Here is a 57671-nt window from a genome sequence, read left to right as displayed (position 1 = left end):
TTTCCAGGCTGATGTCGCGAAGAATCCGCGCGCCGCCCAATTGTTTGTTCACGTTGTTCAGTTTCAATTTGATCACGATGCTGTTCCTTGTCTTTGTTGGGCATCAACCCTTTAACGCGCCGGCAGTGAGACCGGAAACTATTCGGCGCTGGAAGATCAGCACCAGAATTACCAGTGGGACGGTGACCAGCACCGATGCAGCCATCAACAACCCCCAAGGCAACTCATGGGGGCTGCCGCCGGAAATCAAGGCGATGGCGACCGGCACCGTGCGTTGCGTGTCGGTGAGGGTGAAGGTCAGGGCAAATAGGAACTCGTTCCACGCGGCGATGAAGGCCAATAAGCCAGTGGTGACCAGTGCGGGCCAGAGCAGTGGCAACAGCACTCGGGTCAGCGTGACCCAGGGTGAAGCGCCATCCATGATTGCCGCTTCTTCCAGTTCATGGGGCAGTTGCCCCATGAACGTGGTCAACACCCAGACGGTGAAGGGCAGGGTAAAAATTGTGTAGCTGAGGATCAACGCCCAGGAGGTGTTGTACAGACCCAGGGCGCGGATCACTTCGAACAGCCCCGACAGCACCGCGACCTGGGGAAACATCGACACCCCAAGGACCATCATCAAGACCGTGCCACGCCCACGGAACTTCACCCGGCCCAAGGCATAGGCGGCGGTCAGGCTGAGGAACAGCGCCAGTGTCACCACACACAGCGCAACCACCAGCGAATTACCGATAGCCCGCAGGAATGAGGCTTGATGGAGTACCGCCGCGTAATTGGAGAAGTCGGGGTTATCGATCCAGTAGCTCACCTCGAACAAGGCGCTGGATGGCTTCAGCGACGTCACGATGGCGTAGTAGAAAGGGAAAACCGCATACAGCAGCAACACCCCGATCAGACACCAGAACCCGAGGCGCAACAGCGCTTTTTTCAGCTGGCGCGGGCTCATGAGCGGACCTCCAGTTGACGGCGTCCGAGGTAGAGGTAAAGCATGGCGATGACCGCAACCACCAGAAACAACAGCGTCGAGGCTGCGCTGCCGTAACCGACGTCCTGGAACTCCACCAGGTGCTGACGGGCATACACCGACATACTCATGGTGCTCGACGAGTTCGAGGTCAGCACGTATATCACGTCAAATACCCGCAACGAGTCGAGGATGCGGAATATCGCCGCCACCAGCAATGCGGGCATCAGCAGGGGAAGCGTGACACGCCAGAACACCTTCAGCGGATGAATGCCATCGACCCTGGCGGCCTCGTAGCAATCGCTCGGCAGCATCTGCAAGGCCGCCAACATCAGCAGCGTGACAAAAGGGACGGTCTTCCAGACGTCGACGATGATCACCGCCCACATCGACAGGTCCGCATCCGCCGTCCAGGCCAGGGGCGCGTCAATCAGGCCTAGGCTCAGCATCAGGTGATTGATGATGCCGAACTGGTCGTTAAGCATCCATGACCAGATCTTCGCCGAGACAATGGTGGGAATCGCCCAGGGAATCAGAATCAACGCACGCACCAGAGAGCGGCCGGTGAACTTGATGTTCAGCAGCAACGCCACCAGCAGCCCCAATACGACTTCCAGTCCCACTGACACCACGGTGAAATGCAAGGTGTTGCGCACCGCGTTCCACCACTGCGGATCGACCAGGATGCCCGACCAGCTGGAGCCGTTGTGGAATAGATAATTGCTCAGGCCAACGAAGGATCCGCCACCGGTGTCCGCCAGGTTGGCGTCGGTCAGGCTGAACCAGAATGTGCGCAGTAACGGCCACGCTGCCACCAGGGCCAGGCACAGCAACATCGGCGTCAGAAACAGCCAGGCGGCGCGTACTCGGCGACGCTGCACAGGCGTTTCCCGGGTGAGCAGGAGCTCGTCACAGTGGGCATGGGTAGTAGAGACAGACATGGTGATTTCCTTCCTTGTGGCTTACCAGTTCCGGCGTTTGATGCGCGTGAGTTCGCTTTCCAGTTCAGCCAGCGCCTGATCGACAGGCAACTCGCCCGCCAGCACGCCATGCACTCGATCGAAGAACGCATTGGAGACCCGTGGATAGCGATCGGCAGTAATGGAGGCGGGACGCATCACCCCATCATTGAGAATGCTGTGCAACTGAGCGTAATAAGGCATTGCCGCGAGCAGTTCGGGGTCTTGATACAGCGACTCGATAACCGGGTTGTAGGCGCCTATCAGGGCACGATGTTTTTGCTCTTGGGCACTGGTCAGGTAGCTCACCAGTTCTGCGGCAAGTTTTGGATGGGCGCTGTAACGCGATACCGCCAGGCCCCAGCCACCGAGTGTTGAGGCATGGCTGCCGGTCTCGCCACCGCGGGGCAGGGGAGCGACCCCGACCTTGTCTTTTACGGCACTGTCCTGGCTTTGCACCAGAGCCCAGACATAAGGCCAGTTACGCATGAACAGCGCATTTCCCGATTGGAATACACCCCGGCCTTCTTCCTCGGTGTAATTGAGTACGCCCCGCGGGGAGATGTCTCCTACCCAACTTTTCGCCAGGGTCAAAGCCGTTCTTGAAGCCTGGCTTTTGACCACGATGTCACCTCGTGGATTGACCAGCCCGCCTTCCGGATGGCTGCTGATCCATTCCAACGCATTACACGTCAGGCCCTCGTAGGCGCGCCCCTGGAAGATGTAACCCCACGCATTGGGGTTCCCGGCATTGCGCTCAGCCTGTTGAATGTTCCTGGCGGTAGCGGTCATATCCTCCCAGGTCTGCGGAACCTGCTGGTTGTACTTCTCGAGCAAGTCCTTGCGGTAATACAGCAGGCCCGAGTCGGTGAACCACGGCATCGTCACCAGCCGTCCGTTCACCGTGGCGTTATCCACCTGTGCCTGGAAATAGCCTTGGGTCGGGTTGGCAGGAAGCACCTCGCGCAGATCCATCAAGTGTTTGGCCAGCATTCCTGGCCACACCATATCGATTTGAATGATGTCGATGTCGCTGGATTGCGCACTGAGGATCTGTTGATAGAACGACAACCTCTCGGTCGCCGAGTTAGGCGTGGAAACCACCTCGACGTTGTTGCCGGTCTGTTTCGACCACGCCTCGACAGCCTCCTTGCAGAGCTGCAACTCCGCACCCACCGCGCCACACGAGATCGTTAAATCGGCAGCGCTCGAGAGGCATGGAAATCCGGCACAGAGAGTGAGTAGTGCGGCTGGAAGGAGAGTTTTTAGCTGTTTCATAAAGCCCTCTTTATTTTTGTTTTTAGAAAAGTTAACGTTAACAGCGCCAAATGTAGCAGCGTCTTTGCGATGAGGCATCCTTTTTTTCGTCGATTGCGACAATTCGCACCTCATGAAAAATGGCCGGTCGCGGGAACAAAACAATAAAAACAAAACAGGAAATCCACATGCAGAAAGCATCAAGCTGGCTACTCGCAGGCGTGCTCAGCACTTCGGTGACGACCTCTCAGGCCGCTACTCTGGAAGAACGCATGGCCGCGTTTGAAGCCCGTGCCAGCGCCGCGGAAAAGCGTGCAGCCGCAGCCGAGCAGCAAACCCAGGCACTTGCCAGGGAATTGCAGCAGATCAAACTCGCCACTGCTCCCTTGCAGCCCGCAGCGTCTGCAGCGGCAGTAATTTCGGTGCCCGCTTTGGATACCCGACTGGCAAAACTTGAAGCCCGTCAGCAAAGCCTGGAGAAAGAGGGCAGTACCGGACACCTCACTGGTGGGTTCAGCTTCAACGGCTACGCCCGCTCCGGATTGCTGATCAACGATGGGCTGGGTGGTGGTCGTGGCGGCCCTTATGAAACTCCTGCCGGTTCAGTCGGTGGTGCAGTCGGGCGACTCGGTAACGAAGACGACACCTACATGCGTATAGACCTGTCGAAAGAAATCTATGCGCAAAACGGCACCCGTTCCAAATTCACGGTCTCGATCGCTGACGGTGTGGAAAGTTCTAATGACTGGACGGCTGACGAAAGCAAACTGAACGTGCGCCAGGTATTCACAGCGCTTGACCATCTCGCTGCGTTCAAGGGCAATTCAGTGTTCGAGAACGCCACCCTGTGGGCAGGCAAGCGATTCGATAGAGATAATTTCGATATCCACTGGCTGGACTCGGACGTTGTCTATCTGGCCGGCACCGGGGGTGGAATCTACGATATGCAGATGAACAAGAATTGGCGTTCGAACTACTCTTTGATCGGGCGCAACTACGGGGATTTCAGTCAAGGCGGTCTTAGTGCCGATGTGGAAAGCTACATCCTGACCTCCAACCAGTTCTTCGAGGATGGTCAGTGGCAGTGGATGTTCAATGCCATCGGCGCAAAGAAAAACGATTTTGGTACCCGCACCAATGCAGCGGGTTTGACGCCTGCGGATTCCGGTTTGCACAGCATGCTGGCCAATCACCAGAAAAACTTTTTCGGCAGGGAAGGCTTCTTCAAAACGGCGCTGCTCTATGGGCAAGGTCTGGGAGCTGAGGTCAAGAACATCGGCTCGGATGGCGAACTCATCGACGATGCCCGCGCTCTGCGTCTGGCACTTTACGGTGAGACACCCCTTGCGCCTGACTGGCGCATCGGGCCCAGCTTGCTGGCCGAACAGAGCAAAGATAGATACGTCAAGGGTGACGATTACCGCTGGCTGACCCTGAGCGTGCGATTGGCTAACAAAATCAACAGCAATTTCGAGATGGCCTACGAAATAAGCTGGCAAAACATGAAGCTCGACCCGAAGGACTATCTACAACGTAATGCGGTCGACGGTAACTTTTGGAAATTCACTGTCGCCCCGACATTCAAACCTGAGGTTGGAGATTTTCTTACACGTCCCGAATTGCGAGTGTTCGCAAGCTTCATGAACTGGTCTTCGGATCTGGACAGATTCAGTACCACAGATTCCTTTGGCATGACGGACTTCAAAGCCGGAGGTGTATGGCAATACGGTATACAAATGGAAACCTGGTTTTAATACTTGAATGTGTCCGGCCAACATCTGCTTTGAAGTTGGCTATGAAAACTTCTCTAACTTCAACAAACCTTGCCTTTCATCAAAGTGCATTGAGTAAGTGATTACCGGTCGATTTTTATCAGCCAGCAGTTCCCTACGACAAAAAATTGAGGAAGTGACGATGGTATTGCCTCGCGCAGTAGTGTTTGGCGAAGCCCTGACCGATCTTGTCCAAGGCACTCCTGGACAGTGGAAGGGCTACCCAGGTGGTGCTCCCTGGAACGTTGCACGAGCGCTGAGTCGCTTGGGTGTTAGCAGTGCTTTTGCCGGGTCGGTGAGCATGGATTCACTGGGTGACGAGATAGTTTCGCAGTCGGAAGCAGCTGCAATGGATATGAGGTTTATCCAACGGGTAGACCGAGATCCCTTGGTCGCCATCGTTCCATCGAGCCGTCCCCCAAGATACTTTTTTGCTGGAGATGCCGATCTGTTTTTTGATCCAGATCTGATGCCCGAAGGATGGATCAACGAAGCAGAGCTGTGTCATTTCAGCTGTATCAGTTTGGCTCGACAGCCACTTGCAGACAAGCTGGTTAAAATTACTCAGCAGGCCAAAAAAGCCGGTAAACGGATTAGCTATGATCCGAACTGGCGCAATTTAATGGATAGCCATTATCGGGAGCAGACCTTCCCTACGATGACCACCCTTGCTGACATGATTAAGCTTTCCGATGAAGACCTTCGGCAAATTTATCCAGGGCTGACAGAACACCAGGCAATGGATGAGCTTCGCGCTCTTAATCCTCAGGCGCAGATCCTTTTTACCCGAGGAGAACAAGGGATGATTCTCCACACTCCGGATAGCCAACTCGATCAGCCGGCGATTGCCGTGAAGGTGGAAGACACGGTTGGAGCAGGAGACGCTTGTATGGCTGGTTGGCTGGCTGCGCAGTTGCTGGGGATCGTGGACTTGAGAGAGCGCCTGCAATTTTCAGCGGCTTGCGCATCCATATCTTGCCGCCATGCCGGAGCCCATGCTCCAGCGCTAGCTGATGTGGAAGGTTTGCTGCAGCTGCTAAAACATACTTGACCATGGTTGCCGACGCTGAGGAGTTGTCTAAGTAAAAAGACGTTGCGCCGACCCTGGCCACAAGCGTTGCTGAGATCGCAAGCTCTCCAAAAAAACCAGGCAAGTTCAGGTCATGGTCTGGAGGCTAAGCCTGTTCCGCGGAACTAGCTTGTGCGTTCTTGGATTGAACGCCAGGCGCGATGCTCGCTCAACATCAACGTCGCTATAGCCACCAACACAGGTATAAAGGCAAGCGCACAGATAACGGTCCAACCGTATCGATTCAAAATACCTCCCGATGCAAACGAGCCGAGCACTACGGCGCCAAAGACAATGAAATCATTGAGCGCCTGGACACTGTTTCTTTCGCTTGTTTTATGGCTCTGAAGGACGAGTGCAGAGGCGCCGACAGAACCGAAATTCCAACCAATCCCTAGAAGCACCAAACATAGATAAAAGTGGTAGGACTGCACACCGGCAGCCCGACAGAAATAGACGCGCCGGTTAACATCAACCCCACCAACACAACGCGGTTTGCTCCAAAACGGCGGATCAGATTTCCAGTGAAAAAACTGGGTGTGTACATTGCAATGACGTGCCGCTGCAATGCCAGGTTCGATGATTCCAGTGTAAGATCCTCATGCTTCATTGCTAGTGGGGTCGAAGTCATCAGGGCATTTATCAAGGTGTAAGTTATGACGCCACAGAGCATGACGTTGATGAGTCGAGGCTGCCGAACAATCACCGCAAGCGGGCGACCTGGAGTACTAACAGCCGCCTCATGGCGTGGCAAATCGACACCTAGCAGCACCGCCGCCGAGACCACTGCCATTAATGCGGCTGCAACGTAAGTAGCGATAAACAGGTGTGACTCCCATAGATCCACCGTATATGGCCGTGTTTTTCGGATCGATGATGGCCTACGTAGGGTATGAGCTGCTGAGTGGGTTTAGCTGATACCGTGAGGGGGAGCCATAAAATCTATGGTCGCCCCAGCACAATGAGCCCCAAGAACTGTTGGCGCCTACGCCGAATAGCCCCAGTTGCTGAGATTTCACTGACCCAGTCTGACTCCTCGCGAATCCTTGTCTTTGCTGAATTTTGAAGGTTTGGAGATGGGGCAGTCTTGCCTCGGCACGTGGGTCAATTCAGCGTCGGCGTGAACAGTCATAGCGGCGAACTGGCCTAAAAGCGGATTCAAAAACAACCCGAAAGTCCGCTTTCGGGCTGCCGCCCAACAGCGCGTTTAATGTTCGAGATTGGTTGAGTGGGACATCCAGAACTTTCAGTGCGACCTACAGGCGGGGCAATTAGCCTTTTCGCTGGTTAGCGCCCTCGGCGTGGTGCTAATGCTATTTCACTTGGCAAGCGCACGGATGGTGACGTGTCTGGATCCTGACGTCTGAATCGTCCCCGGTTTAGTAGACGCGTTGAGTGCCTGCTTTTGGCTCGTTGCCAGCGGCTGAATCGCCGCTAATTTTTTAGACGTGCGACTGGCAACTGCTGGCCGACTTTTGCCGGTCATGATGGGCAGAAATCGAGCCAAATAGCACGCTCGGCGAGGTCATACGAAACTATGATTACTCAGTACTGAAGATGCCGACTTATGAAGTCGGTAGCAATCCATTCTCGGTATAGGCTGGGAAAGAAATCATCGACTCGGCCGGGGGGTGCTCGTAGGCGGAGGACAACACAGCACTGAGTCGATCGCCCAGCAGATTCCAGGCACGTTTCTTCTCTTCTGCATAGTCGTGATGCAGGTAGTGGCGTCTCACCCTAGAACCGGCCAGCACATGGTTTTGGCAACGATCAATGACGTCCAGGCTGACCCCCAAAGCCTGCATCATGGTTGCCCCCGTACGGCGCAAGTCATGCGGTGTCCAGTCGCCGTTTTGGCCATCGGCCAGCACCAGGGTATCGTCATGGCACCGTCTTGAGAGGGCCTTGCGGTTTTTGAACCGGGCCTGGCGATCGCCGACCTGTTTGCTCACCACTTTCACACCCACATGCGCATCATCCAGCTTGTTCGGAAAGCACCATTGCGAGTCGCCCGTCAGGATTTTGAGTTCTTGAAAGAAATGCAGGGCGAAGGGGGAGAGGAAGACATGGTGATCCTGTTTTTTGCCACGGGTGCCTTTGACATTTTCGCTGGGGAGGAACCAGGTCTGCTGGTCTAGATCGACATTTTTCCATTCGGCCTGCAGCAACTCGCCAATCCGGCACAAGGTGCCCAAGCTGATCCAGAGCGCGAGTTGGGTTTCCTTCTTTAACGGCCGTATGCCGTCGTATTTTTGCCCAGCGGGTAGGGCGTTGTAATCTTGGGTCATTTGTAGGAAGCGGTTATGCAGTTCCAGCAACTCAGCGGGCGAAAGAATGCGGCTTCTTTCTGCCTCGTAGTCGGCAGGGATCAGAGGGGAGATGTCGACTAGCTCCGTTGGATCGCCCTCGACCAGTAAGGCCCGCCAGGGCTGGCGCTTTCTGGCCCAGTTGAACATCTGAGTGAGGTCGGCGAAGAAACTGATGGCTTGCCGGTGAGCGCCGCGGTTGACCACGGTGCGGATCAGCGCCCGAACATCGTGTTCGGAGACGCTGCTCACCGCGGTCTTGCCGAGTGCCGGAAAAAGGTCTTTGTTAAAACGGCGCTGCAATTCAGCATTGCCATCTTTGCGCGCCACGCCATCCAACAGCCACGCCTTGGCCAAATCCTGGACGGTCAGCGTTTTCACCTTCGTCGCTTTTACTTGGTCAGCCTCTACGTTAGCAGCGGCGTATGCCTGTGCCTTGGCGGTTTTCTTTTGCTCGTTGGGATTGATTTGCTCATCGATGAGCGCCCGGGCCTGGTTGCGTGCTTTACGGATGTCCGTGAGGGATTTGCGCGGCCATGACCCGCAGGAGTACTCTTTGTTCTGCTCGCCCCAGCGATAGCGATAGAAAAAGCTGACCGACACACCGTCCTTACGGACTGAGATTCGACCGGCCAGATTGCCATCCTCCCTGAGGATTCGGCCGGCATCGTTGGCGGTCAGCGACTCGAGTTCTTTGATGGTGATTTTGGCCATGAAACGGACTCCCCCTACTTTTACCCCCACAAAAACGTCGGCTCTTGATGGACGTTGCTGGACTCTCGTAGAGCAGAACACCGCTGGAGCCCAAGTAAATACTAGCTTATAAAAATCCAGTGTAAAATTTTGGAAGCTTTCAAGAAGTATGAAAAAGGAGATGGGGTGCTAGGGGTCGAGTGTTCGAATCACTCCGTCCCGACCATATTTTTCAATGACTTAGCCGCTTTCGAGCGGCTTTGTTGTTTTTGCCATAGTGACTTTCCGAGTGACCCTGGCGCTTTTCATCATGCTTCCCTCCTTTTCAGAATCGTCAACGCTGGTGCGCGTGAGTCGGTTGCTGATACCTTGTTTGCCGCCGCAATCAGCTGATCCAGTTCTGCCGCCGAGTAGTGACTGGTGATGCTTCCGTTCTTGTGGCCGAGCAGCGCTTTGCGATCCTCCTCAGCCACGCCAGCAGCACGCAACCTTCTCCCAAAGGTGTGCTTCAAGTCGTGAATGCGGATTCTGTCAAAGCCGTGTGTGCCGGCCGCAAGAACTTCTCCTGCCACTTCTTTGCCGCCCGACCCCGCGCCTTCTTCCAGGCCGAGTCGTTCATGCGGTGAACCGTCGTTTCATTCCCTTCACCATCTGGCTTGCCAAATGGGAAAACGTAGAGCGGATGTTTGCCGCGCTGCTTCTCGATCACTGACTTGGCAACGTCATTCATCACCACCAAGCGCTCGTCCCGGTTCTTCACGCCAGACCTGGCACTCCTCCCCCCAAATCCAGCCGGGATCAGGAACACACTCGTTCCAAGTTCCGGTACCGCAATCTCCCAATTCCACTGAAGCTTGCAAACTTCCTGCTCCCGGCAACCTGTGTTGACCTTGAACATGTCCATGGTCTGAAGGTGTGCCGTTAGCTCGGCGAACAGGATCGATTGCTCCTCCCAGGAAAGTGGGTAGGGCTTTCGGCTATTCGTCTTCTCATCCAACAGGGAAATCATCGGCACCACGTCAAGCAATGGCTGGCGCTCTTCGTCCCGCCACTTTCGCGCACAGAGGTTCAAAACCCGGATAACCCGCTGCAGCGCGATATTCACCGTCCTGTTCGTTACCGGCTTTCCTGTCGCCGGGCTCAGCTTCGACCGCACGTAGGGCGCAAGCGCATCGTCATCGATGTGGGGCAGCGGCATATCGCCAATGAACGGGTCCAACTGCTCCATGTAGGTCGCCGAAATGTGGATGGACGCCTGAGCGAACCGATGTTGACCGTGGCCTGGCGCAGGTGGCTGGGCGTGAAGTCGGGGCCAGGCTGATTGCCGGACTTTAGCTTTCTGTAGGCGTTCCGAGTAATGCTCCGTATGATCAGAGAAAAGGGAGAGGTGCTTATGGAGCTCAGGTCACGCTTGGTTTTTTTAGATACCAATATATATGAAGGCAAAAACTTCCAGTTTCTGACCCATAGTCTTGGCGGGTTGAAAGATCTGATAGACGATGGCGAAGTCCGCTTGTTAATTACAGATGTAACAAAGGGTGAGGTTTATCGCATATAAAGAAGAAGTCTTTAGCTGCTGTTTCCGAGCTCAAGGCAATCAAGAAGAATGCGATGATTTTGAGGAATGTTCCAGGCATTCCGGCGCATGGAATATTTTCCAAGGTTTCGGCGGATGAAATATCACGGTTGATTTCCCTGGATTTTGAAACGTTCCTCGACTCCCAAAACGTTGAATATGTTTCAATTGATGATGTAAAATCAAGTTATGTGTTCGAGAGGTATTTTTCTTCACTCGCACCATTTGCTTTGGGCGAGAAAGAAAAAGAATTTGCAGATGCTTTTGTGTTGAAGGCTTTAGACGACCTTTCAGCAGGTCGAGGACACTCAGTCCATGTTATATCTAGTGACAAAGACATGCATAGGTATGCGGAAGAACATCCGCGTTTGATTTGCAGTGACTCGGTTGACGAATTCATCGATGCCGTCATTAAGAGTGTTTCCATAGAACCATCCGAGTTCGCTGCCAAGGCGCTGGAGGTTGTTCGTGGAGATTTCATGAACGTAATCCACGAGTGCATACAAGCGATTGATACTGATTTCAAAATAGGCGGCTGGGACTCGGAGTTAGAAGATGTTGATGTATACGATATCGAGCTGGTTAAGGCTAACTTGGTTTCGGTCGGCGATGAAGAGTGCACCTATGATTTAGAGTTCACATTTACAGCTGATACCATTGAAGTTGAGAAGGACTACGATAGAAGTCCGTTCGATCACGAAGATGGTAATTATCCATTCGTGCTTGAGAATGTATTTGAAAGAACGTTTGACGGTGAAGCCAATCTTCAAATTAAAATCTCTTATCAAGATAAATTACTTGATACTGTTGAGCTATGTGATTACGAGCCACCAGTAACACTGAAATTTTCAGCCCCTTATAATGAAGAGGTTAAATATCTCGATATAAACGGCGAATGAGGTTTCAATTGATCGCTGGTCTGGTTCGGTGGCGCGACCTGGCGGGGCTATCAGCCGCCGTGCCTGCTGGCGTGATTCGTTGATATGGGGTATTACGGGTGACCGGCATGGAGCCGGATCAAGGAGCGGATATGCCAAGCGTTGAGACATTCATTGATGTAAGCCAAGGCCACCAGTTCGACACCGAGGTTCGGCACCACACTAACGGCTTTACCTATCAGCTCAGCATTCCAGGTCTGCCACCAATCCGACCTGGCGACCAACTGTTCGCCTCTTTGGATAAGGCCAGGCAGCACGCACGAGAGCAAGCCTGGAGCCTTATTGACAAGCTGGTGAAATCCCAGCGGTAAGTAACGTCTCAGGAAGAGGCGCGCTTGAGCTGTTCAGTGAGCTGCGTTGGCAGCCCTCGTAGCGTCAGAGTGCCGCCGGCTTCGTCGAACTCGATCTTGTCGCCGAGCAGGTGCGCCTCGAAGCTGATCGACATCCCCTCGCCCCTGCCGGTGAAACGCCGGAATTTATTGAGGGTCTTCTTTTCCGGCGGCAGAGCCTCGGAAAGCCCGTAGTCCTTCGCCTTGATGAATTCGTAGAAGTTCTTCGGCCGGTCTTCATCGATCAGACTGGACAGCTCGTCGAGGGTGATCGGCTCGCCCAGCTTGGCCTGGGCCATGGAGTAGCTGACCAGCGTGTGCGTCTTCTCGCGGGCTGACTCTTCTGGCAGATCCTCGCTTTCGACAAAGTCGCTGAACACCTTGAGCAAAGTCCGGGTTTCGCTCGGGCCGTCGATCCCTTCCTGGCAGCCGATAAAGTCGCGGAAGTAGTCGTTGAGGCGCCGGCCCTGCTTGCCCTTAAGGTAGGAGATGTACTGCTTCGATTGCCGGTTGGTCTGCCATTCGCTGATGTTGATGCGCGCAGCCAGGCGAATGTGGTCCAGGTCCAGGCGTTTCACCGTCATCAGTGCGAGCTCTTCGGTCATCGTCACCGCTTCGGTTTCCTGCACCAGGGCGATGACCAAGTAATCGGTCAGGCCTTGGTGGTAGTGGCAGAAGAGGGCGTGACCACCGGTGGTGAGGTTCGACTCTTCCATCAGCTTGGTCAGGTGTTCGACAGCTGTTGTGCTGAACGCCAGGAAGTCGGTGACGCCGGCCAGGTACTTGCGGAGCCAGCCGCTGAAAGGGAAAGCGCCTGACTCTTGGTGGAAGAACCCCCAGCCCTTGCCGGCAGCGGCATTATAGCTTTCGTTGAGCTGGCTCATCAGGTCGTCGCGTGCCTGGCTTTCAACCTGCTCGGATGCGCCCAGGAACAGAACGGCCGGGCTGCCGTCGGGCTTCTTGTCGATCTTGTGGATGACGCTATGGCGTACAGGCCTTTCGTTTACCTCAGGTAAGCGCCGCCCTCCGGTTACCGGATGCAGCGAGTAGGGTGGAATTTTGGAAAAGGATAAGGTATCAATCCGCACCTTGGATTTGAGCCTAGGAGGGACACTGATGCGACACCACATTTTTTGGCGTTTTATAGCGATGATTATGTTCAGCTTCACGCTGACCGGATGTATTCATTACGAGCACAAAAGTGCAGAAGGAAAATCAAGCGCCCAAATCGCTACGATCCAACAGTTCGACAAATCATTAACAATATTTAAGATCGACGACGATCAAACCCTTTATTGGTTGAGCCGCCAGAGCGAGTACCGACTGGGTGCAGGAAGGCATAAGATTCAAGTTCGTAAGTTTATTACCGCGCAACAGCAAACTGCTCCGATTGAAATGACTGTTGATCTGGTGGGCGGCCGTACCTATGGACTTTACGGAATATCATCGTTGACATGGTGGAGGTATGAAATTCGTGATGTTGAGACTGGGCAGCCAGCTGATGTCGCAGACCCTGTTGTCAATGCAACATCTCCTGCATCGCTTAAATAGTTGGCCCGATAACCTCGTCGCCGAGGTCTTTCTTAATGGCGAGCAGGCTTTTATTTCGGAATTCCCGCGCCACACTTTCCGTAGGTTCGAAAACGTGGCGCGGCGGATTCAGCAGCGGCTGGCACTTTGCGGAACCCATCGCATGCAGGTGATGAATCATCAGCGTCATCGCCTCGCCCTGCTCAGTAATGCCTGGGCGCTGTGCGGAATGATTTATTGGGTGATCAGGCCGCCGATGGCGGGGCCCAAGAAAACGATGGTGAGGAAGGTCAGGCCGACGATGGCCGACAGGGCGCGGATGGCCCGGCGCCGGTGCTGCTGGTGGGCGGTCATGGCATACACCACTGGCTGCCGCAGTAGTAGCGACCATCATCAAAGTTCGGGGGGCCGAATTTGCTCCCGCAAACGAATCACGCTGGGCCAGGCCGTCCATCTGGCGCTGATTCAGGTGGCCTTGCAGCACCGTGCAGAACCGGTCGAACGTCACGACCTGCGGCGGGCCGTAGCGGCGCTTCCACTTGATGTCGACGCCGCACACCAGTCGCTCCGCCGATGCTCCAGCCAGTCATTACCTCGTCGCTCTCGCTGACCTCTGGAGGCAACTGAGCGTCGTAACACCCATGGCAAATATTCAATGCTGCGTTCATGGTCGCCTCCAAGGTGGCGGGTTGTTCACCTGTATTCGTCAACACTCATGCCTCCCGCTGGTTGCCGATGGGCGCGGGGGAGGAGTGCTGACGCAATAGAGGCGGAGATGGGTAAGTGTTAAGCTGATAGGGCTTTGACCAGGAGCTTGCTGGCCTCAGTGTCTATAAATAAGGAGTTTTGAATGTCGGTAAGGATTTGCAGGTTGTCACTATGTTTGGCATGCCTTTGCTTCGCTGGTCGCTCTATTGCAAACGAGAATGAGGAGCTGCATCAAACCGCTCTCACTGCCATTGCAATGGAGCAAGTCTGCGATAAGGCAAACCCGGGCATGAACGCAAGCATCGAAAATGCTTTCGCCAACGAACCGTCAATGGAACGAATAAAGCCTGAAGTTAGAAAAGTGCAATCAGACCCCGCTTATAAAGCTGAAGTGGCAGCGATGGTAAACACGCTAAGCGCTCCACCCTTTCAGGTCCTTCAGAAGGAACTGTGCGGCCCTTACGCCCGAAAATAAGATACTCACGCCGAAGTGAATTTTCTTGCGGTCCTTGCAAGGAACGCAGTCGCATTCAGATCATCCCCCGATATAACCTGCGCTTCGGCGCGCAGGTGACCGGGCAATTAACGACAGGCTGTCGTGGCGCTGGTTGTTCAGCCGTAGATGCCGTAGCTGAACTCATCCTCATCACAGTCGACGATGATCTTCGATGAACCGAAGTAGAGCGCTGCGACCATCTTCTCGAATGGAGAGCGGAATCGCAGGGTCTGGCTGATCTTCTCGCCGTCGATTTTGGCGGAGTACACAGTGCCAACCTCACGCCCCTTTTCGTCACGATCCTTGCCGTTACGGTCGAAGCTGATGTGGATGGCGTTGTCGAGCATGTATTCGCTGCGCTCAGAGCTTCTGGAGTAGCTCGAAGCACTGTGATCTTTGGGCGTCTTATCGAAGTAGATATGCAGGCCCCCGTAGTCAGATGGCTGGAAGCGAATGTCTGGATGCTCCCAGTGCTCCTCGGCGGCGGACTCTTTATGGTCCTCGACGAAGGCTTCCATCAGGGCCTGCAGGCTGATCATGGGGTCACCTTTTCGAAGTGGAACACTACCGGCGATCCAGCTGCACCAGCCTTCCAGGGTTTGGCCGCCTTTGCTGATGTTCCAGCGCAGGCCGGCATCATGTTCTCCAGCACGTCGTGCTCGGGTCGCAGTGGCTTGCCAGACACCAGCTTCCAGGTGCCGGCGGTGGTCTGCTTTGAAAGCAGCTCGCGCACCACTGGAGCGAGGTGGTCGGCGTGCCACCGGTCACCCAGCAGCACCGCATCGCAACGCCTCTAGTCGCTTCAAGCACTGAAAGCCCTGCCGCCCACCCCCCTATTTGGCATCGCGGGCCGGACTTACTGACCATTGGCAGCACGGGGGCGGCCATTTTTGGTTTCTGCTTTGTGGTGATTGCGTTGTTGCCGGGCTTAGTGCTGGCGATACTGCTCCTTCTCGGGTTCGAAGCGATGCCAGGTGAACCTGGCAGCGATGGGTCTAGCCTCACCACGTCGTTGCTCATCCAGTTCCTGTGTGGTTCTGTTGGGCTCATGGGGCTGGTCTTCGCATGGATCTCCTCGGCGGCTAGAGTGCTGGCCTTCACGTTCGACGAAAACCAGCAACTGCTAACACTCACGGTCACCCGTCGCGGTCGTAAGCCCACCGAAGTTCAGGTGCCATTTAGCGACATTATTTGTATCTGCCCTTACGTGCTCGCCAGTTACGACCGCGATGGCCATTTTAGCGTCGTGTGTCAGGGGCCGAGGGGCAAGGAGTTCGTATATCGATTGGCTGAGGGTACTTCTCTGGAATAAATGGAGTTTCATGCTGCGTGGTTGCGAGGAATAATTGGCTCACGGATGCAGGAACTACTGAATCTGGACAAATGAACTATTACATCGTGATACGCGCTATGCGGTGCATGAATCGACCTTCACCTGGCGCCATACGCCGACGGCTTCGAAGATCCTCGCGGCGTGCTCCCATTCGATGGTGCGATGAGCCTACCCCACCCAAAAGCGGGCGGGCTCGGCAAATTGCAGGCAAAGAAAAGCCCGCGATGGGGAGGGCGGGCTGAAAGGGATGATCGCTAGGAGCTGGGGTAACCATAAGCGCTCGCCTGTGAAAAGGTCGTGAAAGGTCGCGCTCAGTAAGAGGTAACGATTGCCTGGGCGAGTTGCTGGTCCGTCATCAGGGGAGGGCCGTATGTCGTGCGGTAATAGCGCACTGCCTGTTCAAATTGGGCGCCGCGAATCTGGCCTTCCGAGCCAATGAACGCAAGGGCGTCAGCCTTTGCAGGCTTGAAGTTATTGGCGGCCAGCATAGTGAGCCCGGTAGTTCCTGCAACGGTGTAGCTTGGAGCCATCAGTACAGACAGCACCGAGTTGTTATAGGAGTCATCGGACTCCTCGGAGGCATGAGCGTTGATCGATACCATGAGGGCTGCGGCTACAATCTTCCATGAGTCCATGCTGCGATGCTTCCATTGCGATCAGAGTGCGCCAAGATAGCAGAGGGTAGGGCGCCAGTACAAAAAGCCAAGGTCGCTGGCAGGCTGACAGAAGAGCGATATACGCCCGTCCTTGCCAGGCGTTTAACCAATAACGTTTTAGACTCACCGCATGTCTTTTTTCATCCCTCAGGTACATTTCCGATTATTCAGACCTGACCCAATTGATGCAGCGTTCACGCATCTTGCCGATAAAACGTCAGTGACTTCACCCGCGTCTGTACATAGCTGCGCGCAACGGTGTTTGGCGAGCTGGCCATGACCAGGACATTCAAACTGTGATCCTTCAAGTCGACTGAGCCGGATAGGCACAGTGTCGTAGCGCCTTCGACTCCTGTTGCCGGCACCATACAAGGTTCCAGAGAAGGCTTTCAAAATCTCTAGAACCCCCGAAAAACCCGCCTTCTGGCGGGTTTTTTCGTTTTAGCGTTCCATCGGTTTCCGTCAGAAACTGGTGGATTCCAACCGTTTTAAGGGTAGAGTTTGGGATACAGGTCACTTCGATAAAAGGGAGTACCCTTATGTCGCGCACCACAGCTCCGCTCTCCGACGCAGCTTGCCGCTTGGCAAAACCTACAGACCGCGCCTACAAGCTTTTCGACGGCGATGGCCTCTACCTCCTAGTCCAACCCAATGGCCGCAAAGGCTGGCGGCTCCGTTACGTCAAACCTGACGGACGGGAAGGACTGACCTCGTTCGGCAACTATCCCGTCATTGGCCTCGCCGACGCGCGCCGCAAGCGCTTGGAGGTCAAGCGAATGCTGGCGGATGGCATTGATCCCATAGAGTCCAAGCACCAAGCCAAGGCGGAAGCTGTGATCAAAGGCAGAACCTTTGAAAGCGTTGCGCTGGACTGGCACAGGGAAATGTCGGCCAAGTGGGCACCAGGCCACTCCAAGACTGTGATGAGCCGCCTCAAAACCCAAGTGTTCCCGCTGATCGGCGCCCGCGCCATTGTCGACCTCGACACCCATGACCTCATGCAGCCCTTGGAAGCGATCAAGAAGCGCGGAACGATAGACGTTGCTTTAAGGGTACAAAACTACCTACAGAGCATCATGCGCGAGGCAAAGCGCCTCCGGCTTATCACCATAAACCCTGCTTACGACCTCGAAGGCTCGATCAAGGCCCCGCGGGTGGTCCATCGCCCCGCTCTACCCTTATCGCGACTGCCGGAACTGCAGGAGCGGATCGACACCTATAAAGGCCGGGCACTTACCCGTCTGACGGTGATGCTGTCGCTGCATGTGTTTGTACGATCCAGCGAGCTGCGTTTCGCACGCTGGAGCGAGTTCGACCTCAAGCGCGGCACCTGGGAGATACCGGACACTCGACCCGCGTTGGAGGGAGTACCCTTTTCCACAAGGGGTACGAAGATGGCAGGGGATATCCATTTAGTACCCTTATCGCCGCAAGCAGTGGCGCTACTCGAAAAAATCCATGCACTCACAGGCAAATTCGCATTGGTCTTCGCAGGGGATGCCAAACCCTGGAAGCCCATGTCCGAAAATACCGTGAACAACGCGCTTCGGACGATGGGGTACGACACCAAAACCGATATCTGCGGGCATGGATTTCGTTCGATGGCCTGCAGCGCACTGATCGAGTCAGGATTGTGGTCGGAGACAGCCATTGAACGGCAGATGAGCCACAAGGAGCGCAACAACGTCCGCGCCGCTTACATTCACAAGGCCGAGTTCATCGAGGAGCGCAGGCTGATCATGAACTGGTGGAGCCGGTATCTGGAGGCCAACCGGCAGGAGCATGTCACTCCGCACGAATTCGCGAACCAGACAGGAGCGAACGTCACTCGCCTAAAAGCAAAACGTGGCGCAACTGAGTAAGCGCTCGGTCTTCATATCTCAGCGATCCGCTTGTCCACGCGGGTCCATCCAAACAGGGCTGCAAAGCCGCCCTGCTTGGATGGACCTCACTTAAAAAATCTAAAGCCCACACAACTGTCTGTGGAAAACCACTGATTTCCACCGGTGGATAATTTCATCCACAGCCGCAGAACTCCCGAAAATTCGAGCCTTGACCCGAATTATCCACAGGCGTAGAAAAGGTCGGGCAAAGCGCTGTCGTCGACAGCAACCCAGGTAGCCAGAACCTTTAAGGCTACGCCACACCGTGGTGGTTCTCCCAAAGTGCGATTAGCGTCCGGCGGCTCGCACGGTCACAGCGATGTGATGGATGCCTACTTTTACCAGTGTGCCCACTGCGGCAACTCATCCTCTTTCATAGCTGCCCTGCAGCAACCTATCCGCTTGGCCATTCCCGTGCGCCAACCTGCGCCTGTCTCTTTCTCCCGGAAAGAGACGGGCGCTCCTACCGCTGCTGCAGCCCAACTCGTACAAGGCTTTGCGGCCTTCCCCCTCGTGACAATCGGCGTGACAAACACCGAAGTCACCCGCAACAGCGATGCAGATGATGGTGCCGCAGCCCACGGAATGGACTGCACCTGACTGACAGTCAGGCATGCCCCGGTCATCGCTTCACTGCCTTCACCTGACTCAGGATCTCGCGGCGCTGGTCTCGTCAGCCAGTGCAGCCTCCACCCGCCCACCTCTTCGGAGGTGTTCAGGAGGCCAGATCATGAGATGCCCAAGCTCCTGGTCGTAAAGAGCCGTCAGTCCCGCGTTAGTGGACAAACCTCACAGGTCGCAGGGGCCTTGATCCCTGATAACACTCAACATCCTTGGCGGGATGACGTGGGGAAGGTTTTAAAAGTTTTGGCTTCGAGAGGAGTTCGATCATGGCACTGGTAGGTAAACGTGACGGGCGCAATTTTGGCTATGGTCGGCAACTGAGCTATGCCGGGCCGCAAGCGCTACGAGATCTGTTTGGCGGCGGGCATTACGGGACCGTCAAAGCACACAGTGATCGGTGGCAAGCATTTGTACGATGGTGTCGATCAAAAGATGGACCGGGGTTCAACGATGCGCGACAAATTGATCGGCAGACCTTGCAGGACTACGCCGGGCACCTCCGAAATCAAGTTGAACAAGGCGAGCTGGCCATCGCCACTGCACAAAACCGACTGTCTAGTGTGAATCGGACCATGGCCGCGCTTCGCGGTGATCAGTATGTAAAAGTACCGAGTCCGAGCAAAGAGCTGGGAATGCAGCGCACCACGGTCCGCTCAGCGATACCGCAAGGTCAGGATCGTGAACAGGTGATACGCATTATCGACGCGCTTCGCGAACAGCATCCCCGTGCCGCCGCTATTACACAGTTGGCAAGAGCCACCGGAATGCGCTTGCGAGAGGCTATCTTGGCCGACCTTGTACGCCTAAAACGTGAGGCAAACCAATTCGGCAGGATCAACATCCAGGATGGCACCAAAGGTGGGCGCTCGGGTGCGTCGGCACATCGATGGATTACGGTAGATGATCATATTCGTGACGCGCTGAGGTTTGCCGAACAAGTCTCGCCCGACGGTAGCCGCAACCTGTTAGCTCCGCACGAAAGCTTTCGCGACTTCAGGCAGTGCGTCGTTCGGCCTGCCCGGGACATCCTCCATACGCACAACCTTAAAGGGTTTCACGAATTGCGGGCGGCCTATGCGTGCGAACGCTATGAGCAACTCTCCCACCATCAAGCGCCGATCAACGGAGGCAGATGCTACCAGCTCGACCCGCGTCTCGATCAGGAGACCAGAACCCAAATCAGCTATGAACTGGGCCATGGCAGGGTCGACATTGTGTCAGCTTATATCGGCGGTAGGACGTGAGTAAGCCATTCGACATCGAGCTTTTCTTGGCTGCCGTCCTGACCGGATCGCATGCCACACGCGAGCGTCATATACGCCAGGCAAAGATCATTCAAGCGGCGATCTCTGATCGCTGGCAACGAGACAATCCTTGGACCTGGCAACGAAAGCATCTCGTCTGGTTTTTCGACATTCATCTAGCCCAGCACTCCCCCTACACACGGGCCTACTATCTGGTTACCGCGCATTTGGTTTGCAAAAGGGCCGGAAAGATCTGGACGTTACGTACCATCAAATTGTCTGCTCTAGACCCATAGCTTGTGGGAATGATAGTCAGTCAAAACAAGGAGAAACGACCTTGTGGATTCCGCCCCACCCCCAAGAGAGCCAACCATCACGCGAAAGCCTTCATGGGAAAAGCACTGGCGCTTACGCATAGATGGTTTTCCCAAATTGGGATATTGACAGCCTTATCTAATCCGAGCATTATCCTCCCAAATCGGGAAGAAAAAATATGCGACTCATCGGACGTGAAAAGCTAGCCAGCTTGAAAGGCATCGGCAGCGAAATTGAGAAGTGGGTGCGAACCTGGGCGTCTGAGGTCATGAGCGCTCACTGGAAGCATCCCACTGAAGTGAGCAGCCAATTCCCAAATGCCAAAAACACTGGCAATGGTACGTTTTTATTCCCTGTATGTAATGGCGGCTTAACGATACAACTGTTAATCGTCTTCCCGCAGGGTGTAGCCCTTATTACAGATCTAAAAGTTAGCGAAGACACCCATGGACACTAAGGTTATCCGGACAGACGAACAGTACCGAGCATACCTTGAAGAAGTTCAGGTACTGATGGCCAAAAATCCATCCCTTTACACTACTGATAGTGACAGACTTGAAGTACTCACTGTCCTACTTGAAGCCTACGAAAATAGTAAGTACCCAGTTGAGCCGCCAGATCCAATTGATGCAATTCTCTTCCGCATGCAAGAAAAGGGATTGAAGCAGGCAGACCTCGTTCCCTACTTCGGTACCAGCAGTCGGGTTTCAGAAGTTTTAAATAGAAAAAGACCTTTAACCGTTCAAATGATTCGAGCATTATCACTTGGACTGGGCATATCTGCAGAAACTCTTATAGGTTTATCAAGCCCTGATAACGAGCAAACAAAACAAGATATAGATTGGTCGAAATTTCCAATTAAAGAAATGACACGTAGGGGATGGCTGCAAAACTTTTCATTTCAAGCAAAAACTTCGGTTGAAGATATTGTTAAACATTTCATCTCAGACGCAGGATTACAGTTCGGAGCCGCAGCATTTCGAAGAACGCTTTCGGGAGAAGCAAAATCTCCAACAACCCAATACTCCCTTTATGCTTGGCTAGCTAGAGTAATACAATCCGCACGTATAAGAAAACCAAAACTTGGTCCGTTCAACAGTGAAAATATTTCCAGCAATTTTTTAAGAGAGCTCGCACAACTTAGCTGGTCGGAACGCGGCCCGCTACTTGCTGTAGAGTATTTGGAAAGGCAAGGAATAGCAGTAGTAATTGAGCCTCACCTTAAAGGCACTCAATTGGACGGTGCAGCTCTGAAAGATAATGATGGCACTCCAATTGTCGCGTTAACACTGAGATACGATAGGCTAGACAACTTCTGGTTCACGCTGCTTCATGAGGTCGCCCATATTTGGAAGCATGTAGGGAATGAAGATGCCTTTTTAGACGATCTTAATACAGAGTCGGAGGATCGGCGTGAGGCGGAAGCCAATCGATTGGCGCGAGAGGCATTTATTCCTAGAGGAATCTGGAGAAGAAGTGATGCCTTCATCTCCCCAAATAGAGAAAACATAGAGGCATTAGCAAGAGAGCTTAGAATCCATCCAGCTATAATTGCCGGTAGATTGAGGAAAGAATCTGGAAATTATAGTAGCTTTCCAGATTTGACAGGGCAGCACCAAGTAAAATCGTTGTTTTTATCCACAGCTGATTACGAGGTTTTCAAATGACCCCTCGATACATACCTGTTCTCAAAGCAATGGATAGCGAATTCAAAGCAGTTGCTCAAATGAGCAAGATAACTGCCGACCGAACTTGCCCTTTGTTTGAAATCCCACGTATCGGTAAGAACATTACTGAAGCAAAGCGTTTTGAAGGATGCGCTCATCTGACCACAGCGTACCTAAACGAAGTGACTGATAGGATTGCCGCTGTATGGAAAGGCAGAACATCGATGGTCGATGCCTTCCATTGGCAACCAGACGCGACTGTAGAGTCTGGAGAGCATATCGTCCAATATATTTATGGCAGACTCACCGCGCTCGGAGTTAATATCCGTCCAATAATCGGATATGACCGCTGGGAAAACCAAGCTTATCGATTGGCACTACAAAACTTAGATCCAGAACTTTTACATCAGTCCTGTATACGCCTTGATCTTCAAGCCTTAGAGGACACCGAAGAGCCAGAGTTTTTCGAAGAGAACATTGAGTCTATCTTAGACGGTTTGTCACTTGAACCAAGCAACTGCTCTTGCCTAATTGATTTTGGCGACGTGACCGGTTGGTCCGTTGTAGACATGCTGGATAAGGTAGATTCGATTCTTTCTATCCTTGAAAAATACGCATTCAGCTACATTGCTGTATCAGGATGCTCACTGCCTAAATCAATTGATCTAGCTGTAAAGAAACCCGACACATCAGATATCATTCCACGCAAAGAAATGTTGGTATGGCAAGCGATCCGTCAAAGCAATCCGAAATTGCGGATCATCTATAGTGACTATGGTGTACGAGGTCCGTCGAGTAACGAAGGCATTCGAAACCCTCACGCTAATGGAAAAATCAGATATACGATCGATAAGCACTTTTTCATAGTTCGCGGTCACTCCATGAAGCTTCCTGGAAAAGGTCAACAAATGTGGGGGCTCGCCAAAACTGTTGTTGAGTCTAGATACTATATGGGGGAAACCTTTAGCTGGGGTGATAACCGTATTTTAGAATGCAGCAAGAAAGAGTGTATGGGGGGGCACCCACAATGGATTACCAATGACACTAGCCACCATCTGGCCTATGTGATGGCCGAAGTTAACAACTTTGAGCTATCCGTTATTGGTTCAAGTTTAGAAGAAAGCGAATTGAGCTCTTGAAGTAATTTCCAAGATAATTAGCTTCTGAACCAATATATCAAAAGGGGGTATGGGATGCCCCCCAGCAGTACGTCCGGACTCGATGAGCATAAATCTAATAAAATCGGCACCCAAGGATTTTCAGCTTGTAACTGTGTCTAAAGTCTTGTTACCCATTATAAGTCTAGAGATCTTTACTGCCTATTTCGCACCCTTCATATTACCAGCGCAATTTAGCCTCTAGATCAACTTTTTATTGATGAAGACCTCTCTGATGGAACACGATTTTAAAAGCATGGAAAAGGGTGAGCTACACGTACACTTAAATGGCCTCGTCAGTACTCGCCTAGTTATTGATTTACTCCAGCAGCAGGGAGCAGAAATTCCTGATAATTTTAATTTAGAAAGAGACCTCACCAGGTTTACACCTTCCCCTGACCTTCAGACATATCTAAAGCCTTGGCAAGTTTTAAGGCTTATTCCTCAAGGTCGCACAGCTCTCAATTTAATGGTTTTTAGTGCATTCGAAAACCTAGCAGCTCAAAATGTAAAGTTTGTCGAGTTACGGAGTAGCGTAATTTATCTTGCACTTCTTAATAACGTCACAGTACCCGAGGCGCTCTTGTGGTTGACCGAAGAGATTTACAGCGCCTCATTAAAATACGGTATTAGGGGCGGGCTGATATTAACAGTTTCACGCGGGGATTACGCTGCGGAACATCTACGTACCCTCTTAGCCGCTTATGCATCTATTGGTAAGCCCGGAATAATAGTAGGACTAGATTTAGCTGGCAACGAAGATACCGTATCTCCAACAGAGCTCCCTCAGTTATATCGGAAAGCAAAATCTGATTTAGGATTAAAAGTCACTATACACGCAGGGGAAACAGGCAACCCCCAAAATATTATAGAAGCTATCACCGAGTTTGATGCTGACAGGATTGGACACGGTACAGCCGCATTCAAATCAACGAAAATCATGGAATTGATGCACAAGCGCGATATATGTGTAGAGGTATGCCCTATTAGCAACCGCCTAACAGGTGCTGTAAAATCAAGCGAGTCCCACCCTGTATGTGAGTTCATAAAATTCGGCGTACCATTCGTTATTTGCTCGGACAATCCGGCGATTCACGGTGCGAGCATTAGCGATGACTATAATGAGTTCTATAAAGAAACAGAAAATAGTGCCATCCTCGAGAACATGCTGACCTTACAAAGAAAATATAGCTTCATGGAAGACCAAAATGAAAATTAGATTTGTTTCAAAAAACAACTTCAAAGTCCAAGAAGTCCAACAAATACTTCAGGATACTGGGGTAGAGGTCGTTGCTGCCCGATACTCAATTGATGAAATCCAAACTGAGAATGTTGATAGTTTGGTCAGAGATAAATTACTGAAGGCTTTCAATATAATAGGACGCCCTGTTTTCGTCGAGCATACTGGTCTCTATATTGACAGCCTCAATGGCTTCCCAGGTGGATTAACACAGATTTTTTGGGACAAGCTTCAAGCTGACAAATTTTCGACCCTGTTTGGATCCGGGGAAAATACTAACTTGGTCGCAAAAACGATAATTGGATATTGCGACTCTATGAAAATCCATCTTTTTGAAGGTGCAATAAAAGGCACCATATCTGCTGAACCCCGAGGAAACAGAGACTTTCAGTGGGATTGTGTTTTTATTCCAGAAGGCTTTACTGAAACTTTCGCGGAAATGGGGGATAGAAAAAATGACATATCGATGAGGCGTATCGCATTCGATAAATTTAAACAGTTTCTTAAAGATGGAAATACTTGATGGAACAGTTACTATCATCTTTTAAGCAAGGCAACGTTATACTTTTCGTTGGTGCTGGAGTATCCACCAATCTGGGGCTTCCATCTTGGGGCGAACTGATCGACAAAATCGCTCAAGAACTAGGGTATGACCCTGAGATTTATAAGACATTTGGCGATCATTACGCCCTTGCCGAATATTATAGGATCAAAAAAGGTAGTATCGGTCCCCTCCGAAGCTGGATGGACCGAAGCTGGCATGCTCCGACTATCAATATCGAATCGTCGAAAATTCATGAACTGATTGCAAAAGCCAACTTTCCAATAATTTATACTACAAATTATGATCGATGGCTCGAAAACACATTCGATCACTTCCAAAAGCCATACACCAAAATAGCATCAGTATCTGACGTAACTAAGATAAGACCTGGAAGCACTCAAATAATTAAGTTTCACGGAGACTTCGATGATGACACCTCGATAGTACTTGATGAAACTAGTTATTTTGAAAGATTAGAATTCGAAACACCTCTAGATATTAAATTGCGATCGGACGTGCTTGGCAAATCAGTACTATTCATTGGTTACCGACTTGCCGATATAAATTTAAGGTTTCTATTCTACAAGTTATCCAAAATCTGGAAGGCCAACTGCAATAGTGAGGCACAGCCTCGGTCATACATATTTTCACCTAGACCAAACCCCGTCCAAGAAGCCATTCTTAACCAATGGGGAATTAACATGCTTTCTTCTCAGGTAGACTCCCAAGGAGATGCTCTCGCGGAATTTTTAGAGAATTTTGTATAACTCAAATGCAGCTTTAGCAGCCTAAATCAAAGAAATTTACGACTTCGGCCTGATTTTAAAGATGGCTCACAGCAGGCCAAAGGTCTAAAAGTAGACTCTGAAATTTATTAACCACATCGTTGCACCTGCTATGGGAATAATCCCTAGCGAAAAAACTGCAAAATCTTAGGGTAGCTTTAGGGGTATAGCAGATTAACCATAGCTGTTATCTCATTGTATTGAATTAAAAAAGTCCGATTTTTCGACTCCTGGTGCCGTCAGGCTAACCGATTGCAGCGGTAGCCCAGTGGCTTGGGCATTGATGTCGGTGAAGCCGGACACTTCCGCTTCGCCGGTGTCGGCTGACAGTGTGCCGCTGACATAGCCAAATGCATGGCGCTGGCCTGCATGCACACGCAGGTTCAAGCGGCCTCCATCAGCGGCAGCCCAGGTGCCGCTTAGGGCGTCTTGAATGTCTGGCTTTGACGAGGGAGCGGTAACCGGTGGATGTTCCGGCTCGGAGGCCACTCTGTGGTACAGCAACTTGTCGACGTAGGTGCCTTGGTCAGCAAGCCCTGGGAAGTCGCTGGTGGCTACCAGCAAATGCGATAGCGTCAGCCTGTCTTCGTCCTTCACGCGCAGAATTTGTCCGCTGAGCCCAGAAGACCAGTTCCAGCTGGGATCAGAGGATTCATCACCCAAGGAATGCCATTCGATGGCCAGTGCTACAGGAAGGCCTTGTTCTGCGTGGATGGTGGCGGGTGCTTGATAGCCGACCACGGCATATTTGCCTGTCGAACCCGTCGAGGATTGGTAGGTGCCGCAGATCCGGTTCCCTTCAACCGTCAGTGTCATGACCGAACCATAGTCATTCTGCCAGGTGCCGGCGGCCGACATCGGCCGCGAAGGCGCTTCGGCTTTGGCCGTGGCGCTGAAGATGAGCTTTGCGTGGCTGAGTGGTCTCGGTGCCGTGTCGAACGGTTGCGAGGACGAACGCGTGATGATCTGCGGGCTGCCGGGGCGATTGCAGAGCCACACGCCAGCGGGTGCCAATGAGTAGGCTCCCGGGCGACATTGGACCACGCGGTACTCATAGACGGTGTAGCAATGTTCCATCACCAATGAACCCACCAACACCAGGTCGGCCAACCCGAGAGGCTCAAATTGAGGCAGGATTTTGCCTTTGCTGGGGCCTTCCTCAATCAATACGTTGTAGAGATTGGCCCCGAGCGTGATCTCGCCATCGGCAAAGCCGAGGACCACGTCGGGGGAGCCACCTTGGGCGATGCGCGCCAGGGTTTGGCGCATCAGCCGGTCGTCTCCCTTGAACCGAGACGAACCGGAGTCCAGGGCAAAGCTCAGGTCGTTGGCCAACACTTCGCCGCCGACGGCGTAGGAGGTGAGCTGCGTGGACCAGATGTACTCCACTCCAGCGACCTTGTTGTAGAGCGACCAGGGCAGAAATAGGTGCGGGCCTCGGGTCTTGCTGATATCAATGCCACCCAACTGACAGCTGCCGCGCCGTGATGCGGCATCCCAATCGAAGGCGATGAAGGGGTGTGTGGGATCCACCTTGCCGCTGTTCATTAACGCCTGAAACACGAACGAGCTACGGCCGTCGACATAGGCGCTGCTGCTGGGCAAGCCAATGCCGCCGTCCCAATCCAACTGGTGAAACTGTGCACCGTCGTAGTCCGCCGCCAGTAGCAGCTGGGTGGGCAGCGTCGTTTGGTTAATGTGCAATACGTCCGCGCCCGACTCGACCTGCATGGTTCCCCATGGGCCAAAGCTGTAGGGCCGTTGCAGACAGTCCGTGAAGGTGAAACTGCTGGACGCCTGATAGTCAAACCGGCCTGCGCTGTAGTGTTGGCACCGATCCGCTGCGCAGAGGCTGGAAGTGACCCAAGTGATGTTGGTGCCCGTGTCCAGGGAGAGTTTCAAGGGTTGCTTCGGGGTGCCTACGTACAGGGATGAGTACCAGGGGGCGGCACCGTTGTTCTGGTAGGGGCCACGATCCATGGCGAGGGTAATGCCCCCGACCTGATGTTCATTGTTCATGGTGAATTCCGTTTCTGATAATGGTGTTTGACGCGGGTGTAGAAGGGCGATGGAAGCGACCGGTGAGGGTCGCAGCCATGGGCATACCGCTATTCAAGCGCAGTTACTGGCGGGCGGATGTCGGTGACCGCCGAGGGGCTCGTGTGAAAGCGCGATGCGTTGCACGTCAGTCCAGCGTCTTGCCTTCGGTTTCGGGAATGAACAGCGTCAGCACCACGGTGGCCAGCATGAAGGCGTTGATGAAGGTGGTGGTGATGTTGAACGATGCGCCATAGGCCACCAGCGCACCGATCAAGGAGGGTGCCAGGATGTTGGCGATGCGCTGGGCCAGAATCGCCCAGGCGTAACCGATGGTGCGTAGCTGGGTGGGATACAGCTCGGCGATCCAGGTGCCCCAGACACCCCAGGCACCCAGGCTGAAGAAGGCCAGCGCAAAGTTGCTCAGGTACAGCATCTCCAGCGTTTGTGAGTTGGCAAAACCATAGCCGGCGATCACCGAGGCGCTGATAAAACCGACGATGATCTTCTTGCGGCCATAGCGATGGGTCAACCATGACGCGGCCATGTAACCGGGGATCATGCACAGGGCTGACAGCGCGATGAACCCATAGCTCTGCGGCAGGGTCAGGCCGCGTTGTTGCAGCAACGTCGGCAGCCAGGTTTGCAGGCCCCAATAGCCCCAGGAAAACGTGAAGTTGACCAGGATTTGCAAGGTGCTGATTTTCAACAGCGCCGGGGCGAACAGCTCCCGTTGCCGGCCACGGCTGACGGGGTCCACCTGCAGCTGGCAGTCCTGTGGTACCTGCACGGCACCTCGGCTCAGGCGGGCGAGCACTGCGCGGGCTTGCGGCTGGCGCCCGACACTGGCCAGCCAGTACGGCGACTCTGGCACCCAGCGCGCCACCACCAGCGCCCATAGGCCGCCGAGGGAACTCACCGCAATGACCGTGCGCCAGCCATAGGGCATCAGCCACACCGTAGCTCCCAGCGCCAGGAGCATGCCGATGGGCCAACCCGACGCCAGGTACACCGTCAAGGCGCCCCGCTGGCGCACAGGCAACAACTCCTGGTAGTGGGCGAAGGTGACCACCATCATGCCCACAGCCGCCACGCCGGACAGCAGCCGCAACACGTACAGGGTGGTGTAGTCTGGCGCGAAGGCGCTGGCCAGCGAGATCACGCCGTAACTGGCCAGGCTCCAGATCACCGCTCCTTTGCGCCCGATGCGCTCGGCCAGCTTGCCCCAGATCAACGAGCCCAGCAGCATGCCGATGAACATGGCACCAATCAGGTGGCCCAGGGCTAAAGCATCCAGCGCAAAGTCCTGGGCGATCAGCGGCGCGGTGTAGACGATGATCATCATCTCCCACGCCTCGATGGCGAAGACGAAGAACAACGCGAGGCAGCACTTGAGGTGCTCGCGGGTCAAGGGCACATCGTGGAAAACATCGCCCACTTGCCGGGTGGAACGTGCTTGGTGCTCGGGCATTGCAATAGCTTCGCTCATAAGGGGGAGGTCCCTGTGAGGGAGATGGCCACTCGGCCATCTCAAGGTTGAGGGGCTAGGCGTCCACGCGATTGCCGATGGGCACAGGGCCCTGGAACAGGCCAAAGGTTTTGATTTCGCTTTCAGGCGGCGGCTCGCAGCTGCCAACGCGACTGGGCGACCAGCCGAAACGTTGCTTCATGCCGGCCATGGCTTCGGCCATCTTGAATGCGGCCACGACGGGATCGATGACCGGCACGCCCACCTCACGCTGCACTTGCTCAAAGAAGCCGAACTCAATGGTGCAGCCCAGAATAATGGCTTCTGCGCCGTCTTCTTCGACGGCCAGGGAGGCTTGTTCAATGATGCGTCGCCGGGTAAGGGCGGGATCTTTTTGAAACTCATCGACCCCCATTCCCAACGCGCGCATCGACGCGAGCCGATCCCCCGCGCCGTAGCCACGTACTCGCTCGCGCATCTGCTCCATCCATTTGTCACGCCCGACAATAATCGAGTAGCGGTTGGCCAGTTGTGCGGCCACCTGCAGGCTCGCCTGGCAGGGAGCGACGACCAGGCAGTTGCCGGAAATTTCCCGTGCGTCTTCCAGCGCAGGGTCGTAGAAGCAGCCGATCACCAAGGCATCAATGTTTTGCTGGGCGCAATCGCGGGCGATGCGGACGGTGCGCTCATAGGTCAGAGCCTCATAGGCCCGGTATTCCAGGTGAGTCGGACTGGACGTCATATCAAACGACACCACCTCAACGTGGGTCGACGGTTGTTTGATGCCGTGCAGTAAGTCGGCGATCGGCGCATCAAAGGTGGGGCAGCCAATCGGATTGAGCCAGCGTACCGAAACCGGTACATCGTGGGGCTGGAGGGGAGGGGTTGTTGCAGTATCCATGCGGGATGTCCTCAATTTAAATGGGTTGCCAGGGCTAGAAGAACTTCACCAGCGCCATGGTCAGCTCAGTGGAACGCGGCAGGTTGGCGCTGTGGTAGTAATCGACATTTATGTTGGCGGACAGGTAGAGCTCTTGTTGGGCAAACCCGGTGTAGGTCATGGAGGGACCAATCTTTCCCACCCGCGATGGTGCAAAGCTGGAGGCCGCACGGTTGTTGACGTGGTAGACGTGGTGCAGGCCCAGCCACAGGTCGTCGCGTACCAGGTAGCCTGCGGCGATGTCGGCGAACCAGTAGCTGATGCCGCCACGTAATTGGCGCGGATCGCCGTTACCCAGGTCGGTGGCGTTGCTATTGCGCGCGGCGTAATGCACGCCGACAGGGGTGAAGGTGGCGGCGAAGTTGCCCTGCCGCCAATAGTTGGCCACGCTGAAACTGACCGCGTAACGGTTGGCAAAGGCACCGTGGCCGGCGACATTGTCGTTGCCGTTGGGGAACTCGACCATCAGCGTCGGGTTGATCCAGAACGTCGTGTAGTCCGCCGCGCCGTAGGCACTGGTGGGTTCAAGCACGTTGTAGTAGTAGGCGAAACCGAGATTGGGGGAGGCAATACCCCATGGGCTGGTGTTCTTCGCACTTTGGGTACTGGCGTAACCCGGTACGGCGCCGACCCAGAACTGCAATTGATCGCGGGTAGTGTCGGTAAAGCCGGTTTCGGAAAAGTACGCCAGCACCGTATTGCCCCCGGCACGTACAGTGCCGTCGACGTTGCGGTTGAACACGGGAAAGGTTTCCAAGGCCCAGCGCCCAGGTAACCCTGGCTGGCCAAAGCCAATGAACTGTTCGGCGTGGGCCAAAGGGCTGTTGCCCAACGCCAGGGCCAGCGAAACCACAGCGCCGCAGCGCGATAACGGATGTTGCAACATGACGGTTCCCTCTTATTGTTGTAGGTGAACGCATGGGAAGGCCGCCGCTTGGCGGCCGGTTTGATCAGGGCATGACGCCGTACACGGCGTAGGCGGTTGGCTCGTCGAGGTAGCCATTCTTCAGGTCGTCGCGCACGGCTGCGGGGTCACGTGCGGCCGGTGGCCCGTAGCCCCCGCCGGCACCGGTGCGTACGCGCACCAGGTCGCCCGCATTCAGAGGCACACCGCTGGCCATGGCGTAGCGTTCCGGCGGGTGGTCACCACGCAGGACTTCGACGTAGTTGGGCGTGCCGTCCAGACCCTCTTGCAGGCCCCACGGCGGCACAACCGAGCGGGTGTAACCGCAGGTCAGGAAGCTGCCGTCGGCCCGCACGCGGTAGTCAATGCAAATGCCGCGACCGCCGCGGAACTGCCCGTGCCCGCCTGGTTCGTCGTTCAACGCCATGCGTTCCACGTACAGGCCATAGCGGGCCTCGCACACCTCAACCGGGCAGTTGTAGGTTTCGCCGTGCAGCCCGGAATAAACCGCGTTGTTGCCATCGCGCCCGGGCTCTGCGCCCCAGCCACCGATCTCTGGCTCCACCAGGGTAAAGACGCGGCCGGTGTCCGGATGCCGACCGCCGATAATGGTGGCGCAGACCGAGGCGAAGTTGCCGGCGGGCAGGCGGTTGGGGAACTGCTGCGCCAGGCAGCGCAGGATCAGGTCATGCACGCGGATCAGGTTCTCGAAATAGAAGCCTTCAGCCGCCGGCGACTGGGCATCGAACAGCGAACCGGGACGCGTCAGCACGGTGAGCGGACGAAAGGTGCCGCCGTTGGTGATGCCCTGCGGTGCCGTCAGCGCCTTGAAGGCCATCTGCGCCGCCACTACGGTTCCGTCCCGGCTCAGGTTGGTCGGCCCTGCGCACTGGTCGGGGTTGTCGCGCAGGTCGATGGTCAGCGTGTGGTCATGGATCTGCACGGTAACTTTGAAGAGGCTGCCATCGTCCTGCGGTTCCTCCAGAAACAGGCAGGCATTGGGCAGCTCTATCAGGGCCTTGCGCGACACCTTTTCGCCCAAGTCCATGAAGTCCTGCATGGCCAGCAGGAACAGGTCGGTGCCGTATTTGGCGGTCAGCTCACGTAGGCGCAGGGCGCCGCCTCGTACTGCGGCCACACCCGCCCACAGGTCGCCCTCCATGAAGTCCGGCATGCGTGTATTCGCACGCAGGATCTGCAATACGGAGCGGATCGGTTGGCCGCGGCTGATCAGCTTGACCGAGCACAGGCGTAGACCTTCCTGGAAGATATCGGTGGCCTGGGTCGACAGTGACCCAGGCACCATGCCGCCGACATCGTTCCAGTGCGCAATGTTGGCGGTCCAGGCCACACGGCGTCCCTCGGCGAACACCGGCATGGCCAGCACCACATCATTGAGGTGGGTCACCGCGCCGCTGTGAGGGTCGTTGCAGATGAAGACATCGCCGTCCTGGATATCGTCGGGGCCGCTATGTTGGAGCAGTATCTGTTTGACCGCCTTGTCCAGCACGCCGACAAAGGCCGGGATGCCAGCCCCGGAACTGGCGATCTCACCGTTGGCGTCAGTGATGCCGGTGCCCATGTCCAGCACCTCATAGATCACTGGGCTCATTGCCGCTTTGCGCATGGCGGCGAACATCTCGTCGGCAATGGCTTGCAGCGAGTTCTGGATAATGTCGCGGGTGAAGATGTCGAGTGTATGCATGGTGATAATCCCGTCAGCCGTTGAGCGTGATGTGCAGGTTGCCGAGGCGGTCCACGAGCACGTGGTTGTGCGGGTGAACCACGACGGTGGTGCCGGCGTCCTCAATCACGGCGGGGCCGTCAAAGCACATTTGTGGCTCCAGCAGGGCGTAGTCATAAATGGCCGCTTCGTGGATGCCCTCCGTGGCATAGTCGACGAGGCGTTGGCCTTTGCGGGCGGCGTCAATGGTGCGCCCGGTGATGGGCAGAGCCTGGGGGATCAGCTTGTCGATTTGGGCGACAGCGACCAGATGGAAACCGACAATCTCCAGCGGCGCTTCGAGGCGATAGGTGTAGTGCTGTTCATAAAGCGTGTGGAAGCGCTGTGCGATATGCAGCCAGTCACTGTCCAGGCGTTCATCGAGGCCCAGTGGTACTTCCACCGAATGCTCCTGGTTCTGGTAACGCAGCTTGCAATGCACCTGAAGTTCGACCCGCTCCGGGGGCACCGCCTCGGCCGTGAACTGCTCGCGGGCGCTGGCCATCAGCTCCTCCAGGAACGCTTGGGTGTGCTCAAGGGCCTGTGACTGTGTGGCGTCAACAAAGCGATTGATGAACAAATCACGACGCAGATCCGAAAGCGTCATGCCCCATGCCGAGAACACCGAGGCCCCACGGGGGACGATGACCTTTTTAACGCCCAGTTCCTGGGCCAGGGCCACCGCATGCAGCGCGCCGCCGCCGCCAAAGGCCATCAGGGTCAGCTCGCGTGGGTCGTGGCCACGGCTCAATGACACCAGCTTCAAGGCGTTGACCATATTGTTGTTGGCCAGGCGTATCACGCCGCGTGCGATCTCATCGGCAGGCAGTTGCAGTCGTTCGCTCAGCGCGTTGAAGCCGTGGGCGACGGCCGTGAGGTCGGCGCTTACTTCGCCGCCGCAGAAGTACTGCGCATTGATACGGCCCAGCGCCAGATTGGCGTCGGTGGTGGTGATGTCGCTGCCGCCATGGCCATAGGCGGCCGGGCCGGGCACGGCGCCGGCGGACTGTGGGCCGACATGCAGTTTGTCGAAGGCGTCGACCCAGGCGATGGAACCGCCGCCATTGCCGATTTCCACCAGGTCCACCACCGGAACCATGATCGGGTAGCCGGCGTTGATTCGGTCGCGTTCGATCCAATAGTCCGTCTTGATCGCGACCTGGCCGTTGCGGATCAGCGCGCATTTGGCGGTGGTGCCGCCGATGTCCAGCCCTAGCAGGTTGGGCTCGTCGATCAACCGGCCCAGTTCGGCCGCCGCCCAGAAACCACTGGCCGGCCCCGATTCGACCATGGTGATGGGGATATCGCGCGCATGGGCCACGCTGTCGACACCACAATTGGACTGCATGATATACAGCGGCGCCTGGTAGCCCTCGCTGCGCAGGCCGGCTTCCAGCTCATCCAGGTAGCGCGCGGCGATCGGTTGCACGTAGGCCGAGAGGGCCGTGGTGCTGGAGCGTTCGTATTCGCGCCATTCTCGGGTGATCTGGTGCGAGGCAACCACCGAGACCTCGGGCCATAAGCGTTTTACCTCGTTCAGCACCGCTTGTTCGTGGCTGGGATTGGCATAGGCATGCAGCAGGCAGATGGCGATGGCTTGAACACCATTGGCGCGCAAGCCCTCAATCATGGCCGGCAGTTCATCCAGCGCCAACGGCTCGCGTTCGCGCCCATCGGTGCACAGGCGTCCGGCAATCTCCAGGCGCAGGTAGCGCGGAACAAACGGTGCAGGCTTGACCCACTTCAAGTTGAAATAGTCGGGCCGGTTAGCGCGTGCGATTTCCAGGATGTCGCGAAACCCCCGGGTGGTAATCAGGGCGGTTTTGACCCCACGGCGTTCGGTCAAGGCGTTGATGACCACCGTGGTGCCGTGGGCGAGAAAGTCGACCTCCGACAGGGTCACCCGAGCCTTTCGGATCACGTTCAGAATGCCCTGGGCAAAATTCGGCGGGGTGGTATCCACCTTGGCGGTACGGATCGTCTGCTGACCGGTGACGGGGTCGTTCTCGAAATACACCAAGTCGGTGAAGGTGCCCCCCACATCGGTCGCGACGCGCACAGTCTTGCGGTTTGATTGCACAGTGCATCTCCTGAAGTTTGTTGTTCTTGTCAGGCACAGGAGATGACCGCCGTCGCGACCATCCTCCGCGGATAGTCACGATGCTAGGCAGTGCAGGGGGCGAGTTACCACGGGTGGGGCGGGTAGGGGACGAGCGATTGCCCGTTGCACCTACCCGGTTGGGTAGGCTGGCGGCTTAGAGCGAGGCGTCGAGATAGCCTTGGCGCAGTGCCGCGCTGATTGCGGCTGTGCGGTTGTCCACCCCCAGCTTGGCGAACAGGTGCTTGAGGTGAAACTTCACGGTGTTTTCCGAGATGTCCAATGCGAGCGCGATGGCTTTGTTGGGTTGACCGTGGGAGAGCAGGCTCAGTACCTGGCGTTCTTTTGCACTCAACACGCTATGGGCAGGCATGGGATGCGCCCGCCAGCCACGCAACCGCTTGATCACCGAGGTGAGCATGGGCGGCGGCGTCGGATACTCCAACAACGCCGGCAGCAGGCAAGGCCCCACTTCCAGAAGCAACCCTGGCAGTCCATATTGGATGATCGGGGCCAGGGCCTGTGCGGTGTCCTTGGCATCAAGTGTTCGCACCTTGCTGCTGGCGGCCAAGGCCATCAACCTCAGGCGCCAGGCCGGCAGCAGTAGCCCTTTTGTCTCTAGCTCTGTCGCGGCACGTCGCAAGCGGGTCAGCGCCGCAGCCGAAAAACCGCTCTGCAACTGCATGCGAGCCAACGCCAGCGTGGCGGCTTCTTGGCTACGCCAGTCTTGGGCACAGTTGGCGGTGCGCTCCAGATCCATCTGCAAGAGCGCTTGGCGCGCTGTCGGCAATTGTCCGCCTTGCACCCACGCATCGATACGCCAGGCCTGCACCAACCCTGATAGACGTGGCCATTGGCGGGCATTGGCCAACTGTTCCACATGGTTCAGTTCCAATAGCGCCGCGTGCAGGCCATGGCTACGCAAGCGTGTGCGCCAGGTGACTTCAGCCGTTACGGCGACAATATCCAGCCAGCCGTCGGCATGCTCCAGCGCGGCCCAGCCGTCCTCAAGCCAAGGCGGGGTCTGCGCCCATTCACCTTGCCAATACAGATGCCTGGCCTTGAAACAGCCCACCAGCGCCCGCAACGAACTTTCCTGGCCGAATTGCTGGGTGGCAAAGGTCAGGGCCTGCTCCAGCAACACACCGGCGGCGTCGACACGTCCAGCGAGTGCCAGGGCTTGCGCTTCGTGAATGCGGCAATAGTTTTCGCCGCGTGGGCTGGCAATGACGCGCATTTTGACGTGCGCGTCTCTGATGCTGCGCAGGCTCGCGTCCAGTTCGCCGCGCGTCAGGGCGGCCAGGGCAAGCACGCACTCCAGGGTCGCTTGTGCGAGTGTCTGGTCGAGTGGGGATGAGTGGGCGTGGACGGTCAGGGTTTTGGCATCAAGAGTGTCCAGACGATCCTGATAGGCTGCGGCGAGGGTCTGGATGACGTGAAGGTCGCGGGCTAATCGCGCGTTCCCGACGACCTTGCCGCTGGCGCGTTGCAACAATTGCGTCGACAGCGCGTGATCACCCAGCTTGGCGTGCAGATAGGCCTGGAGCAGCAGGAGATCGGGATGGTCGCTGCATGTGGCGGCATCGAACTGTTGCAGCAAACTTTGGGCGTAGCGGATGCCATGGTGCAGCACAAGCTCCCAACCACCCGCGCTGACCACCAGGTTCACTGCCAAGGGGATGTCGTCAGCCTTGAGCGCATGGTGAACGGCCTGGCTCCAATCCCTCTGGCCCGCGAGCCAGTGTGCCGCCGCACGATGAATAGACTGGCGCTGCCGGCTGTTGACACGCAGACGCAGAAAGTCACGCAGAAGGGTGTGGTAGCGGAACCATTGGCGCTCCGGATCGAGCGGAATCAGCAAGGTGTCCAGGTGCGCAAGCTGGCGCAACTGTTCGGCACTGTCATGACGACCACGCACCGCGTCTGCCAGGTCGGCATTGAAGCGTTGCAGCAGGCACGTCTGCAGCAGCAGTGATTGGCAGTCTTCGGACAGGCGGGTGAAGATGTGCGTGGTGAGGTAGTTGGCAACATCAGCCACACCACCGGAGAAGGCGCTCAAACCGTAAGTCGAGCCGTCATTACTCGTGCGCCATAAACGGGCCAGTTGCACCGCTACGGCCCAGCCTTCGGTGGCCTTGTGTATCTGGCACAAGGCAGTGGCGTCCAGATCAGCGCCGAGAATGTCGCGGGCTTCCTCAAGGGACAGGGTCAACGCCTGCGCACAGACTTCGTGTACCCAGCCCTTGGCTTTCCAGCGTGACAATGGCCAGTCTGGATGTGTGCGACTGGCCACCACCCAGTGCAGCCAAGGCGCCGCGTGCTCCAGCAAATGGCTCAAGAGGGCGCTTACCTCGGGGCTGGCAGCGAGATGGTAGTCATCCAGAAACAGGGTGATTACACGGTTTTCCCGGGCAAGTGCCTGCAACAAAGCATTGAGTGTACGTCGGGGCTGCACGTCCAATGCCTGCGAGGCCGCAAGGTGGGGCAAGTGCGCCAGTTCAACGCCAGCCTGGTCCAAGGCCAGGATCAGGTAGGCAAGAAAGCGGTTGGGTTCGACATCAGCGTCATCCAACGACAGCCAAGCCGATACGGTATCGGGTGCTTGCTGCCGCAGTGCTGCATGCCATTGCATCAGCAGGGTGGTTTTGCCGTAGCCGGCTGGAGCTGTCAACAGCGTCAGGGGGACAAGCGCGTTCTCCTTCATGGAAGCCAGGAGCGCTTCTCGTGCAACAGACGTCGGCAGCACCTGCGGCGGCGTCAGCTTGCCCATCCAGTACCCTGCGCTTGATGAATGGGAGGGGGGCTTTTGAGTCATGGTAAGCGTCACTGGTGAAGAGGCTTTGGCGCTTTTGTAGCAGCAATCCTGGGGAGGCGTTGGTTAACTGTGTTACAGCCTTTGCATTCAGTGGGCGCCATTTTTTGTCGTAGGCGTTCATGGAGGGCGAGTGTCAGCATGCTGAGCTTATCGGTGTCCTGTGCGAGAACGGACACTTCGTTGGCCGCCCCAATTCTCTGGCCTGCCCTGAAGATGAATCGAGGCTGTTTTCGATAAATTTCCTCACCCTGTCGAGCACGCTCCGAATGGCCAAACCCGCTTCTTCCACGCTGGACCGGGTCAAAGTGGGGCTGGATATACCCATAGGCTGAAAAATAAATGTCGAAGCCTGTCCCTTTTTCTCACCTCGCCTGTCATTGCAGGTAAGTGAACAAAATCGAGAGCTTCTTCCCATGCCCGCAGTCCTACCCTTGCGCTTGCGCCCGTTGCTCAAACTGAGCCTGATGCTGAGCCTCAGTGCCAGCCCGTTGTTCGTCCCCACCAGCTTTGCCGAAGACAGCGCCGCCCGCCGCAGCTACCAAGTGCCGGCCGGCAGCCTGAGCGCGGCGCTGACCCGTTTTGCCGGGTTGTCGGGCGTCAACCTGTCGGTGGACCCGGCGCTGGTCAGTGGGCGCAGCAGCAGCGGTTTGTCCGGCGAGTACGGCGTGGAAGAGGGCTTCGCGCGCCTGCTGCAAGGCTCCGGCCTGCAATTGCAACCCATGGGCGAACAGGCCTATATGCTGATGCCGGCGCCGGAGGGCAGCACCTTGGAACTGGCGCCGACCTCCATCCTCGGCACCACCGGCCTGTACGACGGCGACACCTACGCCGGTGGCCAAGTGGCGCGCCGTGGTTCCCAAGGGTTGCTGGGCACGCGGGACTTCATGGAAACGCCGTTCAGCATGACCACCTACACCGCCGATGCGGTGAAGAACCAGCAGGCGCGCACCCTCGGTGACCTGATCAACAGCGACCCGTCGGTACGCGCTACCAACCCGGCCGGTGGGCGTTACGAGCAGTTCACCATTCGCGGGTTCAGCCTGTTCAACAGTGATGTGTCGTACAACGGGCTCTACGGCGTGCTGCCGACCTACACCATCGACATGGAAATGGCCGACCGCGTCGACATCTTCAAAGGCCCGACCCAGTTGATCAACGGCATCTCGCCGCGTGGCAGTGTGGGCGGCGGGATCAACGTGGTGCCCAAGCGCGCCACGGACAAGGACATTACCTCGTTCACCGGCAGTTGGGCCTCGGATAGCCAGGCCGGCGGCGCGGTGGACGTGGGCCGGCGCTTTGGCGAGGACAACAAGTTCGGCCTGCGCTTCAACGGCGTGAAGCAGTCCGGCGATACTGAATGGGATCACCAGAGCGTCGACCGCGAGATGGCCGTGCTGGGTCTGGATTTCCGTGGCGAGCGCCTGCGCCTGTCCACCGACATCGGCCGCACTGAGCGTGACACCGATGCACCGCAAGAGCGTGTGCAGGTCGCCGTCGCCGCGCCGGTGCCAAGCGCCAACGATGTGCGCCGCAACTACGCGCAATCCTGGAGCAAGGCCCGCACCAAGGACACCTTCGGCACGGTGAATGCCGAATATGACCTGAGTGACTCGGTGATGCTCTACGGCGGCGTGGGGGCGCGTAAAAGTAATCACGAATTTCTGCGCCATGCAGTGTCGGTGAGCAATGCGGCCGGCGACTTCCGCGTGCAGCCCCGCAATTTTACCCGTGACGAAAACGTGCGTACGGTCACGGTGGGCGTGCGCAACTGGTTCCATACCGGGCCGGTAAGCCATGAGGTCAACCTGGCCGTCAGCGATTTCTACATGGACTTCACCAACGGTGGCGCGCGTTATGCCAACGCATCGAGCAATCTCTACAACCCGGTGCAAACCGCGACGCCGTCCGTGGCCACGCGTCAGGATGCGAAGGTCTACACCGAAAACCGCTTCAGCGGCGTGGCCCTCTCCGACACCTTGGGCTTCTTCGAAGACCGCCTGTTGCTGACCCTCGGTGCGCGCTGGCAGCGGGTAAAAGTTGACGACTGGAGCGATGGCGTCAAAGGCAAAACCAACTACGACGAAGAAAAGCTCTCGCCCTCCGGCGGCTTGCTGTTCAAGGCCACCGACAAACTGTCGCTTTACGCCAACTACATGGAAGGCCTGAGCCAGGGCAAGATCGCGCCGTCCACCTCGCGCAACGAAGACGAGATCTTCCCGCCGTTTGTCAGTCGCCAGGTGGAAGTGGGCGCCAAGTACGACGCCGGTGCCTTCGCCGTGACGGCCGCCGTGTTCCGCATCAAGCAACCGGCCTACGAGACCAACGCGACCACGCGGTTGTTCGGGCCTAACGGCAAGCGCGAGAACACCGGCGCCGAGCTGAGTGTCTTCGGCGAACCGCTCAAGGGTGTGCGCCTGCTCGGCGGTGTGATGTACATCGACAGCAAACTCAAGGACACCACCAACGGCGCCTGGGACGGCAACCGCGCTCCGGCCACGCCCGAGTACAACGTCAACGTGGGCGCCGAATGGGACGTGCCGATGCTCGAAGGCCTGACCCTGACCAGCCGTGGCATCCATTCCAGCTCGCAGTACCTGGACCAGTCCAACGTCAAGGAAATCGATGCGTGGAATCGTATCGATGTGGGCGCACGCTACGGGTTCAAGGTCGACGACAAACACATCACCCTGCGGGCCAATGTGGAGAACGTCGCCGACAAGCGCTACTGGAGTTCGGCGGGCGCATCGGATGACAGCGAGCCGGGCCTGACCTTGTCGACCCCGCGCACTTACCTGCTGTCGGCCACTGTCGACTTCTGATACCTGTGCATCCTGTGTGGGTTGATGCCTTCCCACCTGTAGCAAGCCCGCTTGCCACAGGTGGAAACCCATCAGTTAATGAGAATGTTTTTTGATCACGCTGCCCTGATATGGAATAGTACCCGCCGTTTTCCCCAGCCTGTCCAGCTGGGGTGTTTTAACGCCGAGGTACCTGTCATGCCAATGCTGCGCTCCATCCCGATCCTTGCCGCCTGCGTCCTGGCGTTCTCCTCCAGCGTATTGAACGCTGCCCCCATCGACCTCAACGACGGCCAGCACGCAGTGCATCTGCCCGATGCGCCCAAGCGCGTGGTAGTGCTGGAGTTCTCCTTTCTCGATAGCCTCGCCGCCGTTGACGTTACGCCGGTCGGCGCCGCCGATGATGGCGACGCCAACCGCGTGCTGCCCCGCGTGCGCCAGGCCATCGGCCAGTGGAAATCCGTGGGCCTGCGCTCGCAGCCGAGCATCGAGGAAATCGCCCGGCTCAAGCCGGACCTGATCGTCGCCGACCTCAATCGCCATCAAGCGCTGTACAGCGACTTGGCCAGCATCGCGCCGACCCTGCTGTTGCCGTCCCGTGGTGAAGACTATGAGGGCAGCCTCAAGTCCGCCGAGCTGATCGGCAAGGCGCTGGGCAAGAGCCCGCAGATGCAAGCGCGCATCGCCCAGAACCGCACGAACCTGAACAAGATTGCCCAGCAGATCCCCGCCGGTGCCAGTGTGCTGTTCGGCGTCGCCCGCGAAGACAGCTTTTCCGTGCACGGCCCGGACTCCTACGCCGGCAGCGTGCTCCAGGCCATTGGCCTGAAAGTGCCGTCGGTGCGCGCCAATGCCGCCCCTACCGAATTCGTCAGCCTGGAGCAACTGCTGGCGTTGGATCCTGGTTGGTTATTGGTCGGCCATTACCGCCGCCCGAGCATCGTCGACAGCTGGAGCAAACAACCGCTGTGGCAAGTGCTCGGCGCCGTACGTAATCAACACGTGGCCGAAGTGGATGGCGACAGCTGGGCGCGCAACCGTGGGGTGCTGGCCTCGGAGCAGATCGCCGAAGACGCCCTGGCGATTCTCAAGGGCGGCAACGCCGTACTGAGCCAATAAGCATGGCGCGTAGTCTCGCGGCGGCGGGCATTGTGCTGCTCGGCGCGGTGCTGTTCTGGTTGTCGTTGTACAGCTGGTCGCCGTTCACCCTGACCGCGACGGATGCCTGGAATGGCTTGGTTCATCAAGGTGCTGTCGGCGGCAATATGGCCTATATCGTCGCCCAACTGCGTGTGCCAAGGGCGGTGTGCGCGGCGCTGGTCGGTGCCTGTCTGGGACTCGCCGGGGCATTGATGCAAGGCATCACCCGCAACCGCCTGGCCTCGCCGTCGTTATTCGGCGTGACGGCGGGCGCGGCGTTGGGGTTGGCGTTGTTTTCGACAGGCTTGGTCGCGCCGCCGTTTGCCGGTGGCGCCTTGTTGATGACCTGCCTGGGCGGTGCGCTGGCCTGGGTCACGGTGTTCAGTCTCGGTGGCGCATGGTCGCCGACCACGGCCCAAGGCCGCCTGGTCTTGGCCGGTGTTGCGGTGGCCGCGTTGTGCGCTGCGTTGACCCGGCTCACGGTGATTCTGGTCGAGGCCCAAGCGCAAAGCGTATTGAACTGGCTGGCCGGCTCCCTCGCCAATGTGGGCGCGGCCCAGGTGCAACTGCTGTGGCCGTGCACCTTGATCGGCGGCCTGTGGGCTCTGTGGTGCGCGCCACGCCTGAACCTGATCAACCTCGGCGAAGACGCCGCCCGCTCGTTGGGCGTGGGCATCGCCAGCCTGCGTTTGCAGGTGTTTGTCGCCAGCCTGTTGCTGGTGGGCGCCAGTGTCTGCGCGGTGGGGCCGATCGGTTTTGTCGGGTTGATTGCGCCGAACATCCTGCGTCAGTTTCTCGGTAACGACTACCGCTGGCTGATCCCGCTGAGTGCGGCGCTGGGCGCGGTGATCGTGCTCGGTGCCGACCTGCTCAGCCGCGCCGTGGCCTTTCCGGTGGAAACTCCGGCCGGTGTGGTCACCGCGTTGATCGGCGCACCGTTCTTTCTATTCCTTGCCAGGCGCGCCCTATGATTCGCCCCCGTTTTCGCCTGTGGTTGCTGCTCGGCCTGTTGCTGCTGGCGACCTTCGTCAGCCTCAGCGCCGGCACGCTGTGGCTCAAGCCTGTGACCGTCCTCGACCGCCTGCTGGCCCACGACGCCCTCGACTTCGAAGTGTGGAACCACCGCCTGCCGCGCAGCCTGATCGCGATCCTCGCCGGCGCCGCCTTTGGCTTGGCCGGGGCGATTGTGCAGGGCGTGATCCGCAACCCGCTGGCCTCGCCGGAAATCCTCGGCGTGACCCAAGGCGCCGGGCTGGCGCTGACCGTGGCGATCATCAGTTGGCCGCACTTGCCGGTTGCCTGGCTGCCGCTGGTGGCCTGCCTGGGCGGTGCCGGCGGCGCTTTGCTGCTGGCGCTGTACAACACCGGCGTGAGTTTTTCCGGGGTGCGTTTTGCGCTGTCCGGGGTGGCGATTGCGGTGACCTTGTCCAGCGTCACCGAGTTTCTGATCCTGTCCCACCCGCTGGACATCAACACCGCGCTGCTCGCCCTAATCGGCAGCCTGTGGAGCCGCAACTGGCACCATGTGGCGCTGGTGCTGCCGTTTGTGCTGCTGATTCCGCTGGGGCTGTGCCTGGCCAAACCGCTGAACCTGATCGCCCTCGGCGATGAAGCCGCCCACAGCCTCGGCACAGCGCTGAGCCGCACGCGCTGGCTGGCGATGGCCTGCGCGGTACTGCTCACCAGCCTGGGCGTGGGGGTGATTGGGCCGATTGGCTTTATCGGTCTGGTCGCACCGCACATGGCGCGACGGCTGGTGGGTGGGCATCACCAGTACCTGCTGCCGGCGGCGATGCTGATCGGTGCGCTTTTACTGGTGCTGGCCGATACGCTCGGGCGCACGTTGATCGCGCCCAGCGAAATCCCCGCCGGGGTACTTACAGCGGTGATTGGCGCACCGTATTTTCTTTGGTTGCTGGCACGGTTCAAGGGTTGATGACATGAGTATTCTCCAGGCCAGCCAGCTCGATATCGGCTACGGCGGCACACGTATCGTGCAGGGTCTTTCGTTTGCGCCACCGACGGGCAAAGTCACCGCGCTGATCGGGCCCAACGGCTGCGGCAAGTCCACCTTGCTCAAGGCCTTTGCGCGGATTCTCAAACCTACGCAGGGTGAACTGACGCTTGACGGCCAGGCGTACAGCGCCTTGTCCGCCCGCCAGTTGGCGCGGCAGATCGCGTTTCTGCCGCAGGTATTGCCCGTGCCGGAAGGCGTCAGCGTGCGCCAGTTGGTTGCCTATGGCCGCAGTCCGCACAACTCGCTGTGGGGACGCCTCAGTGGCAGCGATCAAACCCAGGTCACCCAGGCCATGCAGCGCCTGGAACTGGACAACCTGGCCGACCGCGCCCTGGCGGACCTGTCCGGCGGCCAGCGCCAACGCGCATGGCTGGCCATGGTGCTGGCGCAGAACGCGCCGGTGGTATTGCTGGATGAACCGACGACCTACCTGGACATCAGCCATCAGGTCGAACTCATGGACCTGATGTGCGAATTGGCCGCTGAAGGCAAGACCGTGATCACCGTGCTCCACGACATCAACCAGGCCTGTCGTTATGCCGAGCATGTGGCGGTGATGCACGGCGGCAGGCTGGTGGCCGCTGGCACGCCGGCGGCGGTGATCAATGCGCAGTTGATGCGTGAGGTGTTCGAGGTGCAGGTGCAGATCATCAATGAGCCGGTTTCCGGTACGCCGATGTGCGTCGTGGAAAAAAGCACCCGCACTCACGGCTGACGCGGTCAAAAAATGTGGGAGGGCGTTTGCCCCCGCTCACCACAACAGCCCATTTGCCATTGGATCTCAGTGGGCTTCGGGATTCCACACTGCCTGCTTCACCTCGATCGCCTTGGGCAGCAACCGGTTCTGGAAAAACAAATCCGCCGTTGCCTGCTGCGCCTGAATGATCCCCTCATCAATCGGCAAAATCGGCGAAGGCGGGCGGTTGTCCATATAGCGCGCAACCACGTCGGCGGGCAGGCCCATGAAGTGGGTCAGCACGTTAAGGCTGTCCTCGCGCTGGCTGCGGGTCAATGCTTCGGCGGCGGTCAACTCACCCAGCAGGTCATGCACGAACCCAGCATTGTCCCGCGCATACTCGCGCCGTGCGGTGTACACCGGCCCCGACAACCCCAGCCCTTCACCATTGGCCAGCACATGGCTCGGGCTTTGGCTCAACGCTAGGGACGAGTAGGGCTCCCAGATCGCCCAGGCATCCACGCTACCTTGCTCAAACGCGGCGCGGGCATCGGCGGGTGGCAGGTACACCGGCTGGATGTCCTTGTAGCTCAGGCCTGCTTTATTCAGCGCGCGCAGGATCAGGTTGTGGGAGCTGGAGCCTTTCTGGAAGGCGACCTTCTTGCCTTTCAGATCCGCCACCGAATGCAGTGGGCTGCCATTGCGCACCAGAATGGTTTCGGCGCTGGGCTTGGGTGGTTCGGCACCGATGTACACCAGGTCGGCGCCAGCGGCCTGGGCGAACAGCGGCGGGATGTCGCCGGTGGAGCCCACATCCAGTGCCCCCACGTTCAGCGCTTCAAGCATCTGCGGGCCGGCGGGGAATTCGATCCACTTCACGTCCGTCTGCGGGAAGCGTTTTTCCAACAGGCCATGTTCCTTGGCGAGGACCAGGGCGATGGAGCCTTTCTGGTAGCCGATGCGCAGGGCGGCGGGCTCGGCCGCCCACGCAGTCTGACTCAGCAGCAGGGCCAATAACAGTGCTGGGACTTTCATGCTTGAGCCTCCTTGAAGCGATTTTCCGGGCGGGCCAGACCGAGGTTTTCGCGCAAGGTCGTGCCGCTGTATTCGGTGCGAAACAGTCCACGTCGTTGCAGTTCAGGCACTACCCACTGGGCGAAATCTTCAAGCCCACCGGGCAGATGGGGTACCAGGATATTGAAGCCGTCCGCCGCGCCGTTTTCGAACCAGTTTTGCAGTTCATCGGCGATCTGCACCGGCGTGCCGATCAGGCTGTAATGCCCGCGCCCACCGGCAATGCGCCGGCCCAACTGCGCCAGTGTCAGTTGTTCGCGGTGGGCCAGGTCACTGAGCAATTGCTGGCGGCTGCGTTGCCCGCTGTCGGTCAATGGCAGTTCCGGCAGCGGCCCGTCCAGCGGGTAGCCGGACAGGTCGAAATTGCCCAGCATGCGCCCGAGCAATGCCACGCCGACCTCGGGTTCGACCAAGTCCTGGAAGGCCGCGAATTTTGCCTGGGCCTCGGCCTCGGTATGCCCGACCACCACAAACACGCCGGGCATGATTTTCAGCGAGTCCGGCGCACGCCCGTATTGAGGCAGGCGCCCCTTGAGGTCGGCATAAAACGCCTGGGCATTGCCCAGCGACGTCTGCGCGGTAAACACCACCTCGGCGGTTTGCGCCGCCAGATCGCGGCCGGTTTCCGACGAACCCGCCTGCACGACCACCGGCTGGCCCTGGGGCGAGCGCGCCACGTTCAACGGGCCTTTGACCCGGAAGTGTTCGCCTGCATGGTCGAGCACGTGCAGCTTCGCCGGGTCGTAGTAGTTGCCGCTGGCTTTGTCGCGCACAAAGGCGTCGTCTTCCCAGCTGTCCCACAGGCCCGTCACCACCTGATGAAACTCGCGGGCGCGGCGGTAGCGCTCGGCATGGTCCACGTGTTCATCACGGCCGAAATTCTGCGCCTCGGCAGCGGCGTCCGAGGTCACCAGGTTCCAACCCGCGCGCCCTCCCGACAGGTGATCCAGCGAAGCGAATTTGCGCGCCACGTGGTAGGGCTCGTTATAGGTGGTGGTTGCGGTGGCGATCAGGCCGATATGTTCGGTCACCGCGCTCAGTGCCGAGAGCAGGGTCAGCGGCTCGAAATGATCCGAGCGCGCCATATGGCTGGCGATCTCGCCGGTGGGCGCGGCAATGCTGTCGGCCACGAACAGCGCATCGAACCGGGCCGCTTCGGCCACCCGCGCCAGGTGTTTGTACTGGGCGAAATCCAGCCCGGCATTGGCCGGCACGTCCGGATGGCGCCAGGCGGCCACATGGTGCCCGGTGGCCATGAGAAAGGCGCCGAGTTTGAGTTGACGGCTCATGTCAGAAATCCTTGCGCAGTTGCACGCCGAAGTAACGTTCATCGTCACGGGGTACGGCGCGGTAGATGTAGTTGCCGCCGCTGGCCAGCAGCGGCGAGTAGGATTTGTCGGCGAGGTTTTTCGCCAGCAGCGCCACGCGCCAGCCGTTGCTGTAGTCGGCCAGGGCCACGCTGGCGTTCCAGATGCCGTAGGCGCCTTGCTTGGTGTCGAGGTTCTGGCTGATGTCGTACTGCACTTCGCTTTGCCAGCTGTAGTCGGTGCCCAGTTCGATATCCAGGCCGTTATCCAGCGGGATGGTGTAGTCGGCGCGTACGTAGCTTTTCCAGTCCGGGCTGTAGGGCAGCGGTTTGCCATTGACGTTGCAGGTGGCCGCCGCGCCCGCCGGGCAGGCGAATTCATCGATGCGTGCACGGGTGTAGGCCAGGGCGCCGGAGAGCTTGAGTTGCTGGGTGGCCTGCAAGGCGTAATCCAGCTCGACGCCTTCGGTGCTGACGCTGCCGGCGTTGATCAAACGGGTCACCACTTGGCCGGCGACCGTGTCGAAAAAGTTGGCCTGGTAGTTGTCGTAGTCGCTGTGGAATACCGCCAGGTTGGTGGTCAGGCGGTTGTTCCAGGCGGTGGCCTTGATCCCGGCTTCCCAGGTATTGGAGGTTTCCGGCTTGAGCGCATCGGTGTCGCGCGGCTGCATGTTGAAGAACACGTTGTAGGCCGGGCCCTTGTAGCCGCGTGAATAGGTCAGGTAACTGGTGACGTTATCGCTGATGTCGTACTGCACGCCGAGGCGGCCGGACCAGCCGTCTTCGTCCACCGAGCCGGAGCTGGAGGTGGCCGGTTGAATCCCGCTGACGGTGGTGGCCGAGGTGGACACACGGCGGTGATCGTATTTCAGATCGTCATGCGTGTAGCGCAGGCCGGCGATGCCGCGAAAGCGCGAGGTGAAGTTGAGTGTGGTTTCGCCGAACGCGGCGTAGCTGTCGCTGGTGGTGCTGTAGTCGGCGATGCCACGCTCGGTGCGGGTGGTGGTGGTGAGTGTGGTTGTAGTGAGTGTGCGCTGGTAGGTCTCTTCGTCCTTGCCATGCATGTAGAACAGGCCGCCGACGTATTCCAGGAATTCACCCTTGGGCGAGGCCAGGCGCAGCTCTTGGGAGTATTGGTCGAAGTCCAGCTGACCCTTGTCGGCGGTGCCGGGGAACGCGGCGGTCACACTGCCGAGGCGGTCGCCGTCCTGGTACTGGGTGTTGTCCCAGCCGCGCCAGGCGGTGATCGAGGTCAGGGTGTAGTCGCCGAGGTTCCAGTCCAACTGGGCGGATAAACCTTTGTTGGTGTCTTGCACATGGCTGCGGGTGTCGGTGTTGATGTCGCGGTTGTCGCTGGACGCGCGCACCGGGCTCAAGGCGTTGCTGAAGGCCGGGCTCAGCGACTTGCTGACGACACCATTCGGCGCGTCGTCGTGGGACTGCATGTAGTCGGCGATCAGGGTCAGCGTCATGTCGTCATTGGGGGTGAATTCCAACTTGCCGCGAATGCCCTTGTGGTTGTAGCCGTTGACCTCCTGGCCGTTGTGCTGGTTGTCGACGTTGCCGTCGTAGCTGCCGAACAGCGTGCTGACCGAGCCCTTGAGCACGTCCGGCACCAGGCTGCCGCCGATGCCGAAGCGGGTGCGGCTTTCATTGCCGCTGTAGTAGGACTGGTCGATATAGCCGTGGGTCTCGGCGGTCGGCGCCTTGCTGGTGATATTCAGCACACCGGCCGAGGCATTCTTGCCGAACAGCGTGCCTTGGGGACCGCGCAGCACTTCGATGCGCTCCAGGTCGAGCAGGTCGAGGGTGGCCTGGCCGGGGCGCGCGTAGACCACGCCGTCGATCACCGTGGCCACGGTCGGCTCCACGCCGGGAGAGGTGGAAATGGTGCCGACGCCCCGCACAAACAGCGAGGTGTCCTTGTTCGATGCTCCCGTGCGGAAATTCAGCGACGGCACTTGTTGCGCAATGCTTGCCACGCCGTTGCGGTTGTCGCGCTCCAATTGCTCGCCGTCCAGTACCGAGACCGCCACCGGGACTGTCTGCAGGGATTCTTCGCGCCGGGTGGCGGTGACGGTCACCGTTTTGAGGGTGGCTTGCGGCTCGTCGGCGGCAGCGGTGCCGGCCACTGGAAGCGCAGTCAGACCGGCAAGAAACAATAAGTGAGAGTGTTTGTGCATGCTGTGCCCGCTCAAAAGAAATGCCCTGGTCCGCTGCGGTTCTGCGACCGTCAGCGCCTGTGAAACTGTCGTGGGCATTCGCTTGAGCGAGTAGCAGACAGCGCGCTTTGTTAGCGCTAACATCGGCATTATTGTGAGCTCTGCTTTAGAACGTCAAATACTTAAAAATTAGTCCTATATTCTTTTTGGTTGTTAACAGGGTTTTCCCGTGAACGAAGACAAACCGCGCAAACGCCGTGGCGCCGGGCGTGTCACCTTGAATACGGTGGCGCGCCAGGCCGGGGTATCGGCGATCACCGTGTCGCGTTACTTCAACCAGCCCGAGCAGGTGTCGCCTGAACGGCGTGAACGCATTGCCCAGGTGGTTGCCGAGCTGGGTTATGTGCCCAACCTGGTGGCTGGCGGGTTGGCGTCGGCGCGTGGGCGGATCGTGGCGATGGTGATCCCGAACATCTCCGGGCCGATTTTTGCCAACACGATCCAGGGCTTCAGTGACACCCTCAGCCAGCACGGCTATCAACTGTTGCTGGCGTCGAGTTACTTCAGCGCCGAGCAGGAAGAAAGCGCGGTGCGGGCGTTTCTCGGCTGGTCGCCGGCAGCGTTGGTGCTGACCAGCCGCTTCCACAGCGCGGCCACTGAAAAGATGATCGCCGACGCGGATATCCCAGTGGTGGAAACCTGGGACTACGTGCCCGAACGCGCGCCGGTGCAGATCGGTTTTTCCCACTACCAGGTCGGCGTCACCGCCGCACGCTACCTGCATGACAAGGGCTATCGGCGCATGGCCTTTGTGCACAACAGCGTGGCGGGTGACTTCAGCGCCCAGGAGCGTGGCGAAGGCTTTGCCGCGACCCTGATCGAGCTGGGCGTGCAGCCCGAGACGTTTGTCCCGGACGCCGACCGCGCAGCGTTCGACGCGGGCAGGCAGGCCATGGAAACCTTGATGGGCCACGCCACACCGCCGGACGCGATTTTCTTCGCCAACGACAACCTGGCCGCCGGTGGCCTGCTGGCCGGGCAGCGTTGCGGGTTAAAGTGTGCGGTGCTGGGGTTCGGTGACTACCCGTTTGCCGAGATGCTGCTGCCGAGCCTGAGCACGATCAAACCGCCGGCCCTGGAGATCGGCGTCCTCGCGGCAACCTGCGTGCTGCAAAGCCTGGGCGTGTTGCCGCAGGCCGTAGAGCGTTTGAACCTGTTGGACTGCCACTTGATCGAACGGGAAAGCGCCTGAGCTTTTCTGCCGCCCACAAGGATTTGCCCATGACCGAACCTGCCCCCAAGACCCGCCGTGCGCCCAAAGGTGAAAAACGCCGCGAAGAGCTGCTGGACGCTGCCTTGCAAGTGTTTTCCCTGGAAGGCTACAGCGGTGCGTCGATGGCCCAGGTGGCGGGCATTGTGGGGATCTCGGTGGCCGGGTTGCTGCATCATTTTCCCAGCAAGATCTCGCTGTTGATGGGCGTGTTGCAGCGGCGCGATGAGGTCAACCAGCGAATTGCCGATGAAGTGCGTGCGGAGAAATCCCTGAATGGTTTGCTCGGCAGCCTGCGGGCGATCAATCGCTCGAATGCCACGGCGCCTGGCGTGGTGCGCGCGTTTACCATCCTGAATGCCGAAAGCCTGCTGGACACCCAACCGGCGTGGGCGTGGTTCCAGGCGCGCTACGCAGCGATTCACCAACGCATGCAAGGGCAGTTTGCCGACCTGGTGGCGGCGGGGGAGGTGCGCGGTGATGTGGACATCGCCGGGCTGGTGGAGGAGATCCTGGCCATGATGGATGGCCTGCAGATCCAGTGGTTGCGGTTTCCCGAGCAAGTGGATTTGGTGGCGCGCTTCGATACCTACATTGCGCGGGTCGAAGCGGCCATCCGAACCTGAGGCCAAACCTGGTCCAAATGTGGGAGGAGCAAGCCCCCTCCCACAAAAAGCACCTTCTTTTACCCGTCAGTTACCGGCAGCGCTGCCCTGGGTAGTGTCATCGCTCATGTCATAGCCATCACCATCGCTGGTGCCGCCATCCCCTTCATTCTGATGCAGCACACCGCCGGTTTTAACCGTCGATTCACGCAGCGTCGAATTAAGCGCCGAACGCGGCAGCGGGTTGCTGGTGGTGGTCGACAGTTCCTGGCGGAACGGGTTGACCAGCTTGGTGTTCAGGCGGATGTCCTGGGACGACGCGCCCACCGACAGGTTGAAGCTGTCAGCGTCCACCACCCATTGCTTGCTCTTGACGTCGTAGTAGGCCAACGAGCGGTCGTTAAGCTCGATGGTCACACGCTTGCTCTCGCCCGGCTTCAGGAACACCTTCTTGTAGCCCTTGAGTTCCTTGAGCGCACGCTCGACTTTCGGGTTGTTCTGGCCCACGTACAGCTCGGCGACTTCGGCGCCTGCCACCTTGCCGGTGTTGGCCAGGTCAAACGACACCTTGATCGGCGCCCCTGCGACCGCCACCCCCGGCGTCACGCTGATGTTGCTGTAGCCGAAGGTGGTGTACGACAAGCCATAGCCGAACGGGTAGAGCGGCTTGATGCCTTTTTTCTCGTAGCCGCGATAGCCCAGGAACAGGTCGTCCTTGTAGCTCATCTCGGCCAGGGTTTCCTGGTTGTCGAACTTGGGGAAAGTCGCGTAGATCGGGTTGTCTTCGATGTTGCGCTCGATGCTGATCGGCAGCTTGGCCGACGGGTTGACCTTGCCCAGCAGGATCTCCGCCAGCGCCTGGCCGCCGTTCTGCCCAGGGTAGAACGCATGCAAGGCGGCCGGTACCTGATCGATCCAGTCGCTCATCTTCAGCCCGGTGCCGCCGTGCAGGGTGACCACGGTATTCGGGTTGACCTTGGCGATGCTCTGGATCAGTTGGCCTTGGAACTCCGGCAGGTCGAAGCTGTGGTCGAAGCCTTCACCTTCGTATTCATTGCTGTTACCCGCCGCCACCAGCACGGCGTCGTACTTGGCCAGGTCCTGAGGTGCGACCAGCGACGCCCAGCTCATCTGCACGCCCACCAGACCGCCCATGGTCGAGAGGTAGCCGTTGCGGCGCGAGTATTCGAGCTTGATGTCGACGGCTTTGCCGGCTTCCAGATCAACCTTGGCGAATACCGGAATGGTCGGCGGGATGCTGTTGTTGGGCAGCGGCTTGCCGTCACCGTTATCCAGCACTTTCTTGCCGTTGACGTAGAGGCGCACGGCACCGTCGGCGCGGACCTTGAACACTTGCTCGCCACTGACCGTCGGGGTGATCTGACCGCTGTAGCGGATCGAGGTGGCCGCCGTATCGCCGTTGACCGGCAGGCTGTCGGTGGACCAGTCCAGGTCGACATGGCGGTCGGTGCGGCTGGCCGCCGGGTCGCCGGACCAGTTGGTGTTGCTGAAGAACTCGGTTTTCACGCCCTTGACGCTGCTGCCGTCGTTGTCGGTGTGGGTCCAATTGGAGGCCGTCGGGTCCAGGGACAGGCCGTCGATAAAGTCGACCTTGGCACCCGGCGCCAATTGCTGCAGGCCGCTCAGCTCGCTGATGTAGTTGGCCGCCATCACATTCGCGCTGCCGAAACCGGTGGGCGGTGCGTACTTGGCCAGGTTGCCGACCACCGCGATGGTCTTGACCTTCTTGGCATCCAGGGGCAGCAGGTTGTTCTGGTTTTTCAGCAGCACGATGCCTTCGCGCGCGGCGTTCAAGGCCACGCGGTTGCTGGTGGCGCTGTTCATGTTGTGGCTGGTCAGCGGCGCTTTGCTGTCGAACTTGTACAGGTAGATCTGCTTGAGGATGCGCCGCACCTTGTCATCGATGGTCGCGCTGCTCAGCTCGCCGCTGTCCAGGAACGGCTTGAGCACCGTGCTGTTCATCTGGTAGCCCATCATGTCCAGGTCGGTGCCGGCCTGTGCCGCCGGCAAGCCGTCGACCACGGCGTTGTAGTCACTCTGCACGAAGCCTGGGTAGCCCCATTCGGTCTTCAGGATGTCGCGCATCAAGTGTTTGTTCTGGCAGGCGAACTCGCCGTTCACCTTCTGGAACGCGCACATCATCATCGCCACCTTGCTGTTCTTCGAGGCGGACTCGAAGGGCGGCAGGGTCATCTCGCGCAGCACTCGCTCGCTGATGATCTCGTCGAGGTGGAAGCGGTTGCTTTCCTGGTCGTTGGCCGCGAAATGCTTGGCGTTGGCCCACACGCCACGGGACTGGATGCCGTTGATCACCGCCGGCCCGAGGCTGGCGCCGAGGAACGGGTCTTCACCGGACAGGTACTCGAACGCACGGCCGCTGTAGGGCATGCGGTACAGGTTCACGCCGGGGCCGGTGACGAACTGATAACCGCCGCTGGCGGTGTCGTAGCCCAGGGCGCGGCCCAGGTCGATGGCGCGGCGCGGGTTCCAGCTGGCGGCCAGGTTCGGGCCGGAAGGGTAGACCACGCCCTGGGCGTTGCCTTCACTGGTGTAGCGCACACCAACGCCGCCGTCGGCACCGTGGATCTGCGGGATGCCGTATTGGCTCAGCGGCTTGACGTCCCAGCCACCGGTGCCGCCGATGTAGGCGAGTTTTTCTTCCATGGTCATCTTCGCCAGGGTTTTGTCCGCAGCCTTTTCCGCACGGTTCACCCGGCCTTCGTCCAAGGCGGGGCTGGTGGCTGCATGCACCTGGGACACGGCCAGCGCCAGCAGGGCAAATGCCGACTGTGCACCGATCATTTTGCGTTTATTCATGGGTTTCTCCGACAACTGTTCAGTAAAAATAGGACGACGCTCGTCACTTTTTCGTGGGCAATAGTTCGCCTTGATCGCAATGTTTAACCGATGGCTAATTGCAATTACTTGGCGGATTTTGCAGATTCTGTAAGTTTAATAATTGTATTAGTTGTTGTTATAGATGATGTCTTGGCGATATCACGAGATGGCATTTTGAACCGCGAAAACCGCATAATTAAGGCAATTCTTGCGGTTATAAGTCAAACAAAAGCTAATTTTTGCGTGAAATAAGAAATATTTCATTACGATTTTGAACTAAGGCTAAACCTACCAGTCGATTGGTTTAAGAAAATAGTTGCTGGCATGGCGAACTAGTGGCTTTGCTCGGTAGTTCTAAAAGGCCATGTTTTATACACGCTGTCATACACAACGCTTTGGTGTAGGGTCTTGAACCGATTCAAGGCGCCACTTGAGCGGTTTGCGTTTTTTTATCTGGAGAATGTTTATGAAGAAGTCCCTGCTGGGTGCCGGTTTTGTGCTGGGCGTTGCATTGAGCGGCGCGGCCGTTGCGGCTGAAGCCACGGACGCGGATGCCAAGTCCGGCACCGCCGATTCCACCGTGCTGACCCAGACCCATGACGCCAAGGCCGCGAAAAAACAGAAGGCGGAAACCACCAAGGGCGGGCGGCCGTTGAATGGCACCCAGAGCGCGCCGAAGACCTCGAACTAACGGGAAAAACGCAATCCCCTTGTGGGAGGGGACTTGCCCCCGATAGCGGTGTATCAGCCGGAGTATGCGGCAGCTGGTCCACCGCTATCGGGGGCAAGCCCCCTCCCACAGGGGTTCCCAGAGTCCTTCAGAACATAGCCCCTCAGATAGTCACCCATGCCAAGCCCCTCAACGCCCATCAACGCCTGCGACATGCACATCCCGCACACCGAACAGGTCTGCGCATGGCTGATGCAGCACGCCGGCTTGAAAACCGTTGACCTGGAACGCGCTCGGCGCCTGTCCCAGGAGTCGGACGACGCCGAATTGCTCGGCCTGCTCACGCGGCTTGGGCTGGTCTCTGAAGTGGAACTGGCCCGCGCCTGGGCCGACCTGCTTGGCGCACCGCTGTTACTGGCGGACGCCGCGCCACCGTTGCTCGACCCGTTGCCTGCCTTGACCGAGCGCTTCATGCGCCATTATCAGGTGGTGCCCGTGGGCTGGAGCCAGGGCGGCTTGCGGGTGCTGGCGGCCAACCCGGCGCTGGTCTATCCGTTCCAGGCCATGGCCTATGCCTGCGGCGTGCCGGTGTGGCTTTCGGTGGGGCCGCGCAACGAAGTCGACAGCCTGATCGAGCGCTACTACGGCCAGGGCCGCTCGGCCATGGGCACCCTGATCGAAAACCTCGACGAGCAGGGCGGTGCGCTGGAAGACATCGAACACCTCAAGGACATGGCCTCCGAAGCGCCGGTGATTCGCCTGGTCAACCTGATCCTGCAGCGCGCGGTGGAACATCGCGCCTCGGACATTCATATCGAACCTTTCGAAAACCAGCTCAAGGTGCGCTACCGCATCGACGGCGTGCTGCACGAGGCCGAGGCGCCGCCGTCCAGCTCGTCGGCGGCGGTGATTTCGCGGGTCAAGATCATGGCGCGGCTGGACATCGCCGAACGCCGCCTGCCCCAGGACGGGCGGATCATGCTGCGCATCCAGGGCAAGGAACTGGATTTGCGCGTGTCCACGGTGCCCACCAGTTTTGGTGAATCGGTGGTGATGCGTTTGCTGGATCGCCAGACGGTGCAGTTCGATTTCCAGAGCCTGGGCTTCGACGGGCAGCGCCTGGAAACCTTCCTCGAAGTACTCGAACGCCCCCACGGCATCCTGCTGGTCACCGGCCCGACCGGCTCGGGCAAGACCACTACGCTGTACACCGCGCTGTCGCGGCTCAATACCGCCGAGCGCAAGATCATCACCGTGGAAGACCCGGTGGAGTACCAGCTCGAAGGCATCAACCAGATCCAGGTCAAGCCGGCCATCGGACTCGATTTTGCCAGCGCGCTGCGCTCGATCGTGCGTCAGGATCCGGACGTGATCATGATCGGCGAGATCCGCGACCTGGAAACCTGCCGCATCGCCATCCAGTCCTCCCTCACCGGCCACCTGGTGCTGTCCACCCTGCACACCAACAGCGCGGCGGCGAGCATCACGCGCCTGCTGGACATGGGCGTGGAGAGCTACCTGATCGCCTCGACCGTCAACGGCATCCTCGCCCAGCGCCTGGTGCGCCGCCTCGACCCGGCCACCCGCGAAGCCTTCGAAGCGCCGGCGGAATTGATTGCCGAACACGGCCTGGAGCGCTTTACCGAGCAGCGTCCGATCCTGCTCTATCGCCCTCGCGCCGACGCACCGGGCGGTGGCTACCACGGGCGCAGTGCAATCACCGAATTACTGGTGATGAACGAGGAACTGCGCAGCCTGCTGATGCGCCAGGCTGACGCCGCCACGCTGGAGCAGGCCGCCCGTCGTGGTGGCCTGCGCACCTTGCATGAAGAAGGCCTGCGTCAGGCCGTGGCCGGGGTCACGTCCCTGGAAGAAGTGCTGCGCGTGACACGCGGGGAGGGCACGTGAGCCTGTTCAAATACCGCGCCCTCGACAGCCAGGGCACCCCGCACAATGGCACCCTGGAAGCCAAGGACCAGGACGCCGCCGTCGCCGCGCTGCACAAGCGCGGCTTGTTGTTATTGCACATTGATGTGGCCGGCGCCCAAGGGCTGCGCAACGCGTTTGGGCGCGGGCAGCTGAACGGCGCGGCGTTGGTCAGTTTTACCCAGCAACTGGCCACGCTGCTGGGCGCCGGGCAGCCGTTGGAGCGCTCCCTGGGCATCTTGCTCAAGCAGCCCGGCCAGCCCCAGCCCCGTGCGTTGATCGAGCGCATTCGTGAACACGTCAAGGCCGGTCAGCCCTTGTCCAAAGCCCTGGAAGAGGAGGGCAGCCAGTTCTCGCCGCTGTACCTGAGCATGGTGCGTGCGGGGGAAGCGGGTGGCGCGTTGGAAAACACGTTGCGCCAGCTCAGTGATTACCTGGAACGCAGCCAACTGCTGAGGGGCGAGGTGATCAACGCGCTGATCTATCCGGCGTTCCTGGTGGTCGGCGTGCTCGGCTCCCTGGCGCTGTTGCTGGCGTATGTCGTGCCGCAGTTCGTGCCGATTTTCAAGGATCTGGGCGTTCCGATCCCGTTGATCACCGAAGTGATCCTCGGCCTGGGCCAGTTCCTCGGCGCCTATGGCCTGGCGGTGTTGGCTGGGCTGATCGTCGGCATCTGGGGGTTGCTCGCTCGCCTGCGTGATCCCCAACGGCGTGAACGCTACGACCGCCGTGTGCTGGGCATTCGCCTCATCGGCCCGCTGCTGCAACGGGTCGAAGCCGCCCGCCTGGCGCGCACCCTCGGCACCTTGCTCAGTAACGGCGTGGCCCTGCTGCAAGCCCTGGTCATTGCCCGCCAGGTCTGCACCAACCGTGCCCTGCAAGCGCAGGTCGCCCAGGCCGCCGAGTCGGTCAAGGGCGGCGGCACCCTGGCCAGTGCCTTTGGCACGCAGCCACTGCTGCCGGACCTGGCCCTGCAAATGATTGAAGTCGGCGAACAGGCCGGCGAACTGGACAGCATGCTGCTCAAGGTCGCCGACGTGTTCGACGTCGAAGCCAAACGCGGCATCGACCGCCTGCTCGCCGCGCTGGTGCCGTCCCTGACCGTGGTCATGGCGGTGCTGGTGGCGGTGATCATGCT

The 57671-nt window shown here is 58.1% G+C and carries 44 protein-coding genes and 1 pseudogene (2 of these 45 cut by a window edge); 25 read left to right on the top strand and 20 right to left on the bottom strand.

The genetic code is table 11. From position 1 onward, the window contains the following. The 4 genes in view from DNK50_RS21025 to DNK50_RS21010 are tightly spaced (at most 27 nt apart) and all read right to left on the bottom strand, a layout consistent with a single transcriptional unit that may run on beyond the window. Positions 1-76, bottom strand: the 5' portion of a protein-coding gene (locus DNK50_RS21025; protein WP_112196119.1) for an ABC transporter ATP-binding protein. Its footprint begins 1070 nt before the window's first position; the window shows 76 of its 1146 coding nt (coding positions 1-76); it begins with the start codon at positions 74-76; its stop codon lies beyond the left edge, outside the window. A 27-nt stretch (positions 77-103) separates the two neighbouring features. Continuing rightward, complete coding sequence (locus tag DNK50_RS21020) at positions 104-946, bottom strand: carbohydrate ABC transporter permease (protein ID WP_112196118.1); 843 nt, start codon at positions 944-946, stop codon at positions 104-106. Then, the gene (locus tag DNK50_RS21015) at positions 943-1905 is read right to left on the bottom strand and encodes a carbohydrate ABC transporter permease (RefSeq protein WP_112196117.1); all 963 of its coding nucleotides are present in this window, start codon (positions 1903-1905) and stop codon (positions 943-945) included. Before DNK50_RS21015 ends, DNK50_RS21020 begins: the two co-directional genes overlap by 4 nt. Before the next feature lie 21 nt (positions 1906-1926). Further along, positions 1927-3201: an ABC transporter substrate-binding protein gene (locus DNK50_RS21010; RefSeq protein ID WP_112196116.1), complete on the bottom strand. Its 1275-nt coding sequence runs from the start codon at positions 3199-3201 to the stop codon at positions 1927-1929. A gap of 167 nt (positions 3202-3368) precedes the next feature. Between DNK50_RS21010 and DNK50_RS21005 the strand changes: the two genes are divergently transcribed. After that, complete coding sequence (locus tag DNK50_RS21005; RefSeq protein ID WP_112196115.1) at positions 3369-4934, top strand: carbohydrate porin; 1566 nt, start codon at positions 3369-3371, stop codon at positions 4932-4934. A gap of 160 nt (positions 4935-5094) precedes the next feature. Further along, the gene (locus DNK50_RS21000; RefSeq protein ID WP_112196114.1) at positions 5095-6003 is read left to right on the top strand and encodes a carbohydrate kinase; all 909 of its coding nucleotides are present in this window, start codon (positions 5095-5097) and stop codon (positions 6001-6003) included. A gap of 1583 nt (positions 6004-7586) precedes the next feature. Here DNK50_RS21000 and DNK50_RS20990 read toward each other — a convergent pair. Further along, complete coding sequence (locus DNK50_RS20990) at positions 7587-9041, bottom strand: site-specific integrase (protein WP_112196113.1); 1455 nt, start codon at positions 9039-9041, stop codon at positions 7587-7589. Positions 9042-9328: 287 nt separating this feature from the next. Further along, positions 9329-10278 (bottom strand): annotated as a pseudogene (locus tag DNK50_RS20985) (tyrosine-type recombinase/integrase); the annotation flags it as partial. A gap of 353 nt (positions 10279-10631) precedes the next feature. On the opposite strand from DNK50_RS20985, the gene DNK50_RS20975 reads away from it, so the two are divergent. Next, positions 10632-11495: a PIN domain-containing protein gene (locus DNK50_RS20975; RefSeq protein WP_112196111.1), complete on the top strand. Its 864-nt coding sequence runs from the start codon at positions 10632-10634 to the stop codon at positions 11493-11495. Positions 11496-11853: 358 nt separating this feature from the next. Here DNK50_RS20975 and yejK read toward each other — a convergent pair whose 3' ends face one another. Then, positions 11854-12906 (bottom strand): nucleoid-associated protein YejK, encoded by a 1053-nt coding sequence (gene yejK, locus DNK50_RS20965; protein ID WP_256595621.1) that lies wholly within the window; start codon positions 12904-12906, stop codon positions 11854-11856. Positions 12907-12979: 73 nt separating this feature from the next. On the opposite strand from yejK, the gene DNK50_RS20960 reads away from it, so the two are divergent. From DNK50_RS20960 to DNK50_RS20945, 3 genes are all read left to right on the top strand, one after another. Then, positions 12980-13414, top strand: a complete 435-nt coding sequence (locus DNK50_RS20960) for a hypothetical protein (RefSeq protein WP_162633388.1) — start codon at positions 12980-12982, stop codon at positions 13412-13414. Then, positions 13329-14003: a hypothetical protein gene (locus DNK50_RS28845; protein WP_162633387.1), complete on the top strand. Its 675-nt coding sequence runs from the start codon at positions 13329-13331 to the stop codon at positions 14001-14003. The genes DNK50_RS20960 and DNK50_RS28845 overlap by 86 nt, the downstream gene beginning before the upstream one ends. Before the next feature lie 240 nt (positions 14004-14243). After that, positions 14244-14576, top strand: a complete 333-nt coding sequence (locus DNK50_RS20945) for a hypothetical protein (protein WP_112196107.1) — start codon at positions 14244-14246, stop codon at positions 14574-14576. Between the two features lie 137 nt (positions 14577-14713). Here the strand turns inward: DNK50_RS20945 and DNK50_RS20940 are convergent, their stop codons facing one another. After that, on the bottom strand, positions 14714-15136 hold the full coding sequence (locus DNK50_RS20940; RefSeq protein WP_250924844.1) for a hypothetical protein: 423 nt from the start codon (positions 15134-15136) through the stop codon (positions 14714-14716). A gap of 215 nt (positions 15137-15351) precedes the next feature. On the opposite strand from DNK50_RS20940, the gene DNK50_RS20930 reads away from it, so the two are divergent. Next, positions 15352-15909: a hypothetical protein gene (locus tag DNK50_RS20930; RefSeq protein ID WP_371929456.1), complete on the top strand. Its 558-nt coding sequence runs from the start codon at positions 15352-15354 to the stop codon at positions 15907-15909. A gap of 332 nt (positions 15910-16241) precedes the next feature. Here the strand turns inward: DNK50_RS20930 and DNK50_RS20925 are convergent, their stop codons facing one another. Further along, entirely contained in the window at positions 16242-16565 is a 324-nt protein-coding gene (locus DNK50_RS20925; protein WP_099586517.1) for a DUF2388 domain-containing protein, read from the bottom strand. Between the two features lie 560 nt (positions 16566-17125). Here DNK50_RS20925 and DNK50_RS20920 point away from each other — a divergent pair. From DNK50_RS20920 to DNK50_RS20875, 8 genes are all read left to right on the top strand, one after another. Next, on the top strand, positions 17126-18448 hold the full coding sequence (locus DNK50_RS20920; RefSeq protein ID WP_112196106.1) for an integrase arm-type DNA-binding domain-containing protein: 1323 nt from the start codon (positions 17126-17128) through the stop codon (positions 18446-18448). Between the two features lie 911 nt (positions 18449-19359). Then, positions 19360-20337 (top strand): integrase domain-containing protein, encoded by a 978-nt coding sequence (locus tag DNK50_RS20910; protein ID WP_112196104.1) that lies wholly within the window; start codon positions 19360-19362, stop codon positions 20335-20337. A gap of 493 nt (positions 20338-20830) precedes the next feature. After that, complete coding sequence (locus DNK50_RS20900; protein WP_058418254.1) at positions 20831-21109, top strand: type II toxin-antitoxin system HigB family toxin; 279 nt, start codon at positions 20831-20833, stop codon at positions 21107-21109. Next, positions 21099-22319 carry an ImmA/IrrE family metallo-endopeptidase gene (locus tag DNK50_RS20895; RefSeq protein WP_112196102.1) on the top strand — a complete coding sequence of 407 codons (1221 nt, stop codon included), beginning with the start codon at positions 21099-21101 and terminating at the stop codon, positions 22317-22319. The genes DNK50_RS20900 and DNK50_RS20895 overlap by 11 nt, the downstream gene beginning before the upstream one ends. Then, positions 22316-23458, top strand: coding sequence for a beta family protein (locus tag DNK50_RS20890; RefSeq protein WP_112196101.1), 1143 nt, complete (start codon positions 22316-22318; stop codon positions 23456-23458). The genes DNK50_RS20895 and DNK50_RS20890 overlap by 4 nt, the downstream gene beginning before the upstream one ends. A 253-nt stretch (positions 23459-23711) precedes the next feature. Next, positions 23712-24695, top strand: a complete 984-nt coding sequence (locus tag DNK50_RS20885; RefSeq protein WP_112196978.1) for an adenosine deaminase — start codon at positions 23712-23714, stop codon at positions 24693-24695. Continuing rightward, positions 24685-25239, top strand: coding sequence for a non-canonical purine NTP pyrophosphatase (locus DNK50_RS20880; protein WP_112196100.1), 555 nt, complete (start codon positions 24685-24687; stop codon positions 25237-25239). The genes DNK50_RS20885 and DNK50_RS20880 overlap by 11 nt, the downstream gene beginning before the upstream one ends. Beyond that, complete coding sequence (locus tag DNK50_RS20875) at positions 25239-26027, top strand: SIR2 family protein (protein WP_112196099.1); 789 nt, start codon at positions 25239-25241, stop codon at positions 26025-26027. The genes DNK50_RS20880 and DNK50_RS20875 overlap by 1 nt, the downstream gene beginning before the upstream one ends. Positions 26028-26237: 210 nt before the next feature. Here DNK50_RS20875 and DNK50_RS20870 read toward each other — a convergent pair whose 3' ends face one another. From DNK50_RS20870 to DNK50_RS20840, 7 genes are all read right to left on the bottom strand, one after another. After that, complete coding sequence (locus DNK50_RS20870; RefSeq protein ID WP_112196098.1) at positions 26238-28064, bottom strand: avidin/streptavidin family protein; 1827 nt, start codon at positions 28062-28064, stop codon at positions 26238-26240. A gap of 166 nt (positions 28065-28230) precedes the next feature. After that, positions 28231-29571, bottom strand: coding sequence for an MFS transporter (locus DNK50_RS20865; RefSeq protein ID WP_099586519.1), 1341 nt, complete (start codon positions 29569-29571; stop codon positions 28231-28233). Positions 29572-29626: 55 nt separating this feature from the next. Beyond that, on the bottom strand, positions 29627-30451 hold the full coding sequence (locus DNK50_RS20860) for an aspartate/glutamate racemase family protein (protein WP_099586520.1): 825 nt from the start codon (positions 30449-30451) through the stop codon (positions 29627-29629). A gap of 34 nt (positions 30452-30485) precedes the next feature. Then, positions 30486-31376, bottom strand: coding sequence for a hypothetical protein (locus DNK50_RS20855; protein ID WP_112196097.1), 891 nt, complete (start codon positions 31374-31376; stop codon positions 30486-30488). Positions 31377-31440: 64 nt separating this feature from the next. Next, on the bottom strand, positions 31441-33099 hold the full coding sequence (locus DNK50_RS20850) for a hydantoinase B/oxoprolinase family protein (RefSeq protein WP_112196096.1): 1659 nt from the start codon (positions 33097-33099) through the stop codon (positions 31441-31443). Between the two features lie 13 nt (positions 33100-33112). Beyond that, a complete protein-coding gene (locus DNK50_RS20845) occupies positions 33113-35197 on the bottom strand; it encodes a hydantoinase/oxoprolinase family protein (RefSeq protein WP_112196095.1) in 2085 nt (694 codons plus the stop codon). Positions 35198-35372: 175 nt separating this feature from the next. Beyond that, a complete protein-coding gene (locus tag DNK50_RS20840; RefSeq protein ID WP_256595331.1) occupies positions 35373-37985 on the bottom strand; it encodes a LuxR C-terminal-related transcriptional regulator in 2613 nt (870 codons plus the stop codon). A 458-nt stretch (positions 37986-38443) separates the two neighbouring features. On the opposite strand from DNK50_RS20840, the gene DNK50_RS20835 reads away from it, so the two are divergent. The 5 genes from DNK50_RS20835 (at position 38444) to fecE (ending at position 44700) form a co-directional block, all read left to right on the top strand. Further along, a complete protein-coding gene (locus DNK50_RS20835; RefSeq protein WP_112196094.1) occupies positions 38444-40849 on the top strand; it encodes a TonB-dependent receptor in 2406 nt (801 codons plus the stop codon). Between the two features lie 183 nt (positions 40850-41032). Beyond that, on the top strand, positions 41033-41947 hold the full coding sequence (locus DNK50_RS20830) for a Fe(3+) dicitrate ABC transporter substrate-binding protein FecB (RefSeq protein WP_099586705.1): 915 nt from the start codon (positions 41033-41035) through the stop codon (positions 41945-41947). Positions 41948-41949: 2 nt separating this feature from the next. Further along, on the top strand, positions 41950-42939 hold the full coding sequence (fecC, locus tag DNK50_RS20825) for an iron-dicitrate ABC transporter permease FecC (RefSeq protein ID WP_112196093.1): 990 nt from the start codon (positions 41950-41952) through the stop codon (positions 42937-42939). Then, the gene (locus DNK50_RS20820) at positions 42936-43904 is read left to right on the top strand and encodes an iron chelate uptake ABC transporter family permease subunit (RefSeq protein ID WP_112196092.1); all 969 of its coding nucleotides are present in this window, start codon (positions 42936-42938) and stop codon (positions 43902-43904) included. Before fecC ends, DNK50_RS20820 begins: the two co-directional genes overlap by 4 nt. 4 nt (positions 43905-43908) lie before the next feature. Then, entirely contained in the window at positions 43909-44700 is a 792-nt protein-coding gene (fecE, locus tag DNK50_RS20815; RefSeq protein ID WP_112196091.1) for a Fe(3+) dicitrate ABC transporter ATP-binding protein FecE, read from the top strand. 66 nt (positions 44701-44766) lie between these two features. On the opposite strand, the gene DNK50_RS20810 is transcribed toward fecE, so the two are convergent. The 3 genes from DNK50_RS20810 to DNK50_RS20800 are packed head-to-tail and all read right to left on the bottom strand — an operon-like array spanning position 44767 to position 49224. Then, entirely contained in the window at positions 44767-45696 is a 930-nt protein-coding gene (locus DNK50_RS20810; RefSeq protein ID WP_112196090.1) for a sulfonate ABC transporter substrate-binding protein, read from the bottom strand. Next, entirely contained in the window at positions 45693-47024 is a 1332-nt protein-coding gene (locus DNK50_RS20805) for an LLM class flavin-dependent oxidoreductase (protein ID WP_112196089.1), read from the bottom strand. The genes DNK50_RS20810 and DNK50_RS20805 overlap by 4 nt, the downstream gene beginning before the upstream one ends. 1 nt (position 47025) lies before the next feature. After that, positions 47026-49224, bottom strand: coding sequence for a TonB-dependent receptor (locus DNK50_RS20800; protein ID WP_112196088.1), 2199 nt, complete (start codon positions 49222-49224; stop codon positions 47026-47028). A gap of 208 nt (positions 49225-49432) precedes the next feature. Between DNK50_RS20800 and DNK50_RS20795 the strand changes: the two genes are divergently transcribed. Next, positions 49433-50455 carry a LacI family DNA-binding transcriptional regulator gene (locus tag DNK50_RS20795; RefSeq protein ID WP_112196087.1) on the top strand — a complete coding sequence of 341 codons (1023 nt, stop codon included), beginning with the start codon at positions 49433-49435 and terminating at the stop codon, positions 50453-50455. A gap of 29 nt (positions 50456-50484) precedes the next feature. After that, positions 50485-51099 (top strand): TetR/AcrR family transcriptional regulator, encoded by a 615-nt coding sequence (locus DNK50_RS20790; protein ID WP_099586532.1) that lies wholly within the window; start codon positions 50485-50487, stop codon positions 51097-51099. Positions 51100-51165: 66 nt separating this feature from the next. Here the strand turns inward: DNK50_RS20790 and DNK50_RS20785 are convergent, their stop codons facing one another. Continuing rightward, positions 51166-53916: a glycoside hydrolase family 3 protein gene (locus DNK50_RS20785; RefSeq protein ID WP_112196086.1), complete on the bottom strand. Its 2751-nt coding sequence runs from the start codon at positions 53914-53916 to the stop codon at positions 51166-51168. 487 nt (positions 53917-54403) lie between these two features. Here DNK50_RS20785 and DNK50_RS20780 point away from each other — a divergent pair, with 487 nt between their 5' ends. The 3 genes from DNK50_RS20780 to gspF form a co-directional block, all read left to right on the top strand. Next, complete coding sequence (locus tag DNK50_RS20780; protein ID WP_099586534.1) at positions 54404-54628, top strand: hypothetical protein; 225 nt, start codon at positions 54404-54406, stop codon at positions 54626-54628. Positions 54629-54820: 192 nt separating this feature from the next. After that, positions 54821-56515 (top strand): type II secretion system ATPase GspE, encoded by a 1695-nt coding sequence (gspE, locus tag DNK50_RS20775; protein WP_160385074.1) that lies wholly within the window; start codon positions 54821-54823, stop codon positions 56513-56515. Then, positions 56512-57671, top strand: partial view of a type II secretion system inner membrane protein GspF gene (gene gspF, locus DNK50_RS20770; RefSeq protein WP_112196084.1) — the 5' portion only. It continues 43 nt past the right edge of the window; the window shows 1160 of its 1203 coding nt (coding positions 1-1160); the start codon lies at positions 56512-56514; the stop codon falls past the right edge of the window. The genes gspE and gspF overlap by 4 nt, the downstream gene beginning before the upstream one ends.

The organism is Pseudomonas sp. LG1E9 (assembly GCF_003290225.1).
Lineage (GTDB): Bacteria > Pseudomonadota > Gammaproteobacteria > Pseudomonadales > Pseudomonadaceae > Aquipseudomonas > Aquipseudomonas cyclaminis.
The sequence above is the reverse complement of the archived record's forward strand: the minus strand, read 5'-3'. Positions and strand labels throughout refer to the sequence as shown.

Bases quoted from the DNA above. Each gene is read 5' to 3' on its own strand.
- DNK50_RS21020 (WP_112196118.1), bottom strand. From the start codon at position 946: ATGAGCCCGCGCCAGCTGAAAAAAGCGCTGTTGCGCCTCGGGTTCTGG.
- DNK50_RS21015 (WP_112196117.1), bottom strand. From the start codon at position 1,905: ATGTCTGTCTCTACTACCCATGCCCACTGTGACGAGCTCCTGCTCACC.
- DNK50_RS21010 (WP_112196116.1), bottom strand. From the start codon at position 3,201: ATGAAACAGCTAAAAACTCTCCTTCCAGCCGCACTACTCACTCTCTGT.
- DNK50_RS21005 (WP_112196115.1), top strand. From the start codon at position 3,369: ATGCAGAAAGCATCAAGCTGGCTACTCGCAGGCGTGCTCAGCACTTCG.
- DNK50_RS21000 (WP_112196114.1), top strand. From the start codon at position 5,095: ATGGTATTGCCTCGCGCAGTAGTGTTTGGCGAAGCCCTGACCGATCTT.
- DNK50_RS20990 (WP_112196113.1), bottom strand. From the start codon at position 9,041: ATGGCCAAAATCACCATCAAAGAACTCGAGTCGCTGACCGCCAACGAT.
- DNK50_RS20975 (WP_112196111.1), top strand. From the start codon at position 10,632: ATGATTTTGAGGAATGTTCCAGGCATTCCGGCGCATGGAATATTTTCC.
- DNK50_RS20960 (WP_162633388.1), top strand. From the start codon at position 12,980: ATGCGACACCACATTTTTTGGCGTTTTATAGCGATGATTATGTTCAGC.
- DNK50_RS28845 (WP_162633387.1), top strand. From the start codon at position 13,329: ATGAAATTCGTGATGTTGAGACTGGGCAGCCAGCTGATGTCGCAGACC.
- DNK50_RS20945 (WP_112196107.1), top strand. From the start codon at position 14,244: ATGTCGGTAAGGATTTGCAGGTTGTCACTATGTTTGGCATGCCTTTGC.
- DNK50_RS20940 (WP_250924844.1), bottom strand. From the start codon at position 15,136: ATGATCAGCCTGCAGGCCCTGATGGAAGCCTTCGTCGAGGACCATAAA.
- DNK50_RS20925 (WP_099586517.1), bottom strand. From the start codon at position 16,565: ATGGACTCATGGAAGATTGTAGCCGCAGCCCTCATGGTATCGATCAAC.
- DNK50_RS20920 (WP_112196106.1), top strand. From the start codon at position 17,126: ATGTCGCGCACCACAGCTCCGCTCTCCGACGCAGCTTGCCGCTTGGCA.
- DNK50_RS20910 (WP_112196104.1), top strand. From the start codon at position 19,360: ATGGCACTGGTAGGTAAACGTGACGGGCGCAATTTTGGCTATGGTCGG.
- DNK50_RS20900 (WP_058418254.1), top strand. From the start codon at position 20,831: ATGCGACTCATCGGACGTGAAAAGCTAGCCAGCTTGAAAGGCATCGGC.
- DNK50_RS20895 (WP_112196102.1), top strand. From the start codon at position 21,099: ATGGACACTAAGGTTATCCGGACAGACGAACAGTACCGAGCATACCTT.
- DNK50_RS20890 (WP_112196101.1), top strand. From the start codon at position 22,316: ATGACCCCTCGATACATACCTGTTCTCAAAGCAATGGATAGCGAATTC.
- DNK50_RS20885 (WP_112196978.1), top strand. From the start codon at position 23,712: ATGGAACACGATTTTAAAAGCATGGAAAAGGGTGAGCTACACGTACAC.
- DNK50_RS20880 (WP_112196100.1), top strand. From the start codon at position 24,685: ATGAAAATTAGATTTGTTTCAAAAAACAACTTCAAAGTCCAAGAAGTC.
- DNK50_RS20875 (WP_112196099.1), top strand. From the start codon at position 25,239: ATGGAACAGTTACTATCATCTTTTAAGCAAGGCAACGTTATACTTTTC.
- DNK50_RS20870 (WP_112196098.1), bottom strand. From the start codon at position 28,064: ATGAACAATGAACATCAGGTCGGGGGCATTACCCTCGCCATGGATCGT.
- DNK50_RS20865 (WP_099586519.1), bottom strand. From the start codon at position 29,571: ATGAGCGAAGCTATTGCAATGCCCGAGCACCAAGCACGTTCCACCCGG.
- DNK50_RS20860 (WP_099586520.1), bottom strand. From the start codon at position 30,451: ATGGATACTGCAACAACCCCTCCCCTCCAGCCCCACGATGTACCGGTT.
- DNK50_RS20855 (WP_112196097.1), bottom strand. From the start codon at position 31,376: ATGTTGCAACATCCGTTATCGCGCTGCGGCGCTGTGGTTTCGCTGGCC.
- DNK50_RS20850 (WP_112196096.1), bottom strand. From the start codon at position 33,099: ATGCATACACTCGACATCTTCACCCGCGACATTATCCAGAACTCGCTG.
- DNK50_RS20840 (WP_256595331.1), bottom strand. From the start codon at position 37,985: ATGGGCAAGCTGACGCCGCCGCAGGTGCTGCCGACGTCTGTTGCACGA.
- DNK50_RS20835 (WP_112196094.1), top strand. From the start codon at position 38,444: ATGCCCGCAGTCCTACCCTTGCGCTTGCGCCCGTTGCTCAAACTGAGC.
- DNK50_RS20830 (WP_099586705.1), top strand. From the start codon at position 41,033: ATGCTGCGCTCCATCCCGATCCTTGCCGCCTGCGTCCTGGCGTTCTCC.
- fecC (WP_112196093.1), top strand. From the start codon at position 41,950: ATGGCGCGTAGTCTCGCGGCGGCGGGCATTGTGCTGCTCGGCGCGGTG.
- DNK50_RS20820 (WP_112196092.1), top strand. From the start codon at position 42,936: ATGATTCGCCCCCGTTTTCGCCTGTGGTTGCTGCTCGGCCTGTTGCTG.
- fecE (WP_112196091.1), top strand. From the start codon at position 43,909: ATGAGTATTCTCCAGGCCAGCCAGCTCGATATCGGCTACGGCGGCACA.
- DNK50_RS20810 (WP_112196090.1), bottom strand. From the start codon at position 45,696: ATGAAAGTCCCAGCACTGTTATTGGCCCTGCTGCTGAGTCAGACTGCG.
- DNK50_RS20805 (WP_112196089.1), bottom strand. From the start codon at position 47,024: ATGAGCCGTCAACTCAAACTCGGCGCCTTTCTCATGGCCACCGGGCAC.
- DNK50_RS20800 (WP_112196088.1), bottom strand. From the start codon at position 49,224: ATGCACAAACACTCTCACTTATTGTTTCTTGCCGGTCTGACTGCGCTT.
- DNK50_RS20790 (WP_099586532.1), top strand. From the start codon at position 50,485: ATGACCGAACCTGCCCCCAAGACCCGCCGTGCGCCCAAAGGTGAAAAA.
- DNK50_RS20785 (WP_112196086.1), bottom strand. From the start codon at position 53,916: ATGAATAAACGCAAAATGATCGGTGCACAGTCGGCATTTGCCCTGCTG.
- DNK50_RS20780 (WP_099586534.1), top strand. From the start codon at position 54,404: ATGAAGAAGTCCCTGCTGGGTGCCGGTTTTGTGCTGGGCGTTGCATTG.
- gspE (WP_160385074.1), top strand. From the start codon at position 54,821: ATGCACATCCCGCACACCGAACAGGTCTGCGCATGGCTGATGCAGCAC.